Raw genomic sequence first — 56328 nt, 5'->3', positions numbered from 1 at the left:
ACTTGGGGATCTGGTGGACCGTGTAGGCGATCATGTCGGCGATCAGCCGCAGCGAGTGCTCGGGCGGGAACACGTAGGTCCCGCGGGAGAGGTACTCCTTGATGATGTCGTTCTGGGTGGTGCCGGCCAGTTGCGCGGCGACCTCCTCGGGCGACAGCTCCGGGTTCTGCTCCTCGGCGACCACCTGGTAGAGCGCGAGCAGCCACATGGCCGGCGCGTTGATGGTCATCGAGGTGTTCATCCCGGTGAGCGGGATGTCCCGGAACAGGGTGCGCATCTCGCCGAGGTGCGGCACCGGGACGCCCACCTTGCCGACCTCGCCGCGCGCCAGGGGCGAGTCGGGGTCGTAGCCGGTCTGCGTCGGGAGGTCGAAGGCGACCGACAGGCCGGTCTGGCCCTTGGCGAGGTTGCCGCGGTAGAGCGCGTTGGACGCCTCGGCCGTCGAGTGGCCGGCGTAGGTCCGCATCACCCAGGGCTTGTCCTTGTCGGCCCGGTGGTGAGGGGAGCGGTCCTTCTCGGTCATCCCTCGAGGGTAGGACGCGTGTTACCGGTCGGTCACCGGCTGGGCGTGTGGGTTATCCGACACCGGCAGCCGGCGGAGCGACCTCGACGATCCGCGCCAGGTGCGACATGTGGAGCATCCGGCGTACGGCGGGCGACGGCTGGCGGAGCGTGAGGTGGTGGCCGTCGCGGATCGCCTGGAGGGTTGCCGCGGCGAGCACGCGGAGCGCGGTCACGTCGGCGCTCTCGACCCCGCTCAGGTCGATCGCCACCTCGTCGTAGCTGCCGAGGAGGTCACGGACCGCGGTGCGCACCTCCATGGTGCTGCGCACGTCGAGGTCGCCGCTGAGCACGAGGACGGGGCCGTCGCTCATGATGTCCACCGGCTGCTCCAAGGTGTCGTGACTCACACCACTATGACGCCTGGACGGTGCGGGAGGTTGCCAGCCGCGCCCGGCGACTTCTCCAAGGTCCTCTCCGCCGAGGTCGTGGGGCTCACCCCAAAGCATGGAGTGCGGGCTACCGTGCACCCCATGGTCAACCTCACGCGGATCTACACCCGGACCGGCGACGCCGGCCAGACCCGCCTCGGCGACAACTCGGTGACCTCGAAGAACGACCTGCGCCTCCACGCCTACGCCGACGTCGACGAGGCCAACGCCCACCTCGGACTGGCCATCTCGGTCGGCGACCTCGAGCCCGACGTCGTCACGGTCCTCGTGCACGTGCAGAACGACCTCTTCGACGTCGGTGCCGACCTCTGCACGCCGGTGGTCCCCGACCCGGAGTACCCCCCGCTCCGCGTCGAGCAGTCCTACGTCGACCGGCTCGAGGGCTGGTGCGACCACTACAACGAGTCGCTCGAGTCGCTGCGCTCGTTCATCCTCTCCGGCGGCACCCCCGGCTCCGCCCACCTCCACGTCTGCCGCACCATCGTCCGCCGCGCCGAGCGCAACGCCTGGGCCGCCCACGCCGAGCACGGCGACGCGATGAACCCCCTCGCCATCACCTACCTCAACCGGCTCTCCGACCTGCTCTTCATCCTGGCGAGGTACGCCAACCGCGAGCGGGGCGACGTGCTGTGGGTGCCGGGCGGCGAGCGGTAGTCCTGCCTGGGACGCTTGTGTGGCGGCCGCGCGCTTGGCTCCGGCCTCATGAAACGGACGCGGGCGAGGCGGCGCGCAGCGCTGACGAGCCCGCCCACCCCCACCCGTGATGACGAAGCGAGGGCGGTGGGCGGTGGTCCCGGGGGATGGCGCCCCCTCGGAGCGTCAAGGGGCTTGGCCGCGGCGCGGGTAGCGCTACGTGATGCGAGCGCAAGGTGTTGCCCGCGACGCGCCGCCCCAGCCCGAGGGGGCGCCAGCCCCCGGGGCCACCACGACCGGCGCCACGAGCGCAGCCCCAGCCCAACCCAGACCTACACCAGCAGCAAGAACCCGACCACCATCGTCGCCGCGAGGCCGAGCAGCCCGAGCCCCAGGACGACGTAGGTCTGCGCCCGCAGGCGGAACGCCCCCGCCGACGGGTGCAGCTCCTCCGGCTCGACCTCGGGCATGACCAGTGTCTCGACGGCGGCACGGGCGGCCTGGAGCCGGCGGTCGACCTTGGCGGCGACGCTGCCCGAGGGCGCGACGGGGATCCGGCTCGAGCCCGTCGGGGTGACGTCGTCGAGCTGGCGGCCGGCCCACAGCAGGCGGAGGCCGACCCAGAGCAGGACGAGCAGGACGACGGCACCGGGGATCACGAGGGGAAGCACGTTCTTCACAGTGCCCAGATGGCCCGCCGACACTCAAAGCGGCACGCCGGGCAGTGGCCGAGGTCACCTCGGGTACCCGTCCGGTGTGGCAGAGCTGCGGATCGGGATCTCGGGGTGGTCCTACAGGGGCTGGCGCGGCGACTTCTACCCGAAGGGTCTGCCGCAGCGCCGCGAGCTCGAGTACGCCGCCGAGCGGCTCACGTCGATCGAGATCAACGGCTCGTTCTACTCCCTGCAGAAGCCCACGTCGTACCAGAAGTGGCGGGCGGAGACGCCCGACGACTTCGTGTTCGCGGTCAAGGGCAGCCGGTTCATCTCGCACATGAAGCGGATGACCGACGCCGAGGAGCCGCTGAAGCGGTTCTTCGACTCCGGCGTCTTCGAGCTCGGGCCCAAGCTGGGGCCGATCCTGTGGCAGCTGCCCGAGAGCTTCCGCTACGACGGCGACCGGCTCGCGGCGTTCTTCGACATCCTCCCGCGCACCACCCCCGACGGGCGCGAGCTCCGCTACGCCCTGGAGTTCCGCAGCAAGACCTTCGAGCAGCCCGAGGCCTACGCGCTGCTGCGCGAGCACCGCATCGCGACCGTGCTCGCCGACACGGCCGGGCGCTGGCCGAAGGTCGAGGAGGACACCGCGGACTTCCGCTACGTGCGGCTGCACGGCGACGCGGAGCTCTACACGAGCGGCTACGACGACGCGTCGCTCCGGCGCTGGGCGGACACGATCCGGCGCTGGGGCCAGGACACCTACGTCTACTTCGACAACGACGCCAAGGGCTACGCACCCCATGACGCGGAGCGTCTCATCGAGCTGCTCGCGTGCGATTGACTCTTGCGTTCGAACATGTGTTCGACTAGACTGGCCGCACGATGACCCAGACGGCCGACCGCCTCCCCGACACCGCGCCCCTGCCGCGCGACCTGCTGCTGCAGGTGCGGGAGGCGCGCGCCACGGCCGAGGCCGCCGAGGTTTCGATCCTCGAGCTCGCGCTGGCTTGGGCCGCAGCCAACCCCGCACTGCCCGGGCAGGAGCCGTGGGAGCCGGCCGAGGCACCGTCGTGGCTGGAGGACACCACCCACCTGATGGACGAGGAGGAGCGGGAGTGGATCGGGCTGCCCGCCCTGCGCTGGGACGCCCCGGCCGCCTTCGCCGCCGCCAACGCCATGACCACCATGGGCGGCAAGGCCGTGTTGCGCGACGCGCTCGTGCTCGCGCACCGGCTGCCCGGGTTCTGGGCGGCGGTCCGCGCCGGCCAGGTCCCCGCCCGGCTCGCCCGCCGCGCCGCGCAGGCCGTCCTCGGCCAGCCCGCCGACGTGTGCGGTTACCTCGACCAACAGCTGGTCCGGCGGGTCACGCAGTCGCGGGCGATCGGGCCGGTCGTCCTCGACCGGCTCGTCGACGAGGCGATGCTGCGCCTGCACGCCGAGCAGCGCGAGCTCGAGCAGCTCGAGGCCCTCGACGCCCGCCACGTCACCATCGACCCCGCGACGCTCAACCACACCGGCATCGCCGCCATGGACGCCCGCGCCGACTGGGCCGACCTCGCACCCTTCGACGAGACCCTGTCCGCGGTCGCGGCGGTGCTCGCGCAGCTGCCTGAGCACCAGCACGACTCCCTCGACGTACGCCGCTCGGTCGCCCTCGGCATCCTCGCCGACCCCGCCCGCGCCCAAGCCCTCCTCGACGGCGACCACGACGCCAAACCCAGCCGATCGCGCGACCTCGTGGCCACCCTCGAGCTCACCGACCTGCACCTGCTCAGCCTCGACCCGATCGTCAGCGACGCCGACCTGCGCAGCCACCTCGACCAGGTCATCCGCCAATGGGCCGGCCGCCCCGACGTGCGGCTCGTCATCAAGCCGGTCCGGCGGTGCGGCGCGGACGACGGTTCCAGCCACGGCGACCATCCGGAGTGGCGCTACTCGCCCACCGCGCGCGACCGTGAGACCGTCCACCGCCGCGACCGCACCTGCGTCCACCCCCACTGCACCCGACCAGCCCGCCACTGCGACTGCGACCACATCACCCCCTACGACCAGGGCGGCCCGACCTGCCCCTGCAACCTCGCAAGTTGTTAGAACGCCCTCTTATGACTGCGTGGGGGCCGTGTCGCCACTCGTGGTGGGGCTGCTGCTTCCGCTGTGGGTTGAGACGTTAGGGTCCGTCTTTGCGATCGCGCTCACGAGTTGTTCCCGAGCCTCCTCGCGGATGGCTCGCTCCGCATGGTCGCGCTTGTCCTGAAGGACCCTGGCCCGTGCAAGTACTTCTGCTTGACGCATGGCCGGAGTTTCGATACCGCGAAGATGGAGGAGATTCAGCACCCGGGCTCTCTCTCCGCGGGCCGAGACCGAATTTGCTAAGAAGAGGCCAACGCTAATTGTCGTTGCAATGAGGAACCAGCCGCTTAGTCGATCCACGCCCAGAACGGACAGGGCAATTAGTGGAGCAGCAATTGCTAGGCGAAGGTCGCGCTCACTCCGCTCTCGATCAAGTTGCGCGAATAGATCGTTGTCCAGCGCCTTAAGTGCGTCCAGTGGGTCGGGCTCGAACTCCTGAAGAAGAGCGTTCTCAGACTCGGCCGGTGGCCATTCGTCCGCGTCCCACTCTTGATAGTCCAGCTTTTCTGCGTGTGCCTCAGCGGCCTTGGCGAAGGAGTGTTTGACGATGCGGGAGGCCACGTCAATGTCGCTGCTGCCGGGGAGTTGGCCAACCGCGCTCTCAGTGAGAATGGTCCTGGGAATCCAGAGCCGCTCAAGGAGTTTATGTTTTCCTAGGGGCTCGAACTTCTCAAGCTGACGGGTGACCTGACTGAGGTTGCTCGCGTTAGTGGATTTACGTCCCGTCAAGTACTTGACGACTGATTCCTTGAGGGAGGCCGTCTCGTTGGCCGATATCAGGTTGGCATCTCTTTCAAGTGCCCTCTTGCGAACCTCCAGGGTTTTTCGCACTCGATGAGCGTGGCGCTGCCACGCGACGGACTCGGCTGCGCGTCGCTGAATAGCTCCCGCCCAACCGCTGAGAGTATTGACGGCGAAAGTAGACGCCGCCCCAATCACGAAGATCAACGTCGAAGCGATGAGCAGTGTTGCCGTGACACCAATGTAGTCGGTGAGGGATGACATCTGCTCGAAGAAACGTTCGGCTGAGCTATCCGCTGGAAAGGTGTCCCAAAGCAACAACCAGAAGAACAGTGACCAGAGAAGTCCCGAGATCGCTGGCGCTCGCACGCTGCGGGCACCAGGCATGATGCTTGAAACGATGGTCAAGAAGGTCGGCATAAGTCCTCACAGGTTTGTGACCGCACCATAGTCGGCGCTCCGCGCCGCTGACCCCTTGACTTGAAGTAGCAACGAAACTCGTTGGATCCGCTGAGAGGGCTGGCGGGTCGGTTTGGGCGGGGGCGTCTCTCGGGTCGCGGGGGTCCCCGCGCGCGCGAGGGACGAGTGCGGGTGGGGTGGCGGCGCGCCCCCGACCGACCCGCCAGCACTCGGACCCACGAGGCAGATCACAGCCTTGTGATTCGTGGTTTCGGGTTGCATGATGTGCGAGTCGAACCTTGCTGCCACCCGATCGGTGCTTGGGGAGGCACCCGCTCGTAGCCCCAGATGGGCCGCGCTACAACTGACATCAATGAGGGATCGGGCGGCATGAACCGTTGACGCCGTACGGGATGTGACTACGAGCCGCGGGTTTCCAAGACTCGCGAAGGCTTGTGGTCCTCGATGGTTCTATCCCCTGTTTCTGCGTTGGGTCGTCCCGACGCTGGTTGGTCTCTTTCTCTCTATCCCGATGCGGGCGAGGCGGGTGGAGCGTTCGTCCCGTCGTATCGACCGCGGACAACCTGGGTTTCTGGTACGCCTGCGGCCAATCCGGAGCGCGCCCGCGCGGAGGCAGGGCGACGGGCGCGGGGAAAGGTGCGTCGCTACTGCGCAGCTAACAGGCTCAACCGGTTCGGCACGCTGACCTATCGGGGCGAAGGGGTCCATGACCCGACTCAGGTGCGTCGTGACGTCGCGGGGTTCTTCCGGTCGCTGCGCTCGGCGCTCGGAGGCAGACCTCTGCCGTATGTGTGGGTGCCTGAGTGGCACAAGACCGATCACGGCCTGCACCTTCACTTCGCGCTTGGCCAGTACGTCAACTATCGGTTGATCCGCGCGACCTGGGGTCACGGGTTCAGCTCGATCAAGCGGCTCTGCGATCTGCCGGTCGGTGCGACGTCGCTGCACGAGGCGCGGCAGGCAGCGGGCTATCTGGCGAAGTACGTGACCAAGAGCTTTGGGGCCGACGAGTCGTCGCGGGCGCTGCGGCTGCATCGCTACGATGTGGCTCAGGGATATCAGCCACGCGCTCTGCGGTTTAGGGGCCGCTGGTCGGGCGAAGTGCTTTCCTCAGCCAACGCGGTGATGCGTGCGCGGCCGGCGCAGTCATGGTCGTCGGCTGAGGTCGAGGACTGGCAGGGTCCGCCGGCGGTGTGGTTCCGATGGGACTGAGCCATGTGAGCGACGCTGAGGTTGCGTCGTGGGTTGCGGCCTCGTGTGCTGCTCAGGGGGTTCCGGTCAAGGTGACGGAGCCCGGTGTGGTGCGGCGGGTGGGGGCGCTGCTGGGCGCAGCACCGGACGGGGCGCGGGGGCGCAAGCGCAGCGGCACCCGCGCCCCGTCCGGTGCGCGGTCAGTGGCGCCACACGACGGACACGCGGGCGGGGTCGAGGACCTGGACCCCTGGGGTGCCGGGTCCGATGACGGCGTGGTCGATCACAGCCTGGACGATGGCGTGCTGCCGGGAGAGGTTGAGGGAGCCCCAGGCGCTGCGTAGTCCGGCACCGGTCCCGGCGAGGCCGGTGAGTGCTCCGGTGTGGGTGATCTGTGCCAGGTGTCGCTGGGTGGTGGCGAGCCGGTCTTGGACAGGCTTCTTGGCCAGCATCCATTCGCGCATGTCGATGTCGCCGCGTCCGTGAGCTTGGGCGAGGTCGTCGAGGCGCTGCTGGTCCTCGTCCAGCGCGCGGGTGAGTTCTTGAGTGCGTGCGTCGGCGCTGTTGCGTCCGGCGAGGACGTCGGCAAGCTCGGGGGTGTCGAGTCGGTGCAGCACCGCGTCGGCGAGGAATCGTTCCAGCGGGTCGGCGCTGACCATGAGGCGTCCACATCCGCCGTGGTCGGGTCCGGACATGCACACGTAGCGCCGGTTGGGTCGTCCTCGGATCACACGGGCCGACGAGAACAGCCGGTTGCCGCACTTGCCGCACCGCAGCATCCCGGAGAGCAGGTAGCGCTGCGGTGTGCGTCGTCCGCTGATCTTCTTGTCAGCGAACTTGGCCAGAATCCGGCGGTGCTCGTCCTCGGTGATGATCGCGTCCCACTGGCCCGGCGCGACGGCTTGTCCACGGTGAACGCGTAGTCCGGCGTAGCGGGCGTTGGTGAGCATTCCTTTCAGGGTGCTAGTGGTCCACGCCGAGCCCGTGACCGTGGGAACCTGCTCGGTGTTGAGCCAGCTCGCCAGAGAGCGCGTCGACTCCCCGGCCAGGAACCGCGTCACGAGGGTGCGATAGACGTCGGCCTCGGCGGGCAGGACAGTCGCAAAGTCACTCTCGTAGCCAAAGGGACGGGTGCTGCCCCGGTGGGGCTTGCCTTCGGCAGCGTTCTGCTGGTGCTTGCGCGCGACCCGTCGGGACTTCGATGCGGACTCGTTCGCCGCGACCGCTGCCTGGATACGGGCGACCAGGAGTCCATCGCTGGTGCTGAGGTTGGTCTCACCGGCCACGAACCTCACGTGTTGGACTCGGGCGGCGTCCACGACGTTGAGGAAGTGCTCGAGCTCGATGGGCCGCCGCGTCAGTCGGTCGATGTGGTAGACCAGCACGCCGTCGATCAGCCCGTCGGCCAGGTCGGCAAGCATCCGTTCGTACTCGGGGCGGCGTTTACCGCTGTAGGCCGAGAGGTCGTTGTCGACGTACTCCCCGGCGACCTGCCAACCCAGGGTGGCGGCGAGTTTGCGGCAGTCCTCGATCTGCCGGGCCACACCCTTGCCGGTGCCTTCGGTGTCCTGGGAGATGCGGGCGTAGATCGCGGCGCGCTGGGGCTCGGGCATGGAGGGCATATTAGTAACGGGGCATGAACCTCGCACCCCTGTGCCGCCACCACCACCGCCTCAAGACCCTGGCCGGGTGGCGCTACTGGCCCCTCGGACCACCCGGCACCTACCTCTGGCGCGACCCCCACGGCCTGCTCTTCGTGCGGACGCGAGACGGCACCCGAGCCCTCGAGTAGTCAGCGCCGGCTGACTCCTGCCGGCGCGCGGGTCGCGAAGACCGTCAGGGCCGCGGGCACCATCAGCGCGGCGACGGCCAGGAGCGCCTCGAGCGTGCCGACCGCGTCGCCGAGCGCGCCGAGCAGCGGCGGGCCGGTCAGGAAGGCGCCGTAGCCGATCGTTGAGACCACCGACACGCGCGCGGCCGAGCGGGCCGGGTCGTCGGCGGCGGCGCTCATGCCGACCGGGAAGCCCAGCGCAGCGCCCAGCCCCCAGAGCAGGATGCCCACGGCGACGAGCACGACCTGGTCGCCGAGCACGACCAGCAGCACCCCCGACCCCGCGAGCAGCGCCGAGGCCCACAGCACGGGCGGCCGGCCGAACCGGTCGAGGACCACAGGGCCGGCGAGGCGCCCGATCGTCATCGAGGTCACGAACGCGACGTAGCCGGTGACGCCGACCCAGTGGGCGACGTCGTAGCCGTCGATCAGCGCCAGCGAGAGCCAGTCGCCGGCCGACCCCTCGGCGACCGTGAAGGCCAGCACCATCACGCCGATGGCGATCGTGCGCGGCTCCAGCCAGGCGCTGCGGGCCCGCGGCGCGTCGGACTTCTCCTCCTCGGCCGGCAGGAAGTCTCGCGACCCGCGCGCGGACAGCACGACGGCGAGGGCTCCGAGCGCTCCGAGGTGGGCGACGAGCGGCACCGACAGCGCGGCCATCGGCACGCCCGCCGCTGCGCCGGCGATCGCGCCCATGCTGAACGCCGCGTGGAAGTGCGGCATGATCGCGCGGCCGAGCCCGCGCTCGACCTCCGCGCCCTCGACGTTCATGGCGACGTCCCAGACGCTGGTGCCGACGCCGTAGGCGAACAGGCCGACCCCCGCCACCGGCGTCAGGCCGAGGACCCCGGCGCCGAGAGCGGCCAGGGCGAGACCGCCGGCGGCACAGACCGATCCCCAGCGGACCACCCACCCGGCGGACCAGCGGTGGATGAGGGCGCCCGCCGAGGGCAGGGCCAGCACCGAGCCGACGGCGATGGCGAGGAGCAGGAGGCCGAGCGCGCCGTTGCCGAGCGAGAGGCCCTCGCGGAGGTCGGGGATGCGGCTGGCCAGCGAGGCGAACAGGAAGCCGTTGAGCGCGAAGACGAGCACCACGGCGTTGCGGGCCGCGAGGACGGGCGGGGTGCTCAGCGCGACCAGTCCGTCCCGGGCGGGCGCGACTCGAGCCAGGACTGGAACCCGGTGAGCGACTCGCGGCTCATCGCCAGGTCGACCGGGCCCTGCGGGCTGGCGCACTCGACGACGACGTGGTCGGGGTAGAGCACGGTGCGCTCGAGGCCCGCCGGCTCACGCGCGCCGTCGTAGGACAGCAGGGCGCGGTTCCAGGACCGCTTCGGCCGCGGCGCGAGGGTGAAGATGCGGAACCACTCCAGCTCCTCGCCGGAGTAGCGGCCCAGGCCCAGCAACCAGCCGCGGCCCGGCTCCTCGCCGGGCCGCAGTCGGTGACTGAGCTCGAAGGTCCCCCCGTGCCGAGACAGCACCCGACGGCGGATGACCAGGAGCAGGCCGTAGAGCAGGACGAGAAGCACCCCGAGGCCGGCTGCATCGAGCAGCTCCAACCACAGCGGCACTCCCCCATCCTTCCAGCCCCGTGAGGGGCGCTAGTGCCCAGTGGGGTGGGTCATGACGCCGAGCTCGCGCTCGAGTCGCGCTCGACGACCCGCAGGCGGGCCTCGGCCATCCGGATCCGGCGCTCCGCCTCGGAGCCGTCGGTCCAGTGACCCGACCGGGCGTCCTCGAGCAGCGCGCGCGCCTCCTCGACATCGACCTCGGTGGCGAGCTCGGCGCGCTCGGACAGGATCGAGACCCGGTCGTTGGCCACCGAGAGGAAGCCGCCGTCGGCCACCGCGAAGACGGTGTGGCCGTCCTCGGCGGTGATCTCGACGATCGCCTCGGTCAGGAGCGAGAGGACGGGCGCGTGACCGCGCAGGACGCCGATGTCGCCCTCCACGGTCCGCGCGATGACGAACGTGGCCTCGCCCGACCAGACCGTGCGGTCGGCCGCGACGAGCTCCACCGTGAGTGCGTCAGCCATGTCAGTTCAACCCGTCCGTCAGTCCTCGTCGGTTCACAGGCTCTTCTGGATCTCGTCCCACTTGCGCTCGACGTCGTCGAGACCGCCGCACATGAAGAACGCCTGCTCCGCCACGTGGTCGTAGTCGCCGTCGGCGATCTTGTTGAACGCCTCGATGGTCTCCGAGACCGGGACCGTCGAGCCCTCGATGCCGGTGAACTGCTTGGCGACGTAGGTGTTCTGCGAGAGGAACCGCTGGATGCGGCGCGCCCGCGACACGATGATCTTGTCCTCCTCGGAGAGCTCGTCGACACCGAGGATCGCGATGATGTCCTGGAGCTCCTTGTTGCGCTGGAGGATCTGCTTGATCCGGATCGCGCAGTCGTAGTGCGCCTGGCCGATGTACTCGGCCGAGAGGATCCGCGACGTCGAGGTCAGCGGGTCGACCGCCGGGTAGATGCCGAGCGAGGCGATCTCGCGGGACAGCTCAGTGGTGGCGTCGAGGTGCGCGAACGTCGTGGCGGGCGCCGGGTCGGTGTAGTCGTCGGCCGGCACGTAGATCGCCTGCATCGAGGTGATCGAGTGACCGCGCGTCGAGGTGATCCGCTCCTGGAGCGTGCCCATCTCGTCGGCGAGGTTGGGCTGGTAGCCCACCGCGGACGGCATGCGGCCGAGCAGGGTGGAGACCTCGGAGCCGGCCTGGGTGAACCGGAAGATGTTGTCGATGAAGAGCAGCACGTCCTGGTTCTGGACGTCGCGGAAGTACTCCGCCATCGTCAGCGCCGACAGCGCCACCCGCAGGCGGGTGCCCGGCGGCTCGTCCATCTGGCCGAAGACGAGGGCGGTCTGGCCGATGACGCCGGCCTCCTCCATCTCGGTGATGAGGTCGTTGCCCTCGCGGGTGCGCTCGCCGACACCGGCGAACACCGACACGCCGCCGTGGTCCTTCGCGACGCGCGCGATCATCTCCTGAATGAGCACGGTCTTGCCGACGCCGGCGCCGCCGAACAGGCCGATCTTGCCGCCGAGGACGTACGGCGTGAGCAGGTCGATGACCTTGATGCCGGTCTCGAACATCTGGGTCTTGGACTCGAGCTGGTCGAAGGCCGGCGCCTTGCGGTGGATGCTCCACCGCTCCTTGACGTCGAGCTCCTCGCCCACCTCGAGGTTGAGGGGCTCGCCGAGCATGTTGAAGACCTTGCCGAGCGTGGCGTCGCCGACGGGCACCGTGATCGGGCCTCCGGTGTCGAGCACCTGCGCGCCGCGGACCAGGCCGTCGGTCGGCTGCAGCGAGATGGCGCGCACCATGCCGTCGCCGATGTGCTGGGCCACCTCGAGGGAGAGCGTCCGCGTCTCGCCGGCGAGCGCGAGCTCGCACTCGAGCTTGTTGTAGATCTCGGGCATCGAGTCGATGGGGTACTCGATGTCGACGACGGGCCCGATCACCCGCGCGACCCTGCCCGTGGCGCCCGGGCCGGTCTCCTTGGTCTCCTCGACCGTTGCGGTCATTTCATCTCCTCGATCACTGGTCTGGCTCGGTGTCTCAGGCCTCGGTCTGGGCGTCGGCGAGCGCGTTCACGCCGCCGACGATCTCGCTGATCTCCTGGGTGATGCCGGCCTGACGGGCCTGGTTCGCCACCCGGGTGTACTTCTTGATGAGCTCGTCCGCGTTGTCGGTCGCCGACTTCATGGCCTTCTGCCGGGCCGCGAGCTCGGAGGCCGCGGCCTGGAGCAGGGCGTAGAAGATCCGGCTCTGGACGTACTGCGGGAGCAGCGCGTCGAGGACCGCCTCCGGCGAGGGCTCGAACTCGTAGAGGGGAAGCACCTCGCCGTCGCCCGTCCGGTCGCTGTGCCCCTCACCCTGAGGAGCGTCGTCGGCCTCGACCACCTCGAGCGGCAGCAGCCGGATCGCGGTGGGCTCCTGGGTGAGCATCGAGCGGAAGCGGGTGTAGACGACGTGGACCTCGTCGACGTCGCCCTCCTCGCCGGGGTCCTTCACGAAGCTGTCGATCAGGGTGCGGCCGACCTCGGCCGCCACGTCGTAGGACGGCTGGTCGCTGAAGCCGGTCCAGGACTGGACGATCGGCCGCTGCCGGAACCGGTAGTAGGCCTCGCCCTTGCGCCCGCTGATGTAGAGGTCGATCTCCTTGCCCTCGGCGCGGAGCCGCTCGGCGAGGCGCTCGGCCTCCTTGAGCACGCTCGAGGAGTAGGCGCCGGCCAGGCCGCGGTCGCTGGTGATGACCAGCACGGCGGCCCGGGTGGGGTTCTCCTCCTCCTTGGTGAGCGGGTGGTCGACGTTGGAGTACGTCGCCACCGCGGACACGGCACGGGTCAGCTCGCGGGCGTAGGGAGCGGCCGCCTGGGCCCGCTGCTGCGCCTTGATGATGCGCGACGCAGCGATGAGCTCCATGGCGCGCGTGATCTTCTTCATCGACTCCGTCGACTTGATCCGCGCGCGGTACTCACGCAGCGATACAGCCATGCTCGCTCCTTCCCCTCGTCCTGGTCCTCAGCCGCGCTTCTGCTTGACGATCTGCTCCTGCTCGAGCTCGTCGTCCTCCATCGCCTCTTCCTTGACCTGGTCGCCGACGTGGATCGAGCCGCCCTCGGACGTCTCGAACTGCTCCACGAAGGTGTCGTAGGCCTCGGCCACCGCCGACTCGGTGTCGTCGGTGAACTGCAGCGAGTCGCGGATGCCGGCGAGGACCGACTCGTGCGAGCGGCGCAGGTAGTCGAGGAACTCGCTCTCGAAGCGCGCGACGTCCTCCACCGGGACCTTGTCGAGGCGCCCGGAGGTGCCGAGCCAGAGCGACACGGTCATCTCGTCGACCGGGTAGGGCGAGTAGGCCGGCTGCTTGAGCAGCGCCATCAGCCGCTGGCCGCGGTCGAGCTGCTGCCGCGACGCCGCGTCGAGGTCGGAGGCGAACATCGCGAAGGCCTCCATCGCGCGGAACTGCGCGAGGTCGACCTTGAGCGAGCCCGTGACGGTCTTCATCGCCTTGGTCATCGCGGCGCCACCGACGCGCGAGACCGAGATGCCGACGTCGATGGCCGGCCGCTGGTTGGCGGCGAACAGGTCGGACTGCAGGAAGATCTGCCCGTCGGTGATCGAGATGACGTTGGTCGGGATGTACGCCGAGACGTCGTTGGCCTTCGTCTCGATGATCGGCAGGCCGGTCATCGAGCCCGCGCCCAGGGCGTCGGAGAGCTTCGCGCAACGCTCGAGCAGGCGGCTGTGCAGGTAGAACACGTCGCCCGGGTAGGCCTCGCGGCCCGGCGGGCGGCGCAGCAGCAGCGACACCGCGCGGTAGGCCTCGGCCTGCTTGGTGAGGTCGTCGAAGATGATCAGGACGTGCTTGCCGTCGTACATCCAGTGCTGGCCGATGGCCGAGCCGGTGTAGGGGGCGAGGTACTTGAAGCCGGCGCTGTCGGAGGCCGGTGAGGCGACGATGGTGGTGTACTCCAGCGCGCCGGCCTCCTCGAGGGCGCCGCGGACGGCGGCGATCGTCGAGCCCTTCTGGCCGATCGCGACGTAGATGCAGCGCACCTGCTTGCTCGGGTCGCCGGACTCCCAGTTCGCCTTCTGGTTGATGATCGTGTCGATCGCGATCGTCGTCTTGCCCGTCGAGCGGTCGCCGATGATCAGCTGGCGCTGGCCGCGGCCGATCGGGGTCATGGAGTCGATCGCCTTGATGCCGGTGGCGAGCGGCTCGCCGACCGACTGGCGCGCCATCACGCCCGGCGCCTGGAGCTCGAGCGCGCGGCGCTCCTCCGCCTCGATCTCACCGAGGCCGTCGATCGGGGTGCCGAGCGGGTCGATCACGCGGCCCATGAACGCGTCGCCCACGGGGACCGAGAGGATCTCGCCGGTGCGGCGGACGCTCTGGCCCTCCTCGATGCCCTCGAAGTCGCCGAGGATGACGACGCCGATCTCGCGGGTGTCGAGGTTCAGCGCGAGGCCGAGCGTCCCGTCCTCGAACTCCAGCAGCTCGTTCGCCATCGCCGACGGCAGGCCGGCAACGCGGGCGATGCCGTCGCCGGCGGTCGCGACGGTGCCAACCTCCTCCTTGGCGGCCGCGGACGGCTTGTAGTCGTCGACGTACTTCTGGAGCGCGTCCCGGATCTCCTCCGGGCGGATGGACAGATCGGTCATGTTCCTTGTCCCCTTGAGTGGGTTGAGTCCTGTGTGTTCGGTGGTCAGTAGTGCTCAGCCGGCGAGCCGGCGGCGGGCATCGGCCATGCGGCCGGCCACGGAGCCGTCGATGACGTCGTCGCCGATCTCGACGCGCAGGCCGCCGATGAGCGAGGAGTCCTCGATGACGTGCAGGTGGACGGTCGCGGCGTAGGTCTTGCTGAGCGCCCCGCTGAGCCGGTCGACCTCGGCCTTCCCGAGCGGCTTGGCGGTGTGCACGACGGCCAGCAGCTCCTCCTGCGTGCCGGCGGCGACCTGCTCGATCACCTCGAGCGCGCGACCGATGGGCAGTTGACTGTGCTCGGCCAGGTGCACCAGCTCGAGCGTGGCCGGCAGGACCTTGCCGTCCAACATCGCGTCGAGGAGCGCGCACTTGTCGTCGTCGCTACGGGATCGGTCGCTCAGCGCCTCGCGCAGCTCAGGGTTGGCGACGACCATCTGTGCGATGGAGAACAGCTCATCAGTGACCTGCGGGGCCGCGGCTCCCGCCGAGCGGACCAGGGCCTGGATGCCGAGCTCTTCGAGCACGTCGGCCAGATCGGCCGGACTGGTCCAGCGCTCCTGCACCGCGGTGCGCGCGACGTCGAGCGCACGGTCGTCCAGCTTGCTGGAGAACACGTCGTTCGCGAGTCCCACCTTGGCCTCGGCCTCGAGCGAGGCATCGGTGCAGATACGCCGGAGGGCGGGCTGGGCCCTGAGCACCGCGGCGACCGCCAGCAGCTGCGCACCGAGCACGGCCGTCTCGTCGAGCGCACCGGAGTCACCCATCCGCTGGATCAGGTCCTTGCGCGCTTCGGCGGAGGCTCCCCTGAGCATCAGCCGACCCCGTCCTGTGCCTTGGCCACCTCGAAGGACTCGAGGTCGGACAGGAACCGGTCGACCACACGGGCGCTGCGCTCGTCGTCCTCGAGGCTCTCGCCGACGATCCGGCCGGCCAGCGTCGTGGCCAGACTGCCGACCTCCGCGCGCAGCGAGGCGAGCGCCTGCTGCCGCTCGGCGGCGATCTGAGCGTGTGCGGACTCGACGATGCGTGCCTTCTCGGCCTCACCCTGCTCACGCAGCTCCGCGACGATCTGGGCACCCTCCTCGCGGGCCCCCTCTCGGAGACGGTTGGCCTCCTTGCGGGCGTCAGCGAGCTGGGTCTTGTACTCCTCCTCGGCGGAGGACGCCTGCTGCTTGGCCGCCTCGACCTCTTCGAACTCCGCGCGGATGGCGTCCTGACGAGCCTCCATCGCCTTGTTGATCGGCGGGATGACGTAGCGCGCGAGCAGGTAGAACAGCAGCGCGAACGCACCGAGCTCGACGAAGAACGTGCCGTTGGGGATGAGGAAGTTGCTGGTCTCCTTCTCCCCCTCTTCGGCCGCCAGCGTGAGCTGCGTGAGGATTGCCGGGAGGGCCACGATCAGGCGCCGAGGACGAAGACGAACAGGGCCATGAACGCGAGGTTGATGAAGAACATCGCCTCGACCAGACCCACGGTCAGGAAGAAGATGGTCTGGAGTCGACCCTGGGCCTCGGGCTGACGGGCCACGCCCTCGATGTAGGACGAACCGGCCAGACCGTCACCGACACCGGCTCCGATGGCGCCACCGGCGAGGGCGATGCCACCACCGATGAAGGCACCGGCCAGCTCGACAGATCCTTCTGCTGCCATTTGACTTTTCTCCTTGTATTGCGGCGCTGCATCAGCGCCTCGGGATTACCTCTGAAGACGAGCGACCGGTCGGTCAGCTCGCCGGTACGGGGGTCCGCTCCGCGGAAGCGGCCTCGTCGTCGCCCACGTGGTCGTCGAGGTCCGCGACCTCGTCGCCGTGCCCGCCGTGGTCGTCGCCGTGACCGGCACCGGCCATGGCGAAGTAGAGCACGGTGAGCAGCGCGAAGATGAATGCCTGGATGACGCCGATCGCCGCGTCGAAGCCCTTCCAGAGCAGGTTGGGCGCCCACAGGATGTAGATCGGCATCAGCGTGATCAGCGCCAGCATGATGCCGCCGGCGAAGATGTTGCCGAAGAGTCGCAGGGCCAGCGTGACCGGCTTGATGAGCTCCTCGAGCAGGTTGAGCGGGAACATCACCGGGAACGGCTCGAAGAAGTGCTTGAAGTAGCCCTTGGCGCCCTTCGTCCGGATGCCGTAGACCCAGACGCTCACGATCGTCACCAGGGCCAGCGCGTAGGTGAGGTTGGTGTCGGCCGTCGGCGCGGGCAACAGGTGGGTGTCGTGGTTGAGCTCGGTCGGCAGGATCTCGAGCCAGTTGCAGAACAGGATGAAGAAGAACAGCGAGATCGCCAGCGGCGCGGCGTAGGGGTGCACCTTGCCGAGGTTGTCCTCGACCTGCTTGTTGACCTGGCCGACGATCGCCTCCCAGATGAGCTGGAGCTTGGTCGGGACGTGGTCGTCGGCGTCCTTTGTCAGCGCGCGCCGGGCAAGGAAGCCGAGCAGCAGCACGAGCGCACCCGCGACCAGGGTCGAGATGATCGTGTCGATGTTGAAGGTGAGCCCACCCGCGGTGCGGGTGGTGTGCTCGCCGATCGTGATCTCCGCCTTCTCGTGGTGGTCCTCGGTGAGGGTCATGACGATGCCGACCGCGAGCGACCCGATGGCCACGACGAGGGCACCGAGGCGGATGTTGCGCAGCGTCATTGGCTCTTCAGCTCCTTGAGGAGGGGGATCGTGGTCATCGCCAGGGCGATGAGGCGGAAGACGGCCAGCCCCAGTAGTACCCCGATGCCGTCGGGCCAGAAGACCACGGCCACGGTGACTGCCACGGCGGTCAGGGCGAGGAGACGGACCATGGTCGAGCGGATCATGACCGCCCGGGTCGGCTCGCGGCCGGCGGTGAGCAGGCCGAGGAGCCAGCGCTCGGTGACCAAGTGGTTGAGCAGGCCGAGGGCGACGCCGACCGACAGCGAGATCGCCAGGCGCCACTCGCCGAGCTGGCCGAGGATCCAGAACGAGGCCACGGCGAGGACCAGGCCGACGATGATGGCCTTGCGCTGGTCGCGGAGCACCTGTCCGAGGCCGGCGCGCTGCTGGGGAACGACGCCGGCGGGGGTGCCGGCGGGGGTGACGACGGGATCAGGCACGGGCGGCCACCTCTCGGCCGGGGCGGCGGCTACTTGAGGGCGCTGCGGACGCGGGCCCAGAAGCCCACGCCACCGGCGAGGATGCCGGCGAAGACGCCGGCGATCGTGAAGACCGGCTCGCTGTCGAGCGCCCGGTCGAGCAGCAGGCCGAGCAGCGTGCCCGCGACGACGGCGCCCGCGAGGAGGCCTCCGAGCCCGATGAGGTCACGACCCCGCAGACCGGCGTCGGACGGCTCTGGCATCGAGCGAACCTAACACGGCGCGCCCGTCCCCGGATGCGGGGAAGCGGGGCAGTCGTCATCGTCGGCGGCCGTCCTGGTCGGGGGTGAATCTGAGTGCAACCTGAGTGCTTGTGAAAACTAGCACAAAGTCCGGGAGCGCTTGAACCCGGGGTAGGTCCCCACCTTCTCAGCCAACTTCTCGCCCAGGCAAACGGGGGCGGTGCAGCCGGGGCAGGAGGAAGGTCAGCACGACGGTCGTGAGCGTCATCGCGCCGACGGTCCCGACCACCCACCAGCCGCTGTAGAGGCTGGCCAGCACGGTGCCGAAGGCGACGAGCGCGGCCCACAGCCACATGATGAACACCGCCCGCCGCTGGCTGTGCCCGATCTCGAGGAGACGGTGGTGCAGGTGCTGCTTGTCGGCGGCCAGCGGTGACCGGCCGGCGCGGGTGCGGCGTACGACGGCCAGGAGCAGGTCGGCCATCGGCACGACCAGCAGCGAGATGGGGAGCAGGACCGGCAGCAGGGTCGGCAGCAGGCTGGCGCTCGAGCCATCGGCGCCGCGGCTGAGCTGGTCGGGGGTGAACTGGCCCGACAGCGTCACCGCGCTGGCCGAGAGCACCAGGCCGATCAGCATGGAGCCGCTGTCGCCCATGAACAGCCGGGCTGGGTGGAAGTTGTGCACCAGGAAGCCGATGCAGACACCGGCGAGCGCGATGCTGAGGAACGCCGCGGTGTTGGCGCGGTCGGTGCCGTTGAGCCTGGTCAGGCTGTAGGCGAAGGTGAAGAACGCCAGCGCCCCGACGCCGACCACGCCGGCGGCCAGCCCGTCGAGACCGTCGACCATGTTGACGGCGTTGATCGTCGCGACCACGAGCAGGCCGGTGAGCAGCGCGCCCTGCGCCGGGTCGAGGGGGTACTGGTCGCCCTGCGCGTCGGAGAAGAAGACGAACTGGATGCCGAAGGCCACCAGGAAGCCCGCGGCGAGCACCTGGCCGCCGAGCTTGGTCAGCGCGTCGAGCTCGAAGAGGTCGTCGAGCACGCCGACCGCGCAGATCAGCGCGCCGGCCACGAGCACGATGCCCGCATCGCGGAACACCAGTGGCGAGCTGGTCGACAGGAACGGCAGCTCGCGGGCCACGAGGTAGGCCGCGACGAGGCCGCCGAGCATCGCCAGACCGCCGAGGTAGGGGATCGGCTCGTCGTGGACGTCGCGGTCGCGCACCTTCGCGACGGCTCCGGCCCGCAGCGCGATCTCGCGGGCGATCACCGTGAGCAGGTAGGTGACCGCACCGGCCACCAGGAAGACGAGGATGTACTCCCTCACGCCCCGGCGTCCCCGGTGGTCTCGGACTCGGCGGCACCGGCAGGGGCGTCGGGATCGGGGAGCGACTGGTCGAGCGGCGCGAGCACCTCGTTGAGCCGCTCGAGGCTGATCGCCCCCATCCGCAGGACCCGGCCGGGTGTGCTCGTGGCGTCGACGATCGTCGAGGCGGCCCCGCCGGGCGACGTGCCGGCGTCGACCACGACGTCGACCTCGTCGCCGAGCATCTCGACGGCCTGGTCGGCATCCGTCGCGGCCGGGCGGCCGGTGAGGTTGGCCGAGCTCACCGCGAGCGGGCCGGTGCGCTCGAGGATCTCGAGGGCGACGGGGTGGTCGGGCATCCGGACCGCGACGGTGCCGCGGGTGTCGCCCAGGTCCCACTGCAGCGAGGCGTGCGCCTGGCACACGAGCGTCAGCGCGCCCGGCCAGAACTCGTCGACCAGCGCGCGCGCCCACGTCGGCACCCGCACCGCGAGCGCGTCGAGGGTCGTGGCCGCGGAGACGAGGACGGGCGGCGGCATGTCGCGGCCACGGCCCTTGGCGTCGAGGAGGGCCTGGACGGAGTCCTTGTCGAAGGCGTCGGCCGCGAGGCCGTAGACCGTGTCGGTGGGCAGCACCACCAGCTCGCCGCGCTGGATCGCGAGGCTGGCCGCCTCCACGGCGGCGCCGCGCTCCTCGTCCGTGGTGGTCGGGAGGCGCTGTGCTGGCACGGGGGTCATCGTGCCAGCCGTGCCGTGGTGAATCGAGGACGGCCTGCCAGGTCGCGGTGGTCGCGCACCTCGGCCCAGCGGCCCGCGCCGGTCAGCACCGCCGGGACCGCCTCGCCCTGGACGTCGGCGTGCTCGACGCCCAGCACTCCCCTGGGCCGCAGCAGGTCGGCGGCGCGGACCGCGAGCAGGCGGATCGCGTCGAGGCCGTCGGCGCCGGAGAACAGGGCGAGGTGCGGGTCGTGGTCGCGCGCCTCGGGCGCGACCGACTCCCAGGCGTCCAGGGGGACGTACGGCGGGTTGCAGACCACGACGTCGACGCTGCCGAGCAGGTCGTCGAACGCCGTGAACGCGTCGCCGAGGCGGAGGTCGACGCCGGTGCCGGCCAGGTTGCGCTGCGCGTAGCCGTGGGCCGCCTCGTCCAGCTCGACCGCGTGGACCTCGGCCTCGGGCACCTCGTCGGCGAGGGCCTTGGCGATGGCTCCGGAGCCGGTGCAGAGGTCGACGACGCGACCCGCCCCGAGCCGGCTCGCCTCCTCGACGGCCCATCCGGCGAGGAGCTCGGTCTCGGGGCGCGGGGTGAACACTCCCGGCCCGACCTCGAGGCGGACGTGCCGGAACCACGCCTCGCCGGTCAGGTGCTGCAGCGGCTCGCGATCGGCGCGCCGGGCGACGAGGGCGTCGTACCGCTGCTTGGTCGCCGGCCCGACGTCGTCGGCCAGCGCCAGCCGCGACCGGTCGGTGCCGAGCACGTGGGCCAGCAGCTCGGCGGCGTCGTGGTCCGGGCTGGGTACGCCGGCCTCGGCGAGGAGCGCGGCCGCGCGGCGTACCGCCTCGCGGGGGGTCACTGCTCCAGCGCGGCGATGCGGTCGGCCAGGTCCATCTCGACGCAGGAGTCGAGGACGGGCTGGAGGTCGCCGTCGAGCACCTGGTCGAGGTTGTAGGCCTTGTAGCCGGTGCGGTGGTCGGAGATGCGGTTCTCCGGGAAGTTGTAGGTGCGGATCCGCTCGGACCGGTCGACGGTGCGGACCTGGCTGCGCCGGGCGTCGCTGGCGGCGGCGGCGGCCTCCTCCTGCGCGGCGGCCAGGAGCCGGGCGCGGAGGATGCGCATCGCCTGCTCCTTGTTCTGGAGCTGGCTCTTCTCGTTCTGGCAGCTCACGACGATGCCGGTCGGGACGTGGGTGATCCGGACGGCTGAGTCGGTCGTGTTGACGCTCTGGCCGCCGGGGCCGCTGCTGCGGAAGACGTCGATGCGCAGGTCGTTCTCGTTGATCTCGACGTCGACCTGCTCGGCCTCCGGCAGCACCAGCACGCCTGCGGCACTGGTGTGCACGCGGCCCTGCGACTCGGTGACCGGCACCCGCTGCACACGGTGGACGCCGCCCTCGAACTTCAGCAGGCCGTACGGCGCCTCGCCGGGCTCGGGCGTTCCCTTGGCCTTCACGGCGAGCGTGACCGACTTGTAGCCGCCGAGGTCGGACTCGGTGGCGTCGAGGATCTCCACCTTCCAGCCGCGCTGCTCGGCGTACCGGGAGTACATGCGGAGCAGGTCGCCGGCGAACAGCGCCGACTCCTCCCCGCCCTCGCCGGACTTGACCTCGAGGATGGCGTCCTTGTCGTCGGTCGGGTCGCGCGGCACGAGGAGCAGGCGCAGCTTCTCCTCGGCGGCGTGGCGGCGCGCGGTCAGCGTCTCGACCTCGTCGGCGAACGCCGGGTCCTCGGCGGCGAGCTCGCGGGCGGCCTCGACGTCACCGCCGAGGTCGTCCCAGTCCTTCTTGGCGGCGAGGATCCTGCTCAGCTGGGCGTAGCGCTGGTTGAGCCGCTTGGCCAGCCGGGCGTCGGCGTGCGTCTCGGGCGCGCCGAGCTGCTGCTCGAGCTCGGCGTGCTCCGCCGCCATCGAGTCGACCGTCTCGAACACCGCTCCTCCTCCGCCTGGGCCGGTCCTGCGACCGTCGTGCCACGACCGATCCGGCGCAATCGCGGCGATTCGGCCCGGTTTCACGTGTGAAACAGAGCATTTCCGGCGCGATTGCGCTGATTCGGTCAGTTGGTTGAAACGACAAGCGCCGACCCAGGCCCCGGGAGGCATGGGTCGGCGCTCTAGAGAAGCTAGGAGCTCGCGTCGGCCTTGTCGGCGTCGTTGGCGGCGTCCTTGGCGGGCGCCTTCTTGCCGTAGCGCGACTCGAACCGGGCCACGCGGCCGCCGGTGTCGAGGATCTTCTGCTTGCCCGTGTAGAACGGGTGGCACTGCGAGCACACGTCGGCGTGGATCACGCCGTTCTTGGCGGTGCTGCGCGTGGTGAACGTGGCGCCGCAGGTGCAGGTGACCTCGGTCTCCACGTAGTCGGGGTGGATGTCGGCCTTCATGGTGTCCTCTCTCGTGCCCCGGGTCGCCTTCGCTCTGACGCGAGACGTGAACCGGAGCCAGTGGTCCAGCGTAGACAACGCGCTCCGGACGGCGCGAATTCCCACGCCCCGATCGGCCTCCGACCGCGCGGATCGCGCCGGGACGAGCCAGGCGGGTGTGAGCCGCAATGGGAGCGTGGGAGCGCAGCGACCCGGTAGTTCCGAGCGAAGCGAGGCGCCCCGCGATCGGCCTCCGAGCCGTGGCGACCGCGCCGAAGCGAGTGCAGCGAGCGAGGCGCCGCGAGCGCAGCGAACAGTCGCCGCGGATTGGGGGCCGAAGCTCGCGGGGGTATCAGACAGCTCGGGCGAGCAGCGCCTCGACCCGGGACGCGAGGTCCTTGGGCGAGAACGGCTTGGTGATGTAGTCGTCGGCGCCGGAGTCGTAGCCGGTCTGCACGTCGGACTGCTGGGCGCGCGCGGTCAGCAGGATCACGGGGATGTCCTTGAGGGCCGGGTTGTTTCGGATCTCGCGGACCGCCTCGAGGCCGGTGAGGCCGGGCATCATCACGTCGAGCACGGCCAGGTCCGGGTGGGAGTCCCGGCACGCGTCGACGGCGGAGCTGCCGTCGGCCACCGTCACGATCTGGTGCCCGAGGGTCGCCAGTTTGAACTCCACGAGGTCACGAATGTCGACGTCATCGTCGGCCACCACGATCACTGCCACTGGCCTGTCCTTCCCCCGCACGTGTCTGACTCTGACCCGAGTATCTGCGAGTCGGACGCCCCGCGTGGCAGAACCGGCAAATCGGCCCGAACGCCGCTAGGAGGTTGCCGGACAATGCCGCGGACAGCAGGTTCCTAGGACCGCTGGGCGGCGCTCAGCAGCTCGTAGTTGGTGCCCGTCTTGCCGAGCTTGTCGAGCAGCCCCGCCACGCCGGTCCCCCGGTCACCGGTCAGCCCCCGGCGCACCTTCTCCAGCACGGCGTGCTCGTGCTCGCCGACCAGCTCCGCCTCGTGGCGGGTGCCCGACTGGGCCAGGTCGACCGCCGGGAAGACCCGCGCGTCGGCCAGCTCGCCGTCGAGGCGCAGCACGAGGTTCTCCGTGCCGGTCAGCTCCTCGTTGACGAGTGCGTCGACCGGAGAGCTCGTGTCGGAGAGCGTCGTGGCGAGGATCGTCAGCGAGCCGCCGTTCTCGAGGCTCCGTGCGGCCCCGAACAGCCGCTTGATCGCGGTGAGCGCCGCGGCGTCGACGCCGTTGGCCAGGGTGCGGCCCGACGCCGGCCCGGCGACGTTGTAGGCCCGGCCGAGCCGCGACAGGTTGTCGATCAGCACCACGACGTCGTGGCCGAGCTCGACCAGCCGCTTGGCGCGCTCGACCGCGAGCTCGGCCACCGTCGTGTGGTCGCCCGGCGCCTGGTCGAACGTCGACGCGATCACCTCGCCCTTGACCGACCGCTCGAAGTCGGTGACCTCCTCGGGCCGCTCGTCGACCAGGACCACCATCAGATGGCACTCCGGGTTGTTGGTGGTCACCGAGGCGGCGACCGACTGGAGCAGCGTCGTCTTGCCGGCCTGGGCCGGCGCCACGACCAGGCCGCGCTGGCCCTTGCCGACCGGCGTGACGATGTCGACGACCCGCCCGATCACGTTGTCCGGGCCGGTCTCGAGCCGGAGCCGCTGGTGCGGGTGGACCGGCGTCAGGTGGCCGAACTCGACGCGGTTCTTGGCCGCGTCGGGATCGGTGCCGTTGACGCTGTCGATGCGCACCATCGGGTTGAACTTCTCCTTGCGCTCGCCCTCGCGGGGCTGGCGCACCTGGCCGACGATCGCGTCGCCGCGGCGCAGGGCGTACTTGCGGACCATCGAGAGCGACAGGTAGACGTCGTCGGCGCCGGCGAGATAGCCGCTGGTGCGGACGAACGCGTAGTTGTCGAGCACGTCGAGGATGCCGGCCGCGGGCACGAGGACGTCGTCCTCGAGGATCGTCGTGTCGGGCTCGCTGCGCCCGCCCGTGCGGGTGCGGTCGCGGTCGCGACCACGACGGCGCCGGTTGCGGCGACCGCCCTCGTCGCCGTCGTCCTGCTGGTCGTCGTGGTCGTCCTGCTGGTTCTGCCGGTCCTGCTGGTTCTGGCGGTCCTGCTGGTTCTGGCGGTCCTGCCGGTCCTGCTGGTTCTGGCGCTCCTGGCGGTCCTGGCGGTCCTGCTGGTCCTGCCGGCCCTGGCGGTCCTGCTTGCCCTGCTGGTTCTGCTGGTTGCGCTGCCCGCCCTGGTTGTCCTGGCCGCCCTGGCCGCCCTGGCCGCCCTGGCGGTTCTGGCGGTTCTGGTTGCGCTGCTGGCCCTGCTGGCGGCCCTGGCCGCCGGTCGAGCGCTCGTCGTCGGCGCCGTCGTCGGACTGCTTGTCCTCGGGGGTGGCGTCGTCGGAGGTGCGCTCCTCGCGCTGCTGGCGCTCGCGGCGCGAGCCGCGGTCCTGCTGGCGGGGCTCACGCTCCTGCGGGGGCTCCTGCGCCTCGCGCTCCGGTGCGGGCTCGTCCTGACGAGCGGACCGGCCTCCGGACTCGCCGCCGGACTGGCCGGCCTGGTGGGCCTTGATGGCGTCGAGCAGCTGGGCCTTCTTCATCGAGCTCGCGCCCGGGATGCCCAGGCCGCCGGCGAGCGACTTGAGGTCGGCCAGCAGCATCGTGTTGAGGCCGCCGCGCTTCTTCGTCGCCTTGGCGACGGGCGCGTCGGTGGTGGTGTCCTGGGTGTCGGTCACTGTTGTCCTTCGCTGCGCCACGCAACCTGCGAACAGCAGGGGTCGGCGCGAAGTGGAAGAGGTGGAGTGGCACCTCAGATGCGGTGCCGCGCCGAGAACCGGCGCACGACCAACGTATCAAACGACGGGCAGCACGACGGCGCCCCGGGTGTCGACGGCGAGCCGGTGGTGCGCCCAGCCGTCGGGGCAGTACGCCGCGACGTCAGTGCCGTCGACGACCAGGCAGAGCACGGTCGGCCCGGCCCCGGAGACGACCGCGGCCAGCCCGTCGGCGCGCAGCCGGTCGACGACCTCGAGCGAGGCCGGCATCGCCGGACGCCGGTAGTCCTGGTGGAGGTAGTCGCGGGTGGCCCGCCACAGCTGGTCGGGGCGGGCGGCCAGCGCGGCGACCAGCAGCGCGGCCCGGCCGGCGTCGGCCGCCGCGTCCGCGTGGGGCACCGTCGAGGGCAGCAGCCCGCGCGCGACCTCGGTCGAGAGCGGGTCGGGCGGCACGAGGAGCACGGCGCCGACCCGGGCGTCGACGGGCGCACCCACGGCGTAGGTCTCACCCCGGTCGTCGCGCCCGGAGATCACGAAGCCGCCGTGCAGTGCCGGGGCGACGTTGTCGGGGTGCCCCTCCATCGACACGGCGAGCTCGAGCAGCGCGGCGTCGTCGAGCGACTCCCCTCCCCCGTCGACCAGCGCGCGGGCGAGCACGAGCCCGCCGACGATGGCCGCGGACGACGAGCCCAGGCCACGCGCGTGCGGGATCGTGTTGCGGCAGGTCAGTCGGAGCCCGGCCGGCTGCCCGCCGAGCACGTCGAACGCCGCCCGCATCGCCCGCACCACGAGGTGGCCCTCGTCGCGCGGCACCTCGGCGGCCCCCTCGCCGGAGACCTCGACCACCAGCCCGGAGCCGGCGACCTCCGCCTCGAGCTCGTCGCGCAGGTCGAGCGCGAGGCCGAGCGAGTCGAACCCCGGCCCCAGGTTGGCCGACGTCGCCGGGACGGTGACGCGCGCCATCAGCGCAGCCCGGCGGCCTCGGCGGCCTCGGTCACGTCGGCGTCGATCACCGACTCGACCAGCGGGCCGAACCCCTCGAGCGCGGTCGCCGTGTCCTTCAGCCCGTGGCCGGTGACCGTGACCACGACCGTGCTGCCGGCGTAGGAGTCGCCCTGCGCGAGGTCCGCGAGCAGCCCGGCGATGCCGGCGGCCGACGCGGGCTCGACGAACACCCCGTCGTTCGCCGCGAGCTCGCGCTGGGCGGCGAGGATCTGGTCGTCGCTCAGCGAGCGGAACCGGCCTCCCGACTCGTGCGCGGCGGCCTCGGCGAGCTTCCACGAGGCGGGGTTGCCGATCCGGATCGCGGTCGCCCGGGTCTCGGGGTCGGGGAACGGCTCGCCCGTGACCAGCGGCGCCGCGCCCTCGGCCTGGAAGCCGTGCATCCGCGGCTTGCGCGTGGCCATGCCGAGCTCGAAGTACTGCCCGTAGCCGAGCCAGTACGCCGCGATGTTGCCGGCGTTGCCGACGGGCAGCAGGTGGTAGTCGGGGGCGTCGCCGAGGAAGTCGACGATCTCGAACGCCGCGGTCTTCTGCCCCTCGAGCCGCACGGGGTTGACGGAGTTGACCAGCGCGACGGGGTACTCCCACGCCAGCGCCTTCGCCAGCTCGAGGCAGTTGTCGAAGTTGCCACGGACCATGACCACCCGGGCGCCGTGCAGCACCGCCTGCGCCATCTTCCCGGCCGCGATCTTGCCCTCCGGCACCAGCACGAGCGGGGTGAGCCCGGCCTTCGCGGCGTAGGCGGCCATCGAGGCCGACGTATTGCCTGTGGAGGCGCACACGACGGCCTTGGCGCCGTCGTGCACGGCGACCGAGATCGCCGCGGTCATGCCGCGGTCCTTGAACGAGCCCGTGGGGTTGTCGCCCTCGACCTTGAGCCACACCTCGGCGCGGGTCAGCCCCGAGAGCCACGCGGAGTGGACCAGCGGCGTGCCGCCCTCGCGGAGCGTGACCGCGGTGGTGCCTTCGGGGATCTCGAGCAGGTCGCGATACTCCTCGATGACCCCTCGCCACTGGTGGGTGCGCCGTGGTGCGGTCATTCGTCGCCACCCTCGACGCGCATCACCGAGGTGACCTCGCGCACGATGTCGAGACCGCGCAGGTGCTCGACGGTGGCGGCCAGCTGGGCGTCGGTGGCGCTGTGGGAGACCACGACGAGCTGGGCGTCGTCGTCGCGGCCCTCCTGGCGCACGGTCTGGATCGAGACGCCGTGCTCGGCGAACGCGTGGGCCACCGTCGCGAGCACGCCGGCCTTGTCGTCGACGTCGATCGCGACGTGGTAGCGGGTCACGGTCTCGCCCATCGGCAGCACCGCGCGGTCGGCGTACGCCGACTCGCCCGCGCCCCGCTTGTCGGCCAGCACGTTGCGCGCCACCGTCACGAGGTCGCCGAGCACCGCGCTGGCGGTGGGCGCGCCGCCGGCGCCGGGGCCGTAGAACATCAGCTGGCCGGCGGCCTCCGACTCCACGAACACCGCGTTGAAGGCCTCGCGGACCGAGGCCAGCGGGTGGCTGCGCGGGATCATCGCTGGGTGCACGCGGACGGCGACGCTGCTCTCGCCGTCCTTGCCGGGCCGGAGCTCGCAGATCGCGAGCAGCTTGACCACCGAGCCCATGTCCTTGGCCGACTGCACGTCGGCGGCGGTGACCTCGGTGATGCCCTCGCGGTGCACGTCGGAGGCGGTGACCCGGGAGTGGAAGGCGAGCGAGGCGAGGATCGCCGCCTTGGCGGCGGCGTCGAACCCCTCGACGTCGGCGGTCGGGTCGGCCTCGGCGTACCCGAGCCCCTGGGCCTCCTCCAGCGCCTCGGTGAACCCGGCGCCGGAGCTGTCCATCTTGTCGAGGATGAAGTTGGTGGTGCCGTTGACGATGCCGAGCACCCGGGTGACGGTGTCACCGGCCAGCGACTCGCGCAGCGGCCGCAGGATGGGGATCGCACCGGCCACCGAGGCCTCGTAGTAGAGGTCGCGCCCGGCCTTCTCGGCGGCCTCGAAGAGCGTGGGGCCGTCCTCGGCCAGCAGCGCCTTGTTGGCGGTGACCACGCTGGCGCCGTTCTCGAGCGCGGAGAGGATCAGCGTGCGGGCGGGCTCGATGCCGCCGATCACCTCGACGACGAGGTCGACGTCGTCGCGGGCGACGAGCGCCGCGGCGTCGGTGGTGAGCAGCCCGTCGGCGATCTCGACCTCGCGCGGGGCGTCGAGGCGGCGGACGGCCACCCCGACCAGGTCGACCGGTGCGCCGACGCGCGCGGCGAGGTCGCCGGCCTGCTCCTGGAGGAGCCGGACCACCTGCGACCCCACCGAGCCGCAGCCCAGCACCGCGACCCTCAGTCGTCTGCTCATGGGGCCATCCCAACATCCGTGGCCAGCAGGTCGTCCATCGTCTCGCGGCGCACGACGACCCGCGACCTGCCGTCGCGCACCGCGACCACCGGCGGGCGAAGCGAGTGGTTGTAGTTGGAGGCCATCGACCGGCAGTAGGCGCCGGTGCCCGGCACGGCGATCAGGTCGCCCGGGCGGACGTCGCCGGGCAGGAACTCGTCCTTCACCACGATGTCGCCGGCCTCGCAGTGCCGCCCGACCACGCGGGAGAGCACCGGGGTGGCGTCGGAGCGGCGGTTGACGAGCGTGCAGGAGTAGTCGGCGTCGTAGAGGGCGGTGCGGATGTTGTCGCTCATGCCGCCGTCGACGGATACGTAGGTGCGGCTGGCGCCGCCGTCGAGGGCGACCTCCTTGACGGTGCCGACCTCGTAGAGGGTGCACATCGCCGGGCCGACGATGGCGCGCCCGGGCTCGACCGAGAGGCGCGGCTCGTCGATGCCGAGGGCGCGGCACTCGTGCTCGACGATCTTGCTCATCTCGATCGCGAGCTGGGCGGGGTCCGAGGGGTCGTCCTGGGTCGTGTAGGCGATGCCGAAGCCGCCGCCGAGGTCCATCTCGGGCAGCGTCACCGCGAGCTCCTCGGAGATCCGCGCGTGGAGGGCGAGGACGCGGCGCGCGGCCACCTCGAACCCGGACGAGTCGAAGATCTGGCTGCCGATGTGGGAATGCAGGCCGAGCAGCTCGAGGCCCGGCGCCTCCAGCACGCGGCGCACGGCGTCGTACGCCGCCCCGTTGGTGATCGAGAAGCCGAACTTCTGGTCCTCGTGGGCGGTGGCGATGTACTCGTGGGTGTGCGCCTCGACGCCCGCCGTCACGCGCACCATCACCCGCTGGGTGCGGCCGAGTCGCTCGGCGGTCTCGGCGACCCGCTCGACCTCGTGGAAGGAGTCGAGGATGATCCGGCCGACCCCGAGTGCGACCGCGCGCTCGATCTCCTCGACGCTCTTGTTGTTGCCGTGGAAGCCGACGCGCGCCATGTCGAACCCGGCCCGCTTCGCGACGGTCAGCTCGCCGCCGGAGCAGACGTCGAGGCAGAGCCCCTCCTCGGCCACCCACTGCGCGACCGCCGTGCAGAGGAACGCCTTCCCGGCGTAGAAGACGTCGTAGTCGGCGAACGCGTCGCGGAACGCGCGGGCCCGCGCCCGGAAGTCGGCCTCGTCGAGGACGTACGCCGGGGAGCCGTGCTCGGCGGCGAGCTCGGTGAGCGGCACGCCCCCGACGGTCAGCACGCCGTCCTGCTTGTGGGCGGTGCTCGACCAGAGCGGGGCCACCAGGGCGTTGGGGTCCGGCGGCTCGCGCAGCCACGAGGGCGCGCGCAGCGCGCCGGGCGCGTGCGCCCAGCCCGCCTCGTGGGTCACATCCGCTCCGGCGCGCTGACGCCGAGGAGCGCGAGGCCGTTGGCGAGCACCGTGCGGGTCGCGTCGACGAGCACCAGCCGCGCCCGGTTGAGGTCGGTCGCGTCCTCGTCGCCCATCGGGAGCACCCGGCAGTTGTCGTAGAAGCGGTGGTAGGCCGCGGCGGTGTCCTCGAGGTAGCGGGCGATCCGGTGCGGTTCGCGCAGGTCGGCGGCCGCCTGCACGACCCGCGGGAAGTCCGCGAGCGCCCGGAGCAGGTCGCCCTCCTTGTCGTGGGTGAGCAGCTCGGCGTGCGGCTCGGGCGCGAGGCCGAGCTCGGCGGCGTTGCGCAGGATCGAGCTGACCCGCGCGTGGGCGTACTGGACGTAGAAGACGGGGTTGTCGCTGGTCGCCTTGGTCCAGAGGTCGATGTCGATGTCGAGGTTGGTCTCGATCGAGTTGCGGACCAGCGCGTAGCGCGCGGCGTCGACGCCGATCTCCTCGACCAGGTCGAGGAGCGTGACGATGTTGCCGCTGCGCTTGCCCATCCGCACCACGCTGCCGTGGCTGAGGAGGTTGACCATCTGGCCGATGATGATCTCGAGGTTCCTGCCCGGCTCGTCGCCGAACGCCGCGCACATGGCCATCAGCCGGCGCACGTAGCCGTGGTGGTCGGCGCCGAGCAGGATGATGCACCGGTCGAAGCCGCGGTCGCGCTTGTCGAGGTAGTAGGCGAGGTCGCCCGAGAGGTAGGCCGGCTGGCCGGTCGACCGCACGATGACGCGGTCCTTGTCGTCACCGAACTTCTCGGTGGCGAGCCACTTCGCGCCGTCCTTCTCGTAGATGTTGCCGAGCTCGGTCAGCCGGTCGATGGCCCGCTGCACCGCGCCGCTCTCGTGCAGGTCGTTCTCGTGGAACCACACGTCGAACGGGACCCGGAACTCCTCGAGGGTCCGCTTGATCTCCTCGAACATCAGCGGCACGCCGAAGGCCCGCATCGACTCCCGCCCCTGCTCGTCGTCCTGGTCGGCGACCTCGGGGTGCGCGGCCAGCACCTGCTGCGCGATGTCGGTGATGTAGGAGCCTTGGTAGCCGTCCTCGGGCACCTCGCGGCCCTTGCCGCGGGCCAGCAGGCTGTTTGCGAACCGGTCGATCTGCGCGCCGTGGTCGTTGAAGTAGTACTCCCGCGCCACCTCCGAGCCGGTGGCCTCGATCAAGCGGCTGATCGTGTCGCCGACCGCCGCCCAGCGGGCGCTGGCCAGCGTGACCGGGCCGGTCGGGTTGGCGCTGACGAACTCGACGTTCACCCGCTCGCCCGCGCCGGTCTCGCTCGTGCCGTAGCGCTCGCCCTGCGCGACCACCTGCTCGGCGATGACGCCCTGGGCCTCCGCCGCGACCGTGATGTTGAGGAAGCCCGGCCCAGCGATCTGGACGTCGGCGACGTCGTCCAGCTTCACCAGCCGGTCCTGGATCTGGACGGCGAGGTCGCGGGGAGCGAGCCCGGCCTTCTTGGCCAGCTGCAGCGCCACGTTGGTGGCGTAGTCGCCGTGCTCCTTCTGGCGCGGTCGCTCGACCGTCACCGCACTCGGCACGCCGTCCGGGAGGGTGAGCGCACCCTCGTCGGACAGCGTCGCCAGCACGTCGACGATCGCTGCGGACAGCTGCTCAGGAGTCACCGGCCAAGGGTATCGGCGCGCCGGACGCGCCTCGGCAGTGGTTTCGCGACGGTGGACAACGACGGGTATGGTCGTCCCGCCCCGAGCCCCCGTAGCTCAGGGGATAGAGCACCGCCCTCCGGAGGCGGGAGCGTAGGTTCGAATCCTACCGGGGGCGCTCGTTTCGAGTCCGGATCAGAGCACCGCGCTCTGCCCGATGGCGGGAGCGTAGGTTCGAATCCTACCGGGGGCGCTCGTTCGTACCAGGTCCGCCACGAGGCTCGCGACCTCTCAAGCGCGCGGCGCGGGCGCCGGCCGGGCCCGCAGGTACCACACGGCGAGGGCGGCGGCCACGGCGCCGAACGCCCCGAGCGTGAGGTCGCCCAGCGTGTCTGCGTAGGCCTCCGGCAGCTCGTCGGAGAGCTGCATGAACGCGAAGAACTCCGCGATCTCCCAGACGAGCGCCGCCGTCACGCCGAACGCCAGCGCCCGCTCGAGCAGCGGCAGCAGGGGCGACCCCGGGACGGTGGTCAGCAGGAGGACGGCGGACGCGAGCAGCCCGGTGTTCGCGAAGTGCATGAAGTCGTCGAACCAGACCACGGTGTCGTAGAGGTCGAGCCGGTTGCCGAGGAAGTCGGAGAAGCACGTCAGCGTGACGAAGAGGTCCGCGAGCCACGGGAACACGACGCGGTCACGCCAGAAGGTGAACCAGACGACCGGGATCGCGAAGGCCAGCAGCGGGTAGGAGATCGCCCGCAGCCCGGCCGCCTTGTCACGCAGGTGCGACGAGTCCGGGTAGGCGAGCGCGGCGATGATCAGCAGCACCAGGCCGGCCTTGGCGGTCAGGTTCAGCCCGCGCACGGTCTGCGGCCGGACGGGGCGCTGGAGCGCGAGGTCCGTCATGTCGATCGATCCTAGGTCGGGCCGGTCCGGTCGCTGACGGCAGGCACGAATGGTCCGATCGGATCATGGACACCCGCGCCGGCTTGCGTCGAAGGTGGGGTCCGACCGCGCGGGGGCGCGGCCGGGACGAAGGGCTGGCCATGGAGTCACTGGGCGAGCCGGGTCCAGCGACTCCCCCTCACGACTCGGCGATCGAGGCCCCCAAGCCGCAGGCGACCACGGCGCACGAGCCGCGCCGCGGCCTGCTCGGGGACTGGGAGCGCACCGTCGCCGTCGTCATCGGGCTCGTGACGCTGACGGCCGCGCTGCTGACCTACGTCGCGGTGCTCCAGGACGACGCGTCCTCCGACGCCCGGGGGCAGGCGACGCTCGAGACCCTCCAGGTGCAGCGCCAGGAGCTGGTCGGCGCGGTGCGGGTGCAGGGCGAGGAGGCGGCGGCCGACCGTCACCGCGGCGCGCTGGCCGAGGCGGAGGCGCTCGAGGCGGAGGCGGGCGCGGAGGAGTCCGCCGGGCACCACGAGCGCGCGGGCCAGCTCCGGGCGCAGGCGCGGGAGGTGCGGTACGTCGCCGACAGCTTCAAGGAGACGGCGTTCGACCCCGGGCGGATGAGCGGCCCGACCTCGACGGGGACCTACGACACCGCGCGCCGCCTCGACACCATCGAGGGCTACGACGCGTTCCAGGCGATCCAGCCCGACCAGCCCGCCCACACCGCGAAGGTCGCCGACGACCGGCACGACCAGAGCGTGCGGACGCTGCTCTGCATCCTGCTGCTGCTCCTGCTCGCCGTGCTCCTCACGCTGGGCCGGATCCTGCCGGCCCGCACGCGCGGCCCGGTGCTGGTCCTGTCCGTGCTCGGGTGGCTGGCCGCGTGCGCGGGCGCCGTCGTCAACGCGATGGCCGGCTGAGGCACCATGCCCACGAGCAAGGACGTCGAAATCCCGGAGATCGAGCGCCTCGACACGCCGTTCAAGAAGCGGGTCGCGCTCTCGGCGGCGCTGCTGGTGCTGCTGGGCGGGATCCTCGCCTACGGCGCGAGCCTGGCCGGCGAGCACGAGCAGGAGCTGAGCGCCCAGGCGGACGCCGCGACCATCACCGCGTCGGCCGGCTTCGGCTCGGCGTACAGCGAGGTCGCGACGCTGATCGCCGGCGACGCCGAGGCGCGCTCCCTGAGCCAACGGGCGGAGCTCGCCCGCGTGCACGCGAGCCTGACCGGCTCGGACGCCTACGCCCACCGGGCCGAGGCCTACGCCGCGTCCGCACAGGCGCTCGCCGACCTCGCGGCCGCCGACGAGGCCGACTCCCACTACGCCGACGTCAACCGCGAGGTTACCAACCGGCTGCTGGAGCCCCGTGAGGACGCCCTGCGTGCGGACGCGCGGCGCGAGACGGCCGCGGACTGGGGCGCCAAGGCCGACCGCTACGTCCTCGGCATCACCCTGCTCGGAGTCGCCCTCGCGCTGCTCGGACTCGGCCTCACGCTCTCGTCGCGGACGCGCAAGCTCGTGGTCGTCCCCGCCGTGCTGATCGCGCTCTTCGCCGCCGTCCTGAGCGGTCTCGCGGCAGCCCAGCGCCCCACCACGACGCCAGACAGCGCCGTCCGGGCGGTGGCCGAGGGCGACCGGCTCATGTCGCTGGGCCGCTACGACGACGCGGTGGAGGCCTACACCCGGGCCATCGAGCTGCGCGGCGACTACGCGGCTGCCTACCGGGCGCGCGGCTCCGCCTACGACCTGGCGGGGAGCCCGCAGACGTCGAGCTACGTGCTCACGACCATCGACGCGGAGTTCCGGGCCAAGTCGATCGCCGACCTGGACAGGGCGCTCGAGCTCAACCCCGTCCCCGACTACCTCACCCTCGTCAACCAGGGCGCGAACGTCTTCCACGTCAAGAAGTACGCGCTGTCCGAGGAGCTAACGACCCGCGCCCTCGCGACCAACGACGAGCTGCCGCTGCCGTGGTCGAACCTCGCCATGGCGCAGGCCGCGCAGGGCAAGGAGCAGGAGGCCCGGGCGTCGTTCGAGGAGATGATCGAGCGGGTGCTGGAGCGACCGGACCCGATCGAGCAGTACGAGCTCTTCGCGGCCGTCCGCACGGCGCTGGAGATCCTGGCCACGCTCGAGCCCTCGCGCGCCGGGCTCGTCGAGACGTTCGAGGGCATGATGGTCGCGGCCGAGGCCGAGCTGCTGCGCCCGGGACCGGTGCCCGACGGCGATGACGCGACGATCTCCGGCCTCGAGCTCACCGCCACCGGGTTCGAGCTCGACTGGAGCTTCGACCGGGCCGGGTTCTCTCCCGACTCGCGCATCACCTGGGTGGGCTACTTCCGCCCGAGCGAGGACGACCCGTGGCAGCAGCCGTCCTACTTGCTCAACGTCGACCGCCTCGTCGACGCGGAGCCGGGCGCCTACACGATGAGCATGATCGACACGAGCTGCCCCGGCCCCGGCCACTACCGCCTCCAGGCCTGGCTCGACGACCGGCTGGTGGCCAGCGCCGAGACCACGGTCGCAGCCGAGGCCTCGCGGTACGTCGTGTCCTACGACCCCTCGAGCCGCATCACGGCCTGCCGGCCGAAGGACTGGGTGCTCAACGACGCGCTGCCGGGCGTCGTCGGCCTCGCCGCGCCCGAGGACGAGAAGACCGCGCTCGTGGTCCGCGCGGTGCCGGTGCCCGCGGAGCTAGCGGGATTGCCCGGCCCCAGGCTGGTCCGCACCGCGCTCGACACCGAGCAGGCGTGCGCCGGGTACGGCCCCCCGAGCGCCGAGCTGGAGTCCTCCATCGGCGGGATCGAGGGGGTGTCGCGACAGTTCTCTCCGAAGCCGGACGGCTCGGACGTGCTCTGCTGGGCTGGGCTCGGACAGGACGGGCTGCTGCGCATCTTCGTCGCGGCCTACGACGCCGACACGCCGAGCTCCCCCGCGGCCGTCGACGACCTGATCCTCCGGCTCTACTTCAACGACGCCCCGCCGGCCTGACCTTCTCGGTCTCGAGCCGGCGTGCCTCCTCGTGCACCTCGCCCCAGACCCGCTGGAAGTCGACGGGCGTGAGCTCGCCGGCGTCCAGGGCCCGCTCGGCCTCGGTGAGGCGGCGGGCCAGGTGCACGAGCCGGACGCAGCGCGCCAGCCCCTCGGCGGCGCCCGGGCCGTGGTGGTGCTCCGCGTGGACGACGCGCACGTCGCGGCGCGGCCGCCGCGACAGGTGTCGCAGCCAGGCCAGCGGCCCGGCGTACACAACGGCGGCGAGGACGGCGGCCGCCGGCGCCCCGGCCGGGCCGCAGGCGACGGCGGCCGTGACCGCGGCGACGATCGCGCCGCCGCTGGGCCACCACTGGCTGGTGCGGAGCAGCCGCCGCTCGGGTCCGTCGGTCCCGGGCGGGAACACGACGAGACGGTAGTGGCGGCCACCCGTCCGCGACGGGCCACCGCTCAAGGACCCCCAGCGGGCGCCCACGAGAGGAGGCTTCTGCACTCTTCCACGATGCGCCGGCCCGGGCGCGTGCGAGAGGCCCTGGGCGGTCAACGATCAGCGAGAAACGGACAGTGTCCGTCGCCACCGGTAGGCCACCGCGCCGGGCACACCGGGGCGGCGTTCGCTCACGTGACCGGCGTGGGCGGTGTGGCAGGGGTGGCCGGGGCGGCCGGCGCGGCGCTCGGGACCCGGCACGGCTGCGGTGCGCCGTCGCAGCATGGCTCGATGTAGAGGCAGGCGGGGCACCGGTTGTGGGCCTGCTCGGCGTACATCTGGGTCGAGCAGAAGGGGCACGGGAGGTCGAGGGCCACGTACGGCAGCATGGACCGTGGCCGCTCGGACCGGCCACGGGACACGCCGCAGGGCGCGGGTCAGGAGAGCCCGAGCGCCCTGGTGAGCTCGTCGGCGAGCGAGGCGGCGTAGACCGTGGTGAGGTGGCCGCGGTCGCGGTAGGGCAGCACGTCGCCGATGACGGTGGGGCAGGCGTCGTCCCAGCACAGCCACTTGGTGGGGTCGACGACCTCGGTGCCGGTCTCGTCGGCCGCCTCGACCGACAGGTTCGCGTCGACCACCGAGGCCGGGAGCGGGGTGAAGAGGCAGTCGCCGAGGTCGTTGCCCTTCTTGGTGAGGCACTCGTCGGGGAGGTTCTCCGATTTCGGTACGTCGCGCAGCAGCACCGTCCGCTGCGCCGTCGTCGAGAGCCGGGTGAAGAGGTCGACGTAGCCCTCGCGCGCGGCCGCGTCGATGCCGTCCTTCGGGATGCGGTTGCCGTCGTCGTCGTAGAGCACGGGGTTGGGACCGCTGGAGGTGACGACGACCAGGTCGGGGTCGAGCGCGGCGACCTGGTCGAGCGCCCAGGCGCGGAACGCGTCGCACTCGGGCCACAGCGGCGACCCGGGGACCAGCTCGCCGACCGAGACGAGCGTCGCCGAGCAGTTGGGCTTGACGAAGTAGTAGGTGCGGTAGCCGAGCTCGGCGCCGATCTGGTCGAACGCCGGGATCCACATCCGGGCGTGGCTGTTGCCGAAGACCACGATCGTGCGGTCGGCGCCGGGGTCGCCGCGGGGGCAGAGCTCGCGCGAGTCCTTCTCGTAGTTGCACTCCCCCACGTCCGGCTCGTCGTCGCGGACGGTGAGGACGTCGGGCTCGAGGTCGCTGGGGATCGCCATGTGGTGACGGGCGGCGATCACGGAGGCCTGGACGAGCGCGACCGTCTTGTCTTTGTCGAGCTTGAACTTCGAGGGGTCCTTGACGCCGAAGTTGGTCAGCGAGATCGGCGGGTTGTCACCGAGTGCTCCCGAGGCGTACTCGCTGTAGTAGTGCCCGCCGACCGCGCCCGCGGCGACGACCGCGACCGCGGCGGGGTAGAGCGCGAGCGCCCGCCGGGTCGGGAAGCGTCGCGGCGACCGGAACGGCTGCTCGACGAACCGGTAGGTCACCGCGGACAGCACGAACACGACCGCGACGCACAGCAGCGTCCGCCAGAAGCCGAGCCCGTGGCCGAGCTTGCGCTCGGCGATGATCAGCACCGGCCAGTGCCAGAGGTAGAGCGAGTAGGACCAGTCGCCGACGGTCCGCATCGGGAGCACGCCCAGCGCGCGCACCGGCAGCGGCTGCTCCGCCTGGCCGCCGGCTCCTGCCAGCAGCACCAGCGCCGACCCGACCACCGGCACGGCGGCGGCCCAGCCCGGGAACGCCGTCTGGTCGTCGTACGCCACGCACGCCAGCAGGATCAGCAGGAGGCCGGCCGAGCAGACCAGTCCGCGCACCGCGCGCGACCACCCCGCGGCGACGCGCGAGGCGACCAGCGCGACCAGCGCGCCGAGGCCGAGCTCGAAGGCGCGGGCGGGCGTCGAGAAGTAGGCCGCCAGCGGGTCGGACGCCGTCGACACCACCGACCAGACGAACGACGCCGCGGTCACGACGACCAGCACGCCGAGCACGAGTCGGGTGGGGAGCGCGCGACGCCGGGCCAGCAGGACGAGGACGAGCAGCAGGGCCGGCCAGACGAGGTAGAACTGCTCCTCCACCGACAGCGACCAGTAGTGCTGCAGGGGTGACGGCGGCTCCTCCGCGGCGAAGTAGTCGGTGCCGACCGCGGCGAAGTGGATGTTGGCGGCGAAGAACACCGCCCACAGGGCGTCCTTCACGACCTCGACCAGGTCGATGGCGCTGAGCCAGATCGCTGACGCCACGATCGTCGCGACCGTCACGAGGGTCGCGGCGGGCAGGATGCGCCGGGCGCGGCGGGCGTAGAAGCCGGCGATCGACACCCGCCCGGACCGCTCGACCTCGCGGTAGAGCAGCTGGGAGATGAGGAACCCGGAGATCACGAAGAAGACGTCGACCCCGACGAACCCGCCGGGCAGGAACGGCACCGACGCGTGGGAGGCGATGACGGTCAGGACCGCGATCGCCCGCAGCCCCTGGATGTCGTCCCGGTGCCGCAGCGTCGGCGCCGGTCGCGTGCTCGCCTCGCTCACTGCGCGGCGGCCGTGGCGTCGGTCGGACCGAGGTGGATCTGCCCCTCGAGCTCGTCGGTGAGGTAGCCGGCGTAGCTCTGGCTGATGTGGGTGCGGTCGCGGTGGGCGATGTAGTCACCCACCACGCTCGGGCACAGCCCGTCGACGCAGAACCACGCCGCGGTCTCGACGAACTCGACGCCCTTGTTGGCGGCGGCCTGGCGCAGCGCGTCGATGTAGGTCAGCGAGACCTTGTCCTCGGTCGAGAGGCAGCTCTTGAGCGTCGCACCGCGCTCGGAGAGACAGCGCCCGGGGTGCTCCACCACCGCGGGCGGGTCGCCGATGACCACGACCCGGCCGGCGTACGGCGAGAGGTAGTCGATCTCCCGCTCCATCCCCTCGCGGTAGAGCGTGGCCATCGTCGCCTCGTCGTCGACGAGCTCGCCGTTGTCGTCGGCGAAGCCGCGCCGATTGGCCTCCGACCCGAGGAACACCGCGTCGGGGCGCAGCTCCTCGACCTGCTGGCGCGCCCACTCCTGGAACGCCTCGCAGTCGGTGCTCGGCCCGCCGTGCACCATCCAGGGCGTCACGTCGGACGACGGGCAGCCCTCGCGGATCAGGAAGTAGGCGGTGTAGCCGTAGCGCTTCGCCAGCTCGTCGAGGGCCGGCACCCACTGCCGCGCGTGCGAGTCGCCGATCAGCACGATCGTCCGGTCGGCGTCGGTGTCACCGCGCGGGCACAGGGGACGGTCGTTGTTGATCTCGAAGTACTGGCACTTGCCGAGGTCGGGGATGTCGGTGCTGAGGTCGAGCAGCGACGGCTTGAGGTCGGCCGGGATGTCGAAGCCGTCCTGGGCCGCCTTGACCGAGGCCCTCACCAGTGCCACGACCTGGTCCTGCTGGGGCGCTCCGTCGCCGAACTCGTCGACCGTGATCGGCGGGCCGCCGTCGTTGAGCTCGCCCTCGACGACGTTGTTGGCGGCGGCGAGCATCGGCAGGGTCAGCACGACCACCGCGGGGTAGAGGAGCACCCCGCGCAGCCGGCGACCCTTGAAGAGCTGCGCACGCCGGACGGGGTTCTCGACGAAGTAGTAGCTCAGCGCGGACAGCGGGACGACCAGCGCGACGACCGCCAGCCGGCGGGCCAGGGATAAGTCGGTCACGACCTCGGCCGCGATGATCAGGGCGGGCCAGTGCCACAGGTAGAGCGAGTAGGACCAGTCGCCGACCGCGCGCATCGGCGGCAGCGACAGCAGCCGCTGCGGGCCCCAGGCTGCCGACCGCAGCCCGCCGGCCAGCAGCGCCGCGGCGCCGACGACCGGGAGCGCCGCGGCGTAGCCCGGGAAGACGGTGGTGCCGTCGAAGACGAGGGACGCGACCACGACCGCGGCCAGGCCGCCCCACGACAGCAGCGCCTGCACCGACGGCTTGAGCAGGATCAGCCGGGTGCTCAGGCAGGCGACCAGGGCGCCGATGCCGAGCTCCCAGGCCCGGGTGAAGGGCGAGAAGTACGCCGAGACCGGGTCGGTCGTGCTGTAGGACACCGAGTAGGCGAACGAGACGCCGATGATCACCACCAGAGGCGAGACGCCGAGGTCGCGTACCCGCGGGCCGAGGCTGCGCTGGCCGGCGCTGCGCCGGGCCCGCCACGCGGCGTACAGGCAGAGGAGGAGGACCAGCAGCGGCCAGACGACGTAGAACTGCTCCTCGACGGCCAGCGACCAGTAGTGCTGCAGCGGCGAGGGCGGGGTGTCGTTCTGGAAGTAGTCGGTACCGTCACGGGCCAGCTTGAAGTTGGCCGCGAAGAACGTCGCCCAGAGCGCGTCCCTGATCGCGCCGTTGGCCTCGACGGCGCTGAGGAAGTAGATGCCGAAGCCGACGGTCGCGGCGATGACCAGCGTGGCCGCCGGCAGGATCCGGCGCGCCCGGCGGGCGTAGAAGCCCAGCAGCGAGACCCGGCCGTTGCGCTCGGCCTCCGAGACCAGCAGGCCGGTGATCAGGAAGCCCGAGATCACGAAGAACACGTCGACCCCGACGAACCCGCCGTGGAACGGCCCGATCTTCGCGTGGTCCAGGATCACCAGCAGGACGGCCAGGGCTCGCAGCCCCTGGATGTCCTGTCGGAAGCCCGGACTCATGGCCGCCATCGTAGGTCGGGAGGGCCGCCCGGCCCGCTTCGCCACGACCGAGCGGCCGACCGCGATGAACGAGCGGTCGGCGGGCTCAGCTCGCCTGTCGGTAGATGGCCAGGTCGCGCGCGAAGTGCTCCTCGAGCCGGGCGCGCGTGGCGTCGTCCATCTCCCCCTCGCGAGCGGGCGAGACGTTGGTCGGCTCGAGCGCCGGCGGGGCGATCCCGAGCCGCTCGGACATCCACGCGGTCGCGGCGTCGAGGTGCTCGTAGCGGAACATCCGGTCCACGATCACCGTGCCCTCCGCGTCGGTGACGAAGTTCCCCGACGTCCCGAGCGGCACCTCTCCGCTGATCAGGCGGTCGGCGAACTCGGCGAAGGACAGGTCGCCGGTGTAGTTGGGCTGCCCCTCCGCCTCCGGGCGGGAGCGGTACTTCCACCACGACACGGCCCGGTCGAGCGGGTGCCGCACCAGGCACATCGTCTCGTAGGACTCGCGCGGGTGGCCGTAGCGCGCCAGCCACGGCGCCATCGTCGCCTCGAACGTCACCGCGCTCATGTGCTTCATGCCCGGCGGCTGCCGGAACAGGATCATCGCGTGCCGGGCGAAGTGCTTCTGCAGCACCGTGGACCCGGCCTTGGGCATCGACAGGAACACGAAGCCCCGGTCGGCGAAGCACATCACGGGGCCATCCTGCCTGCTGTGTCGGACGCTCCTGCGGCGGCCGCGCGCTCAACGGCGCGGCGAAGCGGGTGTCACGGGGCTGGGGGCCGACCACGGTCGGGTGCCTTCGTTGCGGAGGCTTCGAGGCGCAGGCGCAGCACGCCTTCGCACCTCAGCCACCGTGGGACCGCGGTCAGACGGTGGCTGAGGTGCGAGGAGCGCCAGCGACGAGCCTCGAAGCCACCGCAAGCGAGGCACCCGGCCGACCACCGCTGGTCGAGGAGGCCGCGCTAGCGACCGTCTCGAAGCCACCGCAAGTAAGGCCCCCGGCCGACCACCGCCGATCGAGCCTGTCGAGATCCCCGCAACGAGGGCACCCGAGCCAACCAGCCCCCAGCACAGGCTGCGGAGGCTTCGAGGCTCAGGCGCAGAACGCCTTTCGCACCTCAGCCACCGCGGGCCGCGCCACCCAATGGGAGCGAAGCAACCCGGTCTTTCCGAGCGAAGCGAGGCGCCCCGCGATCGGCCTCCGGGCCGTGGCGCCCGCGCCGCAGCGAGCGCCAGCGAGCCAGGCGCCGCGAAGCTGGCGCCACGGACTGGGGGCCGAGGCTCGCGGGGGTGTCCAGCTACGGGCAGGCCTCGAGCGTGGCGTCGTCGCGGGCCTCGTCGCCCATCTGCTGGGCCTGGTCGAGGTAGGGCAGCACCACGCTGGCGCCGCCGATGTTGCCGATGCCGCCCTGGAGCACGCAGGTGGTGATGAGCGACGGCTTCACGGCCGCGGCGGCGCGGGCGAGCCGGTAGAGCTCGGAGGGCGAGGCGTTGGTCGCCATGTTCTGGATGGCGGACAGCACGCCCTTCTCGATGAAGCCGTGGTTGCCGGCCTTCTGGCGGATCTTGGCCTGGATGCCGCGGAGCACGCGCTGCTGGTTGGCGGAGCGGTCGAAGTCGCCGCGCAGCAGGTCGTGGCGGATCCGCGCGAAGAACAGCGCGTCCCAGGGGCCGAGGTGGATCCGGCCGGCCTCGAAGGGCACCGGCTTGAGCGAGTCGTCGCCGAAGGAGATCGGGTTGTCGACCTCGATGCCGCCGATGGTGCCGATCATGGCGCGGAACTTCTCGAACCGGGTGATGAAGACGTAGTCGGGCTGGATGCCGATGAGGTTGCCGACGGCCTCGCCGAGCAGCTCGGGGCCGCCGTAGTAGAGAGCGGCGTTGATCTTGTTGTGGCCCACGCCGGGGATCTCGACGTAGGAGTCGCGGGGCACGCCGATGGCCGCCGCGGCGCCGGTCCTGGTGTTCATGCCGATCAGCTGCAGCGCGTCGCCGCGGGTGTGGGTCATGTCCTCGCCCGGCCGGGCGTCCGAGCCGACGGCCAGGATCCAGACCACGTCGGGGCTGACGTCGACCGTCGTCGCCCGCTTCAGCTTGATCAGCGCCAGGTCGGTCGGCTCGACGGAGGAGGACGGCGCGAGGGTGGCGCAGACCGCCAGCACCACGCCGAGGGCGGCGAGCCGGAAGGGGCGCCAGGCACGGACCCGTCGCCAGGACGTCCCGATCACAGCTCCACCGCCTGCTCCACGTCGTAGCCGAAGACCTTCCACTCGCCCTTGACCTTGGCGAGGTAGAGCGCGCCGTGGACGCGCAGGTGCTGCTCGAGGTCGCCGGCGGTGTCGAAGTCGAGCACGAAGTTGGCCGTCACCCCGCGGGCGTGCCCCTCGGGTGCGAAGACGTCGAGCCGGACTCGCCGGTTGGTGGCGGTCGCCGAGTCGATGCGGTCGGAGAGCCCGGCGTTGCTCAGCAGGTCGAGGTCGCGCTGGGCGTCCTCGGCCGCGCCCTCGGTGAAGCCGGCGAACGCCGCGGCGTAGTCGGACCGCGGGAAGTCGCCGAGGAAGGCCTGGTCGAACCACGGGTCGATCACGGCGGAGACGCCGTCCAGGACCTTGGTCTGGTGGGCGGCGTTCATGCCCTCGCCGTGCTCGATGGTGACCACCGTCGTCACGTCGGGGGCGTCCGTCCCGTGGCTGCCCGGCGCGGCGTCCGGGGTGTCTCCGAGGTCGTCGCCGGAGTCGCAGCCGGCCGCGCCCGCGAGCAGGAGGATCGCCGCCGCGGTGACCAGCGCAGAGCGCGCTCGAACCCACGTGACCGACGTCATGGGGACAGCCTCACACGGTGGGCGACCTCGACCCTGCATTTGCTGGCGTCGAGGACTAACGTTGTTGACAGAAGGACCCCTGGCCCCATCCCGAGACCCGCCGACCACCTGTCGTATGAAAGAGGCGAAGCACGCCGTGCCCGAAACGAGTCCCTCCTCCCCCTCGTCGAGCGCCGGCTCGGCCACCGTGCCCGAGGAGTTCGGTGCCAACGAGTGGCTCGTGGAGGAGATGTACGACCGGTTCCGGGCCGACCCGGCGAGCGTGGACCAGACGTGGGTCGACTACTTCAAGGCGCACGGCAACGGCGCTCCGGGCGGGGGTTCGGCCAGCGGCGGCTCGGCGAACGGGGGTACGGCGACCGGAAGCGGCACCAACGGCACCGCGACCGAGGCCACGCCTGCGCCGGCGAAGACCGAGCAGGTCGCGAAGCCGGAGAAGACCGAAACGAGGCAGCCCGAGCCGAAGAGCGCGCCGAAGAAGCCCGACCAGCCGACGGCGAGCGCCCCGGCACCTCATGTCGACCCGACCCCGACGCCCGCCCCGGTCGCCAAGCCGCGCCCGGAGTCGAAGGCCGCCGAGCCGGCGAAGGGGACCAGCAACCCCGTCCCGAAGGAGCAGCCCCCGAGCGCCCAGAGCGACGCCAGCGACGAGCCCACCTTCACGGTGCTGCGCGGCGCTCCGGCGCGGACGGTCGCCAACATGGACAGCTCGCTCACGGTCCCGACCGCCACCTCGGTGCGGTCGGTGCCGGTCAAGCTGCTGTGGGACAACCGGATCGTCATCAACAGCCACCTGGCCCGGGCGCGCGGCGGCAAGGTGTCGTTCACCCACCTGATCGGCTACGCGCTGGTCAAGGCGCTGAAGTCCTACCCGGAGATGAACGTCGGGTTCGACGTCGTCGACGGCAAGCCCAACCTCGTCCAGCCCGCGCACATCAACCTCGGGCTCGCGATCGACCTGCAGAAGCCGGACGGCTCGCGGCAGCTGGTCGTGCCGTCCATCAAGGCCGCCGAGCGGATGGACTTCGCGGCGTTCTGGACCGCCTACGAGGACGTCGTCCGCAAGGCTCGCGACAACAAGCTGACCGTCGAGGACTTCCAGGGCACCACGATCTCCCTGACCAACCCGGGCGGCATCGGCACCAGCCACTCCGTGCCGCGCCTGATGAAGGGCCAGGGCGCGATCATCGGCGTCGGCGCGATGGAGTACCCGCCCGAGTGGCAGGGCGCCTCGGAGGAGGCGATCGCCCGCAACGCGATCAGCAAGGTCATGACACTGACCTCCACCTACGACCACCGGGTGATCCAGGGCGCGCAGTCGGGCGAGTTCCTCAAGCGGATCCACCAGCTGCTGCTCGGCGGTGACGGCTTCTACGACGAGATCTTCCGCTCGCTCCGGGTGCCCTACGAGCCGATCCGCTGGGCGCAGGACATCACCACCAACCACGACGACGAGATCGGCAAGCAGGCCCGGATCGTCGAGCTGATCCACGCGTTCCGGGTGCGCGGCCACATGATGGCCGACACCGACCCGCTGGAGTACCGCCAGCGCAGCCACCCCGACCTCGAGGTGGAGTCGCACGGCCTCACCCTGTGGGACCTCGACCGCGAGTTCGCGACCGGCTCCTTCGGCGGCGAGGGCCGCCGGTTCATGAAGCTGCGCGACATCCTCAAGATCCTGCGCGACTCCTACTGCCGCACCACCGGCATCGAGTACATGCACATCATGGATCCCGAGCAGCGCCGCTGGATCCAGCAGCGGGTCGAGCAGCCGCACACCAAGCCGCCCCGCGAGGAGCAGCTGCGGATCCTCCTCAAGCTCAACCAGGCCGAGGCCTTCGAGACGTTCCTCCAGACCAAGTTCGTCGGCCAGAAGCGGTTCAGCCTCGAGGGCGGCGAGACCACCATCCCGGTCATCGACGAGATCTGCGAGGCGGCCGCCGAGGCCGGGCTCGACGAGGTCGCGATGGCGATGGCCCACCGCGGCCGGCTCAACGTCCTGGCCAACATCGTCGGCAAGAAGTACTCCCAGATCTTCCGCGAGTTCGAGGGCAACATCGACCCGCGGACGGTCCAGGGGTCGGGCGACGTGAAGTACCACCTCGGCGCCGAGGGCGAGTTCGAGGCCGGGTCCGGCGACACCATCAAGGTCTCGGTGGCGGCGAACCCCTCCCACCTCGAGGCGGTCGACCCGGTGCTCGAGGGCATCGCGCGGGCCAAGCAGGACGTGCTCGACCGCGGCGCCGAGTACCCCGTGCTGCCGCTGCTCGTGCACGGCGACGCGGCGTTCGCTGGCCAGGGCGTGGTCGCGGAGACGCTCAACCTCTCCCAGCTGCGCGGCTACCGCACCGGCGGCACCATCCACGTGGTCGTCAACAACCAGGTCGGCTTCACCACCTCGCCGGGCTCGTCGCGGTCCTCGCTCTACTGCACCGACGTCGCCCGCATGGTCCAGGCGCCGATCTTCCACGTGAACGGCGACGACCCCGAGGCCTGCATCCGGGTGGCGCGGCTCGCGTTCGAGTACCGCCAGGCGTTCAACAAGGACGTCGTCATCGACCTCGTGTGCTACCGCCGCCGCGGCCACAACGAGGGCGACGACCCGTCGTACACCCAGCCGCTGATGTACGACCTGATCGAGCAGAAGCGCTCGGTGCGCAAGCTCTACACCGAGTCGCTCATCGGTCGTGGCGACATCACGATCGAGGAGGCCGAGCAGGTCCTGCGCGACTACCAGCAGCAGCTGGAGCGGGTCTTCACCGAGGTGCGCGAGGCGACCAGCCAGCCGTCGGAGTGGACGACGGTCCCCGACTACCCCGACAAGCCGCACGGCGAGACGGCCACGGCCGTCGTGCCCGAGGTGCTCAAGCGGATCGCCGACGCCTACGTCACCCCGCCGGACGGCTTCACGGTGCACCCGAAGGTGATGCCGCAGCTCCAGCGGCGCGCGACCGCGATCACCGACGGCCCGATCGACTGGGGCACCGGGGAGATCCTCGCGTTCGGCGCGCTGCTGATGGACGGCCGCCCGGTCCGCCTGGCCGGCCAGGACTCGCGGCGCGGCACGTTCGTGTCGCGGTTCGCGACGATCATCGACCGCAACAACGCCGACGAGTGGACGCCGCTGTCCAATCTCACCGAGGACCAGGCGCGCTTCCACGTCTACGACTCGCTGCTCTCGGAGTACGCCGCGCTCGGCTTCGAGTACGGCTACTCGGTGGCCCGGCCCGAGGCGCTGGTGCTGTGGGAGGCGCAGTTCGGAGACTTCGTGAACGGCGCGCAGACGGTGATCGACGAGTTCATCACCTCCGGCGCGACGAAGTGGCGCCAGGAGTCGGGCGTCGTGCTGCTGCTGCCGCACGGCTACGAGGGGCAGGGCCCCGACCACTCCTCGGCACGGATCGAGCGCTGGATGACGATGTGCGCCGACGAGGCGTTCGTGGTGGCCCAGCCGTCGACTCCCGCGTCGTACTTCCACCTGCTGCGCCGGCACGCGCTCGGCCAGGAGCACCGGCCGCTGATCGTCTTCACGCCGAAGTCGATGCTCAAGCGCAAGGAGGCCGCCTCCCAGCCCGACGACTTCACCAGCGGGACGTTCCGGCCCTTCGTCGGCGACGCGACGGCGGACGCCCAGAAGGTCGACACCCTGCTGCTGTGCTCGGGCCGGGTCACCTGGGACCTCATGGTGGAGCGGTCCAAGCGCGAGGACGGCGAGCGGTTCGCCATCGGCCGGGTCGAGCAGCTCTACCCGCGGCCGGTCGACGACATCAAGCACGAGATCGCCCGCTACCCCCACCTCAAGGCCGTCCGGTGGGTGCAGGACGAGCCGCTGAACATGGGTCCGTGGCCCAACTACCAGCTCAACGTCTGGCCGCAGGTCGACGCCAGCGTCGAGCCGGTCACCCGGGCCGAGTCCTCCTCCCCCTCGGTGGGCACAGCGAAGCGCCACACCGAGGAGCAGAAGGACCTCATGGCCCGCGCGTTTGCCTGAGCGCCTGAGCGGAGCCGTCCGAGGGACGAGGACGGGTCCGACCTCAGGCGGGTCGAGCGAGCCCCCCGGCCGAGCTTGCGAGGCCGGGACGGGCGGGTCAGTGCTAGGCATCCGAGGACCGCAAGGAAGGCTGGGACCAACTCCGCACGTAGAGCCTGGGACCAACTCCGCAGGTAGAGGCAAGGACTGAACCATGTACTTCACCGACCGCGGCATCGAGGAGCTCGCAGCACGCCGGGGCGAGGAGGAGGTCTCGCTGGCCTGGCTGGCCGACCGGCTCAGCGAGTTCACCGACGTCCACCCCGAGTTCGAGACGGCCATCGAGCGGCTCGCCACCTGGCTGGCCAGGCTCGACGACCCCGACGACTGACGCCTGATCCGAGACGTCGCGGCGTCCGATTCCCGCCAGAAGTCGGCCGCCGGGGCGACCAGGGTGGGGACATGCACCGCGTCGTTCCCCTCAGGGTCCACTACTACGGCACCCCGGTCGTCCTGGTCTCCTCGACCAACCCGGACGGCACCACCAACCTCGCCCCGATGTCCTCCGCATGGTGGCTGGGCCAGAACGCGATGCTCGGCCTGGGCGCCACGTCGCGCACCACGCAGAACCTGCTGCGCACCCGCGAGGCCGTCCTCAACCTCGTCCCCGCCACCATGGTCGACCACGTCGACCGGCTGGCGCTGCTGACCGGGTCGCCGGAGCTCTCGCCCCACAAGCGCGAGACCGGCTACCGCTACGAGCCCCGCAAGTTCGAGGCCGCCGGGCTCACGCCCGAGCCCTCGGACCTCGTGGCGCCGCACCGGGTGGCCGAGTGCCCGATCCAGCTGGAGTGCCGGGTGTCGGGCGACTACGAGATCACCTCCGACTCGGTGCACGCGCACGCCATCCACGTCCAGGTGCTGCGCGCGCACGTCGCCGACGCCGTGCGCCTGCCCGGCACCGACCACGTCGACCCGCAGGCCTGGGACCCGCTGATCATGAAGTTCTGCGACTTCTTCGGCCAGGGACAGCCACTGGCGCCCTCGCGGCTGGCCGCCGGCTGGCAGATGCCGGGCCGGGTCGTGGAGTCCGCCAGCGCCTGAACGCCGGCTCCCGCACGTCGGGTCCTGTCCTACGCTGCCACCGTGAGCGCGCAGATCGAGTGGGTCGAGGCCGCCCACGCCGACGTGTCCTACCCCGCTGCACCGTGGGACATGGTCGGCTCGCTGTGGCTGACGCTGTTCCGGCTGCGGGAGCCGGTGGACGACCTCCGCCCGGCCGGTGTCTACGGCGCGGCGTTCGTGTCCTACGAGGAGGGCAGCCCGCTGACCTACAGCGAGCTGCTCGTCGCGCGGCCGATCGCGACCGACGCCCACGGGCGCCGGGTGACGATCACCGACATCTGGGTGGACTCCCCCGAGTCGGTGGCGGGCGGTCGTGAGCTCTGGGCGATCCCGAAGGGGCTGTGCGACTTCAGCCTCGAGAGCTCGCACGCCGGGCCGGTGTCGACGACCGAGTGGTCGGCCCGGCTCGGGCGCACACCGATCGCGACAGCCCGCTTCCGGGACGTCTCGCGCGCCGCGCCGCGACTGCCGTTCAAGGGCGGCACCTGGCAGCCCGGCATCGAGGACACCGGCGGCGAGGAGCGCACGGCCACCCTCCAGGGCTCGTCGAAGGCGCTGCCGGCCCGCGCGCACTGGGACCTCAACCCCGACGGCGCGCTCGGGTGGCTGGCCGGCGCGCGCCAGCTCGCGTCGTTCCGGCAGGCGTCGTTCCGGATGTCGTTCGGCTGACCGGGCTCAGCCCGGCACCAGCTCGCGCAGCCGGTCGACCAGCGAGGCCTTGACCGCCCGGGTCACCGCGGCGTTGACCTGCCGGTAGAGGTCGTCCTCGTCGTCGAGATCCTCGAGGATGGCGCGGAGGTCGAGGTCCTCGATCGTGCGCACGAGCACGTCGTCGGTCTTCAAGGCGGCGTCGATCACCGAGTCGGGCAGCGCACGGATCGCGAGCTCGAGGAAGCGGTTGAGGTCCGCGTTGTCGAGCGCCTCGTCGACGAGGTCGGAGGCCGGCGGCAGGGAGCCTTCCTCCTTCATCCGGCGTACGGCGTCGAGCAGCCCGTCGTGCAGCGCCTCGACCTGCTCGTCGGTGCGCGGCCCGGGCTGCGCGAGCTCGAGGGTGAGCGCCTCCCGGCTCACGTGCAGCCGGCAGGCCGCGGCGTCGATGCCGAGGAGCACGAGCCGCTCCGTGAGCGCGTCCATGCCCTCGGCCCGCGAGGTGACCGTGCGGGCCGCGCAGGGGTCGGCCGAGGCGAGCGGCTCGAAGGCGCCGCCGCCGTTCGCCACCTGCACGCCGAGCACGCCACCCACCATGACCAGTGCGGCCAGGGGCATCGCGACCAGGCGCGCCACGCCGGTCACGAGCGCCTCCTGCGAGGGACGACGACGGTGACGAGGGCGAGGAGTGCGAGCCCCGCGCCGATGAGGAACGAGTCGCGGAAGGCCCGGGTGGCCGCGCGCTCGAGCTGGGCGTCGAGGGCGCGCTCGAGCCGGGCCGCCGCCGGGCGTTCCTCCGGCGCCAGGTCGGCCGTCTCGAACGCGCGGTGCAGGTCGGGGACCCGCCCCTCCTCGTCGGAGAGCTCACGCCCGAGCGCCTGAGCGATCGCGATCTTGTCCTGCGGCTGGAGCGGCGCGTCGAGGACCAGCGAGGCGATCGCCTCCTGCGCGGGCACCTGGGCGTCCTGCAGGTCGGCGGTGAAGACCGGGGTCAGGATCGCCAGGCCGACGACGACGCCCACGTGACGGGCGCCAATGGTCCAGCCCGCGTGCCGCACCCGCGGCAGCCGCAGCTCCATGGCCTGCGAGGTCAGCCGGTCGACGGTCAGCCCGAGCCCGAGGCCGACGAGTGCCTGCGGAGCGATCGTCCACGCCAGGTGGGCCGAGGGAGGGATCGCCAGCCCGACGAGACCACCGGCGATCAGGAAGCAGCCCGCCGCGACCTCGACCTCCGGCGGAGGCCGCAGGAGCCGCGCGAGCGGCCGGGCGGCGAGCGCGGCCACCGGGACGACCGAGACCGTCAGCGCGGCCGTGCCCGGCGAGTGCCGCCAGCCCTCGACCAGCAGCAGGACGAGCAGGAACAGCGCCGCGGTGAGCGCTGCCGACAGCAGGGCGAGGGTCAGGTTGGGTCGCAGCGCCGGGCGGTGCCGGTCAGGTGTGGTCTCCGGTGTGGCGGGCACCGCCAGGGCAGCCGGCACGGCGAGCACGGCGAACGGCACCTGCACGACGAAGATGGCCTGCCACGAGAACGCCTGGGTGAGCACGCCGCCCGCGAAGGGCCCGACGGCGGTGCCGACCACGCCGGCGGTGACCCAGGTCGCGACGCCCCGGCGCTCGCCGTACTCCGCGACCAGCAGCTCCAGGCACCCGACGAGCGCGAGCGCGCCGCCCAGCGCCTGGACGCAGCGGGCGGCGATGAGCACGTCGATCGAGCCCGCCGCCGCGCACCAGGCCGAGGAGCCGGCGAACGCCGCGATCCCGAGGGCGCTGATGAGTCGCGGGCGCGCGCGGGTGGCGAGCACGGCGGTCGGCACGGCGCCGAGGCCGAGCACGAGGTTGAACGCGATCAGCACCCACGCGACCTCTCCCACGGTCGTGTGCAGATGCCGCAGGATGTCCGGCAGGGCGAGCGTCACCACCGCGGAGTCCGCGAGCACCAGGGCCACGGTCACCGCGAACAGTGGACCGGCGGCACGACGCACGCGGGCCATCCTCGCACCCGATCCCGCGCGGGCGTCGGCGAGTGTCGGCGCACGCTGCGAGACTCGGCGGGTGCCGAAGCCGCCCCGGATCGAGCCGTCCGGCGACGTGGTCGCCCGGCTCGCCGCGACCGCGCTCGCGCTGCCCGAGGCGCACGAGGAGGACGCCTGGACCGGCGTGCGCTGGCGGATCCGCACCCGCACCTTCGCGCACGTACTGGTCGCGCAGGAGGGCTACACCTCGGCCTACCGCGACGCCACCGGCGTCGACGAGCCCACGACGGTGCTGACCTTCCGCTCCTCGGGCGACGAGCTGCTGGCGTTGGTCCACGCCGGCCCGCCGTTCTACAAGCCGCCGTGGTCGCCGACGGTCGTCGGCATGGTGCTCGACGAGCAGACGGACTGGTCCGAGGTCGCCGAGCTGGTCACGGAGAGCTACCGCTTCTGCGCACCTCAGAGGCTGGTGCGGTTGCTCGACGCGCTGTGAGTGCCGGGCTCAGTCGTCGAGCTGCTCCTCGACCGCCGGGATCGGCACGTCCGCACCGTCCTCCGAGGCCCTCCGGGAGGCCTCGCGGATCTCGAAGACCTCGGTCGCGAGCCCGCCCAGCGCGGTCGCGACGTCGCGGACGGCGTTCGTCACGATCGTCGCCACCTCGCCCACCGTGCTCGCCGCCGCCTCGACCGTCGACTGGATCGCGTCCTTGCCGATCTCGGCGCCGGTGAGCTTCTCGCCGTTGCCGTGGTCGTCGGGCGCAGTGCTCATGCGGACAGTCTGACCCGGTTCGCCGCACGAGCCAACGCGGCCTGGGTCACAACCCGCGTCTCCGCCGCGATGGCGACACAGCCCTCGCCCCACCCCCGTGCCGGGGCGAGGGCTGCGGGTCGCGGCGTCAGGCCGCGACCGGCTCCGCGACCGGGGCCGGCCCGGTCGAGCCGGCGGCGCGGTTCGGGAGCGCCATCCGGCAGATCTTGGAGGCGACGCTGAACAGCTGCTTGGACAGCCGCCCGGTGTTGTACTGCAGGCCGTAGCGCTCGCAGATCTCCCGCACCTCGACCGCCAGCTCCGGGTAGCGGCGCGCGGGCAGGTCGGGGAACAGGTGGTGCTCGATCTGGTGCGACAGGTTCCCCGACATCAGGTGGAACAGCTTCCCGCCGGTGATGTTGGCCGAGCCGAGCAGCTGGCGGTAGTACCAGTGGCCGCGGTTCTCGTCCTCGCACTCCTCCTGGGAGAACGTCGAGACGCCGGCCGGGAAGTGACCGCAGAAGATGATGTTGAAGGCCCAGATGTTGCGGACCAGGTTGGCCGTCGCGTTGCCGGCCAGCGTGAGCGGGAACAGCGGGCCGGTCAGCGCCGGGAACAGCAGGTAGTCCTTCAGCGCCTGGTTGCGGATCTTGCGGATCAGGCCGGGGTAGAGCGGCTTGTTGTCCTCGAGCTTGCGGCGACCCGCGACGATGTTCTCCACCTCGAGGTCGTGCAGCGCGACGCCCCACTCGAAGAACAGCATCAGCAGGAGCGCGTAGACCGGGTTGCCGAGGTAGTACGGCTTCCACGGCTGGTCCTCGTCCATCCGCAGGATGCCGTAGCCGATGTCGCGGTCCTTGCCGAGGATGTTGGTGTAGGTGTGGTGGATGTAGTTGTGGCTGTACTTCCACTGCTCGCCCGGGCACACGGTGTCCCAGTCGTACATCCGGGAGTTGAGCCCGGGGTCGCCCATCCAGTCGTACTGGCCGTGCATGACGTTGTGCCCGATCTCCATGTTGTCGAGGATCTTGGAGATCGAGAGCGACGCGACGGCGAGCGGCCACAGCGGCGGGAGGTAGAACAGCGCCCGGCCGGCGACCTCGAACTGCTGGCGGCGCTTGACGACGTCGCGGATGTAGGCCGCGTCCTCCTCGCCGAGGTCGGCGAGCACGCGCTGCCGGATGGCGTCGAGCTCCTCGCCGAACGCCTCGAGCTGCTCGTCGGTGAGGGTGGTGTTGTTGGTCTTCATCGTGCTCGTCTTCGTGCTCATGTGCAGAGCTCCTCTCAGAGGTCGACGACGCAGTCGCCGACGGGGGCGGAGACACAGACGCGGATCTCTTCCTCCTGGTCGGAGGACTCCTCGCCGGTGAGGACGTTGCGGACGGTGCCGGCCTTCTTGAGCGAGGTGCAGGAGAAGCAGATGCCCATCCGGCAGCCGTACTCGGGGGTGAGGCCGAGGGCCTCGGCCTGCTCGAGCAGCGGGGCGCCGGTGTTGGGCGCCTCGAGGCCGGACCTGGCGAAGGCGACGTCGCCCTCGGCCGAGGTGCCGGAGGTGCGCGGCGGCTGGAAGTACTCCACGCGCAGCGACTCCGCGTCGCCGTACGCCCCGCGGACCGCCTCGATCAGCGGCGCCGGACCACAGGCCCAGGTGGGCACGTCGCGGTAGCCGGGCACGAGCCGCTCGAGGAACGCCGGTGACAGGTTCGGGTCGCCGAGCTCGGGGTGCAGGAGGTGGAGGTCGATGCCGTGGCCGGACCGGCGGATCTCGTCGAGCTCCGCGGCGAAGATCTGGTGCTCGGGGCTCCGGGCGTAGTGCACGAACGTCACCCGGCCGCGGTGGGTACGCCGCTGCAGCGAGCGCAGCATCGACATCACCGGGGTGATCCCCGAGCCGCCCGAGATGAGAAGCACGTGCTCGGGCACCTGGTCGGGCAGCACGAACTCGCCCTGCGCCTGGGACAGGTGGACCATCGTGCCGGGGGTGGCCCGCTCGACGAGGTAGGACGAGACGACGCCGTCGGGGTTGGCGCGCAGCGTGACCGTGAACCGGTCGCCGTGGCGCGAGTCGGGGCTGGAGATCGTGAAGACCCGCGTCGCGCGGCGTGCGCCGTCCACCTCGACGCCGAGCTGGACGTGCTGGCCGGCGCGGTGGCCCCGCCAGGTCGAGGTGGGCTGGAGAGTGATCGTGGCGACCGGGGGGTGGCCGGGGACGTCGACCTCTCGGTGCACGTCGACGATGCGGGCCCGGACCTCGTGGGCGGCCCACATCGGGTTGACCTGCTCGAGGTAGCGGTCGACGCCCTGCGGCGAGGCGAGCGCGGCGACCGCTCGCGAGCGGAGGATCGTGGCGGTGAGACCCATCGGTGCCTCCTTCCGGGGAAGTGTCATGGGACAAACGTCGGTGAACATCCGTACACTCAAACACTGACGGCACGCCGGTGTTGCGGTCAAGAAGTCCCGCGCGTGAGGGTGGACACACGTACACCGACTAGGATGGACGCATGGTCGAGTCCGTGGCGCAGCCGCGACCGGAGTCGAGGGGCGAGCGCAAGGAGCGCACCCGCCGGGCGATCCTCGATGCCGCGCTCCACCTGTGCGAGAACTCCTCGCTGGTCGCGCTGTCGCTGCGGCAGGTGGCCAAGGAGGTCGGCATCGTGCCGACGGCGTTCTACCGGCACTTCGAGTCGATCGAGGCGCTCGGCCTCGCCCTCGTCGACGAGTCCTTCGTCTCCCTGCGCGCGATGCTGCGCGACATCCGGCGAGGTGACCCCTCCTACGCGGACATCGTCGACCGGTCCGTCGAGACCCTCGTCGAGCACGTGCACCGGCAGCGCTCGCACTTCCTCTTCATCGCTCGCGAGCGCGCCGCGGGGCCGCTGTCGGTGCGGGAGGCGATCCGGCGCGAGATCGAGCTCTGCGAGCACGAGCTCGCGACCGACCTCGCCCGCCTGACCGGCACCGGCTCCTGGTCGGCCGAGGACCTGCGCGTCCTGTCCAACCTGATCGTGACGGCGATGGTCGCGACCGCCGAGCAGATCATGGCTGCGCCGGACCGTCCCGGAGCCGAGAAGCAGATCGTCGAGAACGCCCGCACCCAGCTCCGGATGGTCCTGGTCGGCGCCCTCAACTGGCACTCGCGCACCTGACGCCCGGAGTCAGGGACACGTTCCTGCGACAAGTGCCGCGGGTCTCTTCCCAGCGCCCGGCCCCTCGTGAGTTACTGGCGCCCACATGCTCCGCCGGGGAGGACCTCCGAGGTGCGGCGGGGCGCCGCAGCGGAGCGTGAGGGAGACGAGATGGCCTACGAGCCGGAGGAGCAGCCCGACGAGCTGGAGGGCGGCGTCTCACGTCGGGCGATGCTCGGTGCTGGCCTCGCGGGTGGCCTGGCGGTCGGGGCCGGCGGTCTCGACCCCGCGCTGGCCGCGAAGGGCAAGGGCGCGCGCGGCACCACGGTGGAGCGGACGCTGCTCAAGGGCGCCAAGGGCAAGAACGGCTACCGCAAGATCGTCGTGGGTCCCGGTGAGCCCCACGTCGTCCGCCACGACCTGATGAAGCGCACCCGGCGCCCGGGCCCGGCCCGCCGCCGGGGCCTGATCGCGATGGGCCAGCTCACCGACATGCACCTCCTCGACGCCCAGTCGCCGGCCCGGGTGGAGTTCCTCGACCGGCTCGACGACCCGGGCTCGCCGTACGCCGTGGCGCTCCCCTTCCAGGGCGCCTACCGGGCCCAGGACATGCTCACGACCCACGTCGCGGAGGCGACCGTCCGCGCGCTGCGCCGGGTCGGCCGCGGCCCCGTGACCGGCCTGCCGTTCGCGTTCACGGTCACGACGGGCGACAACGTCGACAACACCCAGTACAACGAGCTCCGGTGGCAGATCGACCTGCTCGACGGCAAGCGCATCCGTCCGGACTCCGGCGACCTGACCAAGTACGAAGGCGTCGCCGACCAGACGGTCTACGACGTGAACTACTGGCACCCCGACGGTCCGCCCCCGGGGCAGCCGGCGGACCTGCGGATGAGCCGCTACGGGTTCCCGCGCGTCCCGGGCCTGCTCGACGCCTGCCGCCGGCCGTTCGGCACCCGCGGGCTCGGCATGCCGTGGGTCTCGGTCTTCGGCAACCACGACGGGCTGGTCCAGGGCAACGTCCCGGGCAACCCCGTCATCAACCAGATCGCGACCGGGTCGACCAAGATCATCGACCTGCCGCCGGGCGTGAACGTCGGCGAGCTCGCGGGTCAGCTCGTCACCAACGACCCGCAGGGGCTCGCGACGCTGTTCGGCGGGCCATCGCGCCAGGTCACCGCCGACCCCAACCGGCGGCCGCTCAGCCGCGCGGAGACCATCGCGGAGTACTTCAAGTCCAGCGGTCGGCCACACGGCCACGGCTACACCGCCTGGAACCTCGCCACCAGCAACGCCTACTACGCGTTCGGCAAGGGCAGGATCCGGGGCATCTCGCTCGACACGGTCAACCCC

Annotated in this window: 56 protein-coding genes and 1 tRNA gene (2 of these 57 only partly in view); 15 read left to right on the top strand and 42 right to left on the bottom strand. The window is 71.4% G+C overall.

What is annotated here, in order from left to right; translation table 11 throughout:
• Together G514_RS0105905 and G514_RS0105900 are read right to left on the bottom strand one after the other, a co-directional pair.
• On the bottom strand, window positions 1-523 hold the beginning of the coding sequence (locus G514_RS0105905) for a protein meaA (protein WP_028650997.1). 1511 nt of this gene lie to the left of the window's left edge; 523 of the gene's 2034 nt are visible here — the first part of the coding sequence; its start codon is at window positions 521-523; its stop codon lies off the left edge, out of view.
• Window positions 524-575: 52 nt separating this feature from the next.
• Window positions 576-875: an STAS domain-containing protein gene (locus G514_RS0105900; RefSeq protein WP_245582117.1), complete on the bottom strand. Its 300-nt coding sequence runs from the start codon at window positions 873-875 to the stop codon at window positions 576-578.
• 159 nt (window positions 876-1034) lie between these two features.
• On the opposite strand from G514_RS0105900, the gene G514_RS0105895 reads away from it, so the two are divergent.
• Window positions 1035-1607, top strand: coding sequence for a cob(I)yrinic acid a,c-diamide adenosyltransferase (locus G514_RS0105895; RefSeq protein ID WP_028650995.1), 573 nt, complete (start codon window positions 1035-1037; stop codon window positions 1605-1607).
• A 311-nt stretch (window positions 1608-1918) separates the two neighbouring features.
• On the opposite strand, the gene G514_RS31055 is transcribed toward G514_RS0105895, so the two are convergent.
• Window positions 1919-2257 carry a hypothetical protein gene (locus tag G514_RS31055; RefSeq protein ID WP_157544621.1) on the bottom strand — a complete coding sequence of 113 codons (339 nt, stop codon included), beginning with the start codon at window positions 2255-2257 and terminating at the stop codon, window positions 1919-1921.
• 85 nt (window positions 2258-2342) lie between these two features.
• On the opposite strand from G514_RS31055, the gene G514_RS0105885 reads away from it, so the two are divergent.
• Entirely contained in the window at window positions 2343-3086 is a 744-nt protein-coding gene (locus tag G514_RS0105885) for a DUF72 domain-containing protein (protein WP_028650993.1), read from the top strand.
• A gap of 41 nt (window positions 3087-3127) precedes the next feature.
• The gene (locus tag G514_RS0105880; RefSeq protein ID WP_028650992.1) at window positions 3128-4336 is read left to right on the top strand and encodes an HNH endonuclease signature motif containing protein; all 1209 of its coding nucleotides are present in this window, start codon (window positions 3128-3130) and stop codon (window positions 4334-4336) included.
• 9 nt (window positions 4337-4345) lie between these two features.
• On the opposite strand, the gene G514_RS30145 is transcribed toward G514_RS0105880, so the two are convergent.
• Window positions 4346-5536 (bottom strand): hypothetical protein, encoded by a 1191-nt coding sequence (locus tag G514_RS30145; RefSeq protein WP_157544620.1) that lies wholly within the window; start codon window positions 5534-5536, stop codon window positions 4346-4348.
• A gap of 636 nt (window positions 5537-6172) precedes the next feature.
• On the opposite strand from G514_RS30145, the gene G514_RS29720 reads away from it, so the two are divergent.
• Window positions 6173-6748: a rolling circle replication-associated protein gene (locus G514_RS29720; protein ID WP_211222053.1), complete on the top strand. Its 576-nt coding sequence runs from the start codon at window positions 6173-6175 to the stop codon at window positions 6746-6748.
• Between the two features lie 179 nt (window positions 6749-6927).
• Here the strand turns inward: G514_RS29720 and G514_RS0105865 are convergent, their stop codons facing one another.
• On the bottom strand, window positions 6928-8340 hold the full coding sequence (locus G514_RS0105865; protein WP_211222052.1) for a recombinase family protein: 1413 nt from the start codon (window positions 8338-8340) through the stop codon (window positions 6928-6930).
• A gap of 23 nt (window positions 8341-8363) precedes the next feature.
• On the opposite strand from G514_RS0105865, the gene G514_RS30140 reads away from it, so the two are divergent.
• Window positions 8364-8519: a hypothetical protein gene (locus G514_RS30140; RefSeq protein ID WP_157544619.1), complete on the top strand. Its 156-nt coding sequence runs from the start codon at window positions 8364-8366 to the stop codon at window positions 8517-8519.
• Here G514_RS30140 and G514_RS0105855 read toward each other — a convergent pair whose 3' ends face one another.
• The 24 genes from G514_RS0105855 to argS all read right to left on the bottom strand — a co-directional run bounded on the left by G514_RS0105855 (window position 8520) and on the right by argS (window position 31626).
• Window positions 8520-9653, bottom strand: a complete 1134-nt coding sequence (locus G514_RS0105855; protein ID WP_245582114.1) for an MFS transporter — start codon at window positions 9651-9653, stop codon at window positions 8520-8522.
• A gap of 32 nt (window positions 9654-9685) precedes the next feature.
• Window positions 9686-10129: a DUF2550 domain-containing protein gene (locus tag G514_RS0105850; protein WP_028651035.1), complete on the bottom strand. Its 444-nt coding sequence runs from the start codon at window positions 10127-10129 to the stop codon at window positions 9686-9688.
• 50 nt (window positions 10130-10179) lie between these two features.
• Complete coding sequence (locus G514_RS0105845; protein WP_028650988.1) at window positions 10180-10593, bottom strand: F0F1 ATP synthase subunit epsilon; 414 nt, start codon at window positions 10591-10593, stop codon at window positions 10180-10182.
• 33 nt (window positions 10594-10626) lie between these two features.
• Window positions 10627-12081 carry a F0F1 ATP synthase subunit beta gene (gene atpD / locus G514_RS0105840; protein ID WP_028650987.1) on the bottom strand — a complete coding sequence of 485 codons (1455 nt, stop codon included), beginning with the start codon at window positions 12079-12081 and terminating at the stop codon, window positions 10627-10629.
• A gap of 34 nt (window positions 12082-12115) precedes the next feature.
• Window positions 12116-13054 (bottom strand): F0F1 ATP synthase subunit gamma, encoded by a 939-nt coding sequence (locus G514_RS0105835; protein WP_028650986.1) that lies wholly within the window; start codon window positions 13052-13054, stop codon window positions 12116-12118.
• A 27-nt stretch (window positions 13055-13081) separates the two neighbouring features.
• Window positions 13082-14725, bottom strand: coding sequence for a F0F1 ATP synthase subunit alpha (gene atpA, locus G514_RS0105830; protein ID WP_028650985.1), 1644 nt, complete (start codon window positions 14723-14725; stop codon window positions 13082-13084).
• A 54-nt stretch (window positions 14726-14779) separates the two neighbouring features.
• Window positions 14780-15580, bottom strand: a complete 801-nt coding sequence (locus G514_RS0105825) for a F0F1 ATP synthase subunit delta (RefSeq protein ID WP_036563763.1) — start codon at window positions 15578-15580, stop codon at window positions 14780-14782.
• Window positions 15580-16131, bottom strand: coding sequence for a F0F1 ATP synthase subunit B (locus G514_RS25155; RefSeq protein WP_084151825.1), 552 nt, complete (start codon window positions 16129-16131; stop codon window positions 15580-15582). Before G514_RS25155 ends, G514_RS0105825 begins: the two co-directional genes overlap by 1 nt.
• 35 nt (window positions 16132-16166) lie before the next feature.
• Window positions 16167-16418, bottom strand: a complete 252-nt coding sequence (locus tag G514_RS0105815) for a F0F1 ATP synthase subunit C (protein ID WP_028650983.1) — start codon at window positions 16416-16418, stop codon at window positions 16167-16169.
• Between the two features lie 73 nt (window positions 16419-16491).
• Window positions 16492-17403: a F0F1 ATP synthase subunit A gene (atpB, locus tag G514_RS25150; protein WP_211222051.1), complete on the bottom strand. Its 912-nt coding sequence runs from the start codon at window positions 17401-17403 to the stop codon at window positions 16492-16494.
• A complete protein-coding gene (locus tag G514_RS0105805; protein WP_028650982.1) occupies window positions 17400-17846 on the bottom strand; it encodes an ATP synthase subunit I in 447 nt (148 codons plus the stop codon). The genes atpB and G514_RS0105805 overlap by 4 nt, the downstream gene beginning before the upstream one ends.
• 29 nt (window positions 17847-17875) lie before the next feature.
• A complete protein-coding gene (locus tag G514_RS0105800) occupies window positions 17876-18088 on the bottom strand; it encodes an AtpZ/AtpI family protein (RefSeq protein ID WP_028650981.1) in 213 nt (70 codons plus the stop codon).
• 166 nt (window positions 18089-18254) lie between these two features.
• Window positions 18255-19394 (bottom strand): MraY family glycosyltransferase, encoded by a 1140-nt coding sequence (locus G514_RS0105795; RefSeq protein WP_028650980.1) that lies wholly within the window; start codon window positions 19392-19394, stop codon window positions 18255-18257.
• Window positions 19391-20101, bottom strand: coding sequence for an L-threonylcarbamoyladenylate synthase (locus G514_RS0105790; protein ID WP_245582112.1), 711 nt, complete (start codon window positions 20099-20101; stop codon window positions 19391-19393). The genes G514_RS0105795 and G514_RS0105790 overlap by 4 nt, the downstream gene beginning before the upstream one ends.
• 5 nt (window positions 20102-20106) lie before the next feature.
• Window positions 20107-20946: a peptide chain release factor N(5)-glutamine methyltransferase gene (gene prmC, locus G514_RS0105785; protein WP_028650978.1), complete on the bottom strand. Its 840-nt coding sequence runs from the start codon at window positions 20944-20946 to the stop codon at window positions 20107-20109.
• Window positions 20943-22016: a peptide chain release factor 1 gene (gene prfA, locus G514_RS0105780; RefSeq protein WP_028650977.1), complete on the bottom strand. Its 1074-nt coding sequence runs from the start codon at window positions 22014-22016 to the stop codon at window positions 20943-20945. Before prfA ends, prmC begins: the two co-directional genes overlap by 4 nt.
• A gap of 191 nt (window positions 22017-22207) precedes the next feature.
• Window positions 22208-22465: a 50S ribosomal protein L31 gene (gene rpmE, locus G514_RS25145; RefSeq protein WP_051246910.1), complete on the bottom strand. Its 258-nt coding sequence runs from the start codon at window positions 22463-22465 to the stop codon at window positions 22208-22210.
• A 331-nt stretch (window positions 22466-22796) separates the two neighbouring features.
• Window positions 22797-23168, bottom strand: a complete 372-nt coding sequence (locus G514_RS0105770; RefSeq protein WP_028650976.1) for a response regulator transcription factor — start codon at window positions 23166-23168, stop codon at window positions 22797-22799.
• A 134-nt stretch (window positions 23169-23302) separates the two neighbouring features.
• A complete protein-coding gene (rho, locus tag G514_RS0105765) occupies window positions 23303-25195 on the bottom strand; it encodes a transcription termination factor Rho (RefSeq protein WP_028650975.1) in 1893 nt (630 codons plus the stop codon).
• A gap of 117 nt (window positions 25196-25312) precedes the next feature.
• Window positions 25313-26197, bottom strand: coding sequence for a homoserine kinase (gene thrB, locus G514_RS0105760; RefSeq protein WP_036563761.1), 885 nt, complete (start codon window positions 26195-26197; stop codon window positions 25313-25315).
• Window positions 26197-27276, bottom strand: a complete 1080-nt coding sequence (gene thrC, locus G514_RS0105755) for a threonine synthase (protein ID WP_028650974.1) — start codon at window positions 27274-27276, stop codon at window positions 26197-26199. Before thrC ends, thrB begins: the two co-directional genes overlap by 1 nt.
• The gene (locus tag G514_RS0105750) at window positions 27273-28577 is read right to left on the bottom strand and encodes a homoserine dehydrogenase (RefSeq protein WP_028650973.1); all 1305 of its coding nucleotides are present in this window, start codon (window positions 28575-28577) and stop codon (window positions 27273-27275) included. Before G514_RS0105750 ends, thrC begins: the two co-directional genes overlap by 4 nt.
• On the bottom strand, window positions 28574-29974 hold the full coding sequence (gene lysA / locus G514_RS0105745) for a diaminopimelate decarboxylase (protein ID WP_028650972.1): 1401 nt from the start codon (window positions 29972-29974) through the stop codon (window positions 28574-28576). Before lysA ends, G514_RS0105750 begins: the two co-directional genes overlap by 4 nt.
• Window positions 29971-31626, bottom strand: a complete 1656-nt coding sequence (argS, locus tag G514_RS0105740; RefSeq protein WP_028650971.1) for an arginine--tRNA ligase — start codon at window positions 31624-31626, stop codon at window positions 29971-29973. Before argS ends, lysA begins: the two co-directional genes overlap by 4 nt.
• A gap of 85 nt (window positions 31627-31711) precedes the next feature.
• Here argS and G514_RS0105735 point away from each other — a divergent pair.
• A tRNA-Arg gene (locus tag G514_RS0105735) sits at window positions 31712-31783 on the top strand.
• Window positions 31784-31896: 113 nt separating this feature from the next.
• On the opposite strand, the gene G514_RS25140 is transcribed toward G514_RS0105735, so the two are convergent.
• Window positions 31897-32508 (bottom strand): DUF2238 domain-containing protein, encoded by a 612-nt coding sequence (locus tag G514_RS25140; RefSeq protein WP_051246908.1) that lies wholly within the window; start codon window positions 32506-32508, stop codon window positions 31897-31899.
• Between the two features lie 140 nt (window positions 32509-32648).
• Between G514_RS25140 and G514_RS0105725 the strand changes: the two genes are divergently transcribed.
• Window positions 32649-33416, top strand: coding sequence for a hypothetical protein (locus G514_RS0105725; protein ID WP_028650970.1), 768 nt, complete (start codon window positions 32649-32651; stop codon window positions 33414-33416).
• 6 nt (window positions 33417-33422) lie between these two features.
• Window positions 33423-35486, top strand: a complete 2064-nt coding sequence (locus G514_RS0105720) for a tetratricopeptide repeat protein (RefSeq protein WP_028650969.1) — start codon at window positions 33423-33425, stop codon at window positions 35484-35486.
• Here the strand turns inward: G514_RS0105720 and G514_RS29010 are convergent.
• From G514_RS29010 to G514_RS0105685, 7 genes are all read right to left on the bottom strand, one after another.
• Complete coding sequence (locus G514_RS29010) at window positions 35464-35961, bottom strand: DUF6611 family protein (RefSeq protein ID WP_342662563.1); 498 nt, start codon at window positions 35959-35961, stop codon at window positions 35464-35466. The two genes, G514_RS0105720 and G514_RS29010, sit on opposite strands and share 23 nt — an antisense overlap.
• A gap of 143 nt (window positions 35962-36104) precedes the next feature.
• Entirely contained in the window at window positions 36105-36290 is a 186-nt protein-coding gene (locus G514_RS0105710; protein WP_169576312.1) for a hypothetical protein, read from the bottom strand.
• 60 nt (window positions 36291-36350) lie between these two features.
• Window positions 36351-38462, bottom strand: coding sequence for an acyltransferase family protein (locus tag G514_RS0105705; RefSeq protein WP_028650967.1), 2112 nt, complete (start codon window positions 38460-38462; stop codon window positions 36351-36353).
• The gene (locus G514_RS25130; RefSeq protein WP_051246902.1) at window positions 38459-40579 is read right to left on the bottom strand and encodes an acyltransferase family protein; all 2121 of its coding nucleotides are present in this window, start codon (window positions 40577-40579) and stop codon (window positions 38459-38461) included. The genes G514_RS0105705 and G514_RS25130 overlap by 4 nt, the downstream gene beginning before the upstream one ends.
• 85 nt (window positions 40580-40664) lie before the next feature.
• Complete coding sequence (locus G514_RS0105695) at window positions 40665-41252, bottom strand: sulfotransferase family 2 domain-containing protein (protein ID WP_028650966.1); 588 nt, start codon at window positions 41250-41252, stop codon at window positions 40665-40667.
• Between the two features lie 608 nt (window positions 41253-41860).
• Window positions 41861-42790 (bottom strand): LCP family protein, encoded by a 930-nt coding sequence (locus G514_RS25125; protein WP_245582111.1) that lies wholly within the window; start codon window positions 42788-42790, stop codon window positions 41861-41863.
• Entirely contained in the window at window positions 42787-43383 is a 597-nt protein-coding gene (locus G514_RS0105685) for a hypothetical protein (RefSeq protein ID WP_028650965.1), read from the bottom strand. The genes G514_RS25125 and G514_RS0105685 overlap by 4 nt, the downstream gene beginning before the upstream one ends.
• 115 nt (window positions 43384-43498) lie before the next feature.
• Between G514_RS0105685 and G514_RS0105680 the strand changes: the two genes are divergently transcribed.
• From G514_RS0105680 to G514_RS29005, 4 genes are all read left to right on the top strand, one after another.
• Entirely contained in the window at window positions 43499-47374 is a 3876-nt protein-coding gene (locus G514_RS0105680; protein WP_051246900.1) for a multifunctional oxoglutarate decarboxylase/oxoglutarate dehydrogenase thiamine pyrophosphate-binding subunit/dihydrolipoyllysine-residue succinyltransferase subunit, read from the top strand.
• Window positions 47375-47567: 193 nt separating this feature from the next.
• Window positions 47568-47744 carry a DUF6104 family protein gene (locus G514_RS30605; protein WP_169576310.1) on the top strand — a complete coding sequence of 59 codons (177 nt, stop codon included), beginning with the start codon at window positions 47568-47570 and terminating at the stop codon, window positions 47742-47744.
• 71 nt (window positions 47745-47815) lie between these two features.
• Window positions 47816-48457 carry a flavin reductase family protein gene (locus G514_RS0105670; RefSeq protein WP_028650963.1) on the top strand — a complete coding sequence of 214 codons (642 nt, stop codon included), beginning with the start codon at window positions 47816-47818 and terminating at the stop codon, window positions 48455-48457.
• Between the two features lie 42 nt (window positions 48458-48499).
• A complete protein-coding gene (locus tag G514_RS29005) occupies window positions 48500-49147 on the top strand; it encodes an acetoacetate decarboxylase family protein (protein WP_051246897.1) in 648 nt (215 codons plus the stop codon).
• A gap of 6 nt (window positions 49148-49153) precedes the next feature.
• Here the strand turns inward: G514_RS29005 and G514_RS0105660 are convergent, their stop codons facing one another.
• Window positions 49154-49771, bottom strand: a complete 618-nt coding sequence (locus G514_RS0105660; RefSeq protein ID WP_028650962.1) for a hypothetical protein — start codon at window positions 49769-49771, stop codon at window positions 49154-49156.
• Window positions 49768-51108: an MFS transporter gene (locus G514_RS0105655; protein ID WP_028650961.1), complete on the bottom strand. Its 1341-nt coding sequence runs from the start codon at window positions 51106-51108 to the stop codon at window positions 49768-49770. Before G514_RS0105655 ends, G514_RS0105660 begins: the two co-directional genes overlap by 4 nt.
• Window positions 51109-51178: 70 nt before the next feature.
• On the opposite strand from G514_RS0105655, the gene G514_RS0105650 reads away from it, so the two are divergent.
• A complete protein-coding gene (locus tag G514_RS0105650; RefSeq protein WP_028650960.1) occupies window positions 51179-51592 on the top strand; it encodes an MmcQ/YjbR family DNA-binding protein in 414 nt (137 codons plus the stop codon).
• Window positions 51593-51601: 9 nt separating this feature from the next.
• Here G514_RS0105650 and G514_RS25115 read toward each other — a convergent pair whose 3' ends face one another.
• The 3 genes from G514_RS25115 to G514_RS0105635 all read right to left on the bottom strand — a co-directional run bounded on the left by G514_RS25115 (window position 51602) and on the right by G514_RS0105635 (window position 54208).
• Window positions 51602-51868, bottom strand: coding sequence for a hypothetical protein (locus tag G514_RS25115; protein WP_036563755.1), 267 nt, complete (start codon window positions 51866-51868; stop codon window positions 51602-51604).
• A gap of 127 nt (window positions 51869-51995) precedes the next feature.
• Window positions 51996-53117, bottom strand: a complete 1122-nt coding sequence (locus G514_RS25110; RefSeq protein WP_036563754.1) for a fatty acid desaturase family protein — start codon at window positions 53115-53117, stop codon at window positions 51996-51998.
• A 14-nt stretch (window positions 53118-53131) separates the two neighbouring features.
• On the bottom strand, window positions 53132-54208 hold the full coding sequence (locus tag G514_RS0105635; RefSeq protein WP_036563752.1) for a ferredoxin reductase: 1077 nt from the start codon (window positions 54206-54208) through the stop codon (window positions 53132-53134).
• 140 nt (window positions 54209-54348) lie between these two features.
• On the opposite strand from G514_RS0105635, the gene G514_RS25105 reads away from it, so the two are divergent.
• Together G514_RS25105 and G514_RS0105625 are read left to right on the top strand one after the other, a co-directional pair.
• Complete coding sequence (locus G514_RS25105; RefSeq protein ID WP_036563750.1) at window positions 54349-54993, top strand: TetR family transcriptional regulator; 645 nt, start codon at window positions 54349-54351, stop codon at window positions 54991-54993.
• A 150-nt stretch (window positions 54994-55143) separates the two neighbouring features.
• Window positions 55144-56328: the 5' portion of a TIGR03767 family metallophosphoesterase gene (locus G514_RS0105625; RefSeq protein WP_051246894.1), read on the top strand. It continues 621 nt past the right edge of the window; the window shows 1185 of its 1806 coding nt (coding positions 1-1185); its start codon is at window positions 55144-55146; the stop codon falls past the right edge of the window.

Source organism: Nocardioides halotolerans DSM 19273 (genome assembly GCF_000422805.1).
Taxonomy (GTDB): domain Bacteria; phylum Actinomycetota; class Actinomycetes; order Propionibacteriales; family Nocardioidaceae; genus Nocardioides; species Nocardioides halotolerans.
The sequence above is the reverse complement of the archived record's forward strand: the minus strand, read 5'-3'. Positions and strand labels throughout refer to the sequence as shown.

What these genes read in the sequence shown, in the direction of transcription:
- G514_RS0105900 (WP_245582117.1), bottom strand. Translation starts at nt 875, where the DNA reads ATGAGCGACGGCCCCGTCCTCGTGCTCAGCGGCGACCTCGACGTGCGC.
- G514_RS0105895 (WP_028650995.1), top strand. Translation starts at nt 1,035, where the DNA reads ATGGTCAACCTCACGCGGATCTACACCCGGACCGGCGACGCCGGCCAG.
- G514_RS0105880 (WP_028650992.1), top strand. Translation starts at nt 3,128, where the DNA reads ATGACCCAGACGGCCGACCGCCTCCCCGACACCGCGCCCCTGCCGCGC.
- G514_RS30145 (WP_157544620.1), bottom strand. Translation starts at nt 5,536, where the DNA reads ATGCCGACCTTCTTGACCATCGTTTCAAGCATCATGCCTGGTGCCCGC.
- G514_RS0105865 (WP_211222052.1), bottom strand. Translation starts at nt 8,340, where the DNA reads ATGCCCGAGCCCCAGCGCGCCGCGATCTACGCCCGCATCTCCCAGGAC.
- G514_RS30140 (WP_157544619.1), top strand. Translation starts at nt 8,364, where the DNA reads ATGAACCTCGCACCCCTGTGCCGCCACCACCACCGCCTCAAGACCCTG.
- G514_RS0105845 (WP_028650988.1), bottom strand. Translation starts at nt 10,593, where the DNA reads ATGGCTGACGCACTCACGGTGGAGCTCGTCGCGGCCGACCGCACGGTC.
- atpD (WP_028650987.1), bottom strand. Translation starts at nt 12,081, where the DNA reads ATGACCGCAACGGTCGAGGAGACCAAGGAGACCGGCCCGGGCGCCACG.
- G514_RS0105835 (WP_028650986.1), bottom strand. Translation starts at nt 13,054, where the DNA reads ATGGCTGTATCGCTGCGTGAGTACCGCGCGCGGATCAAGTCGACGGAG.
- atpA (WP_028650985.1), bottom strand. Translation starts at nt 14,725, where the DNA reads ATGACCGATCTGTCCATCCGCCCGGAGGAGATCCGGGACGCGCTCCAG.
- G514_RS0105825 (WP_036563763.1), bottom strand. Translation starts at nt 15,580, where the DNA reads ATGCTCAGGGGAGCCTCCGCCGAAGCGCGCAAGGACCTGATCCAGCGG.
- G514_RS0105815 (WP_028650983.1), bottom strand. Translation starts at nt 16,418, where the DNA reads ATGGCAGCAGAAGGATCTGTCGAGCTGGCCGGTGCCTTCATCGGTGGT.
- atpB (WP_211222051.1), bottom strand. Translation starts at nt 17,403, where the DNA reads ATGACGCTGCGCAACATCCGCCTCGGTGCCCTCGTCGTGGCCATCGGG.
- G514_RS0105800 (WP_028650981.1), bottom strand. Translation starts at nt 18,088, where the DNA reads ATGCCAGAGCCGTCCGACGCCGGTCTGCGGGGTCGTGACCTCATCGGG.
- rpmE (WP_051246910.1), bottom strand. Translation starts at nt 22,465, where the DNA reads ATGAAGGCCGACATCCACCCCGACTACGTGGAGACCGAGGTCACCTGC.
- thrB (WP_036563761.1), bottom strand. Translation starts at nt 26,197, where the DNA reads ATGGCGCGCGTCACCGTCCCGGCGACGTCGGCCAACCTGGGGCCGGGG.
- thrC (WP_028650974.1), bottom strand. Translation starts at nt 27,276, where the DNA reads ATGACCGCACCACGGCGCACCCACCAGTGGCGAGGGGTCATCGAGGAG.
- G514_RS0105750 (WP_028650973.1), bottom strand. Translation starts at nt 28,577, where the DNA reads ATGAGCAGACGACTGAGGGTCGCGGTGCTGGGCTGCGGCTCGGTGGGG.
- G514_RS25140 (WP_051246908.1), bottom strand. Translation starts at nt 32,508, where the DNA reads ATGACGGACCTCGCGCTCCAGCGCCCCGTCCGGCCGCAGACCGTGCGC.
- G514_RS0105725 (WP_028650970.1), top strand. Translation starts at nt 32,649, where the DNA reads ATGGAGTCACTGGGCGAGCCGGGTCCAGCGACTCCCCCTCACGACTCG.
- G514_RS0105720 (WP_028650969.1), top strand. Translation starts at nt 33,423, where the DNA reads ATGCCCACGAGCAAGGACGTCGAAATCCCGGAGATCGAGCGCCTCGAC.
- G514_RS25130 (WP_051246902.1), bottom strand. Translation starts at nt 40,579, where the DNA reads ATGAGTCCGGGCTTCCGACAGGACATCCAGGGGCTGCGAGCCCTGGCC.
- G514_RS0105695 (WP_028650966.1), bottom strand. Translation starts at nt 41,252, where the DNA reads ATGTGCTTCGCCGACCGGGGCTTCGTGTTCCTGTCGATGCCCAAGGCC.
- G514_RS0105685 (WP_028650965.1), bottom strand. Translation starts at nt 43,383, where the DNA reads ATGACGTCGGTCACGTGGGTTCGAGCGCGCTCTGCGCTGGTCACCGCG.
- G514_RS0105680 (WP_051246900.1), top strand. Translation starts at nt 43,499, where the DNA reads ATGAAAGAGGCGAAGCACGCCGTGCCCGAAACGAGTCCCTCCTCCCCC.
- G514_RS30605 (WP_169576310.1), top strand. Translation starts at nt 47,568, where the DNA reads ATGTACTTCACCGACCGCGGCATCGAGGAGCTCGCAGCACGCCGGGGC.
- G514_RS0105670 (WP_028650963.1), top strand. Translation starts at nt 47,816, where the DNA reads ATGCACCGCGTCGTTCCCCTCAGGGTCCACTACTACGGCACCCCGGTC.
- G514_RS25115 (WP_036563755.1), bottom strand. Translation starts at nt 51,868, where the DNA reads ATGAGCACTGCGCCCGACGACCACGGCAACGGCGAGAAGCTCACCGGC.
- G514_RS25110 (WP_036563754.1), bottom strand. Translation starts at nt 53,117, where the DNA reads ATGAGCACGAAGACGAGCACGATGAAGACCAACAACACCACCCTCACC.
- G514_RS0105635 (WP_036563752.1), bottom strand. Translation starts at nt 54,208, where the DNA reads ATGGGTCTCACCGCCACGATCCTCCGCTCGCGAGCGGTCGCCGCGCTC.
- G514_RS25105 (WP_036563750.1), top strand. Translation starts at nt 54,349, where the DNA reads ATGGTCGAGTCCGTGGCGCAGCCGCGACCGGAGTCGAGGGGCGAGCGC.